The organism is Paenirhizobium selenitireducens ATCC BAA-1503 (assembly GCF_900492185.1).
GTDB lineage: Bacteria > Pseudomonadota > Alphaproteobacteria > Rhizobiales > Rhizobiaceae > Allorhizobium > Allorhizobium selenitireducens_A.
The window spans coordinates 165488-220899 of the sequence record NZ_UEYP01000004.1; the positions used below are offsets into that span (position 1 = coordinate 165488).

At 62.8% G+C, this 55412-nt stretch carries 56 protein-coding genes, 3 tRNA genes and 1 pseudogene (1 of these 60 cut by a window edge); 45 read left to right on the top strand and 15 right to left on the bottom strand.

Going from position 1 to position 55412, the window contains the following annotated elements; all coding sequences use genetic code 11:
* Positions 1 to 186: 186 nt before the first annotated feature.
* From RHIZ70P_RS09435 to RHIZ70P_RS09445, 3 genes are all read right to left on the bottom strand, one after another.
* A tRNA-Pro gene (locus RHIZ70P_RS09435) sits at positions 187 to 263 on the bottom strand.
* Positions 264 to 356: 93 nt separating this feature from the next.
* Positions 357 to 803 carry a DUF192 domain-containing protein gene (locus RHIZ70P_RS09440; RefSeq protein WP_235842193.1) on the bottom strand — a complete coding sequence of 149 codons (447 nt, stop codon included), beginning with the start codon at positions 801 to 803 and terminating at the stop codon, positions 357 to 359.
* 38 nt (positions 804 to 841) lie between these two features.
* Positions 842 to 1420, bottom strand: coding sequence for a cold-shock protein (locus RHIZ70P_RS09445; protein ID WP_115670233.1), 579 nt, complete (start codon positions 1418 to 1420; stop codon positions 842 to 844).
* Between the two features lie 184 nt (positions 1421 to 1604).
* On the opposite strand from RHIZ70P_RS09445, the gene gloA reads away from it, so the two are divergent.
* The 4 genes from gloA (at position 1605) to RHIZ70P_RS09465 (ending at position 3576) form a co-directional block, all read left to right on the top strand.
* Positions 1605 to 2045: a lactoylglutathione lyase gene (gene gloA, locus RHIZ70P_RS09450; RefSeq protein ID WP_115670151.1), complete on the top strand. Its 441-nt coding sequence runs from the start codon at positions 1605 to 1607 to the stop codon at positions 2043 to 2045.
* Between the two features lie 142 nt (positions 2046 to 2187).
* Complete coding sequence (locus RHIZ70P_RS09455; protein WP_115670152.1) at positions 2188 to 2988, top strand: hypothetical protein; 801 nt, start codon at positions 2188 to 2190, stop codon at positions 2986 to 2988.
* A 247-nt stretch (positions 2989 to 3235) separates the two neighbouring features.
* A tRNA-Glu gene (locus tag RHIZ70P_RS09460) sits at positions 3236 to 3310 on the top strand.
* A gap of 191 nt (positions 3311 to 3501) precedes the next feature.
* Positions 3502 to 3576: transfer RNA gene (locus tag RHIZ70P_RS09465), tRNA-Glu, on the top strand.
* A 35-nt stretch (positions 3577 to 3611) separates the two neighbouring features.
* Here the strand turns inward: RHIZ70P_RS09465 and recJ are convergent.
* From recJ to RHIZ70P_RS09485, 5 genes are all read right to left on the bottom strand, one after another.
* The gene (gene recJ / locus RHIZ70P_RS09470) at positions 3612 to 5414 is read right to left on the bottom strand and encodes a single-stranded-DNA-specific exonuclease RecJ (protein WP_115670234.1); all 1803 of its coding nucleotides are present in this window, start codon (positions 5412 to 5414) and stop codon (positions 3612 to 3614) included.
* Positions 5415 to 5553: 139 nt separating this feature from the next.
* Positions 5554 to 5724 (bottom strand): hypothetical protein, encoded by a 171-nt coding sequence (locus RHIZ70P_RS22975; protein WP_181903988.1) that lies wholly within the window; start codon positions 5722 to 5724, stop codon positions 5554 to 5556.
* 158 nt (positions 5725 to 5882) lie between these two features.
* Positions 5883 to 7202 (bottom strand): homoserine dehydrogenase, encoded by a 1320-nt coding sequence (locus RHIZ70P_RS09475; protein ID WP_115670153.1) that lies wholly within the window; start codon positions 7200 to 7202, stop codon positions 5883 to 5885.
* 63 nt (positions 7203 to 7265) lie between these two features.
* A complete protein-coding gene (locus tag RHIZ70P_RS09480; RefSeq protein WP_115670235.1) occupies positions 7266 to 8483 on the bottom strand; it encodes an LL-diaminopimelate aminotransferase in 1218 nt (405 codons plus the stop codon).
* Positions 8484 to 8710: 227 nt separating this feature from the next.
* Positions 8711 to 9061: an SHOCT domain-containing protein gene (locus RHIZ70P_RS09485; RefSeq protein WP_235842194.1), complete on the bottom strand. Its 351-nt coding sequence runs from the start codon at positions 9059 to 9061 to the stop codon at positions 8711 to 8713.
* 169 nt (positions 9062 to 9230) lie between these two features.
* Between RHIZ70P_RS09485 and RHIZ70P_RS09490 the strand changes: the two genes are divergently transcribed.
* The 5 genes and pseudogenes from RHIZ70P_RS09490 to RHIZ70P_RS09510 all read left to right on the top strand — a co-directional run bounded on the left by RHIZ70P_RS09490 (position 9231) and on the right by RHIZ70P_RS09510 (position 15232).
* Complete coding sequence (locus RHIZ70P_RS09490; protein WP_115670155.1) at positions 9231 to 11123, top strand: PHA/PHB synthase family protein; 1893 nt, start codon at positions 9231 to 9233, stop codon at positions 11121 to 11123.
* A gap of 364 nt (positions 11124 to 11487) precedes the next feature.
* The gene (gene sfsA, locus RHIZ70P_RS09495) at positions 11488 to 12207 is read left to right on the top strand and encodes a DNA/RNA nuclease SfsA (protein WP_115670156.1); all 720 of its coding nucleotides are present in this window, start codon (positions 11488 to 11490) and stop codon (positions 12205 to 12207) included.
* A 39-nt stretch (positions 12208 to 12246) separates the two neighbouring features.
* A complete protein-coding gene (map, locus tag RHIZ70P_RS09500) occupies positions 12247 to 13083 on the top strand; it encodes a type I methionyl aminopeptidase (protein WP_115670157.1) in 837 nt (278 codons plus the stop codon).
* A 2-nt stretch (positions 13084 to 13085) separates the two neighbouring features.
* Positions 13086 to 13844, top strand: a pseudogene (locus tag RHIZ70P_RS09505) (JAB domain-containing protein); the annotation flags it as partial.
* A gap of 146 nt (positions 13845 to 13990) precedes the next feature.
* Complete coding sequence (locus tag RHIZ70P_RS09510; protein WP_038146412.1) at positions 13991 to 15232, top strand: tyrosine-type recombinase/integrase; 1242 nt, start codon at positions 13991 to 13993, stop codon at positions 15230 to 15232.
* Between the two features lie 134 nt (positions 15233 to 15366).
* Here RHIZ70P_RS09510 and RHIZ70P_RS09515 read toward each other — a convergent pair whose 3' ends face one another.
* Genes RHIZ70P_RS09515 through RHIZ70P_RS09525 form a run of 4 tightly spaced genes read right to left on the bottom strand, consistent with a single transcriptional unit; the run spans position 15367 to position 19963 of the window.
* On the bottom strand, positions 15367 to 18186 hold the full coding sequence (locus RHIZ70P_RS09515) for a UvrD-helicase domain-containing protein (protein WP_235842196.1): 2820 nt from the start codon (positions 18184 to 18186) through the stop codon (positions 15367 to 15369).
* Positions 18183 to 18341 (bottom strand): hypothetical protein, encoded by a 159-nt coding sequence (locus RHIZ70P_RS22980; RefSeq protein ID WP_156102950.1) that lies wholly within the window; start codon positions 18339 to 18341, stop codon positions 18183 to 18185. The genes RHIZ70P_RS09515 and RHIZ70P_RS22980 overlap by 4 nt, the downstream gene beginning before the upstream one ends.
* 19 nt (positions 18342 to 18360) lie before the next feature.
* The gene (locus RHIZ70P_RS09520) at positions 18361 to 19377 is read right to left on the bottom strand and encodes a nucleotidyl transferase AbiEii/AbiGii toxin family protein (RefSeq protein WP_038146410.1); all 1017 of its coding nucleotides are present in this window, start codon (positions 19375 to 19377) and stop codon (positions 18361 to 18363) included.
* Positions 19370 to 19963 (bottom strand): DUF6088 family protein, encoded by a 594-nt coding sequence (locus RHIZ70P_RS09525; RefSeq protein WP_038146409.1) that lies wholly within the window; start codon positions 19961 to 19963, stop codon positions 19370 to 19372. The genes RHIZ70P_RS09520 and RHIZ70P_RS09525 overlap by 8 nt, the downstream gene beginning before the upstream one ends.
* A gap of 220 nt (positions 19964 to 20183) precedes the next feature.
* On the opposite strand from RHIZ70P_RS09525, the gene RHIZ70P_RS09530 reads away from it, so the two are divergent.
* The 11 genes from RHIZ70P_RS09530 to RHIZ70P_RS09580 all read left to right on the top strand — a co-directional run bounded on the left by RHIZ70P_RS09530 (position 20184) and on the right by RHIZ70P_RS09580 (position 33403).
* On the top strand, positions 20184 to 21146 hold the full coding sequence (locus RHIZ70P_RS09530; protein ID WP_038146408.1) for an ArdC family protein: 963 nt from the start codon (positions 20184 to 20186) through the stop codon (positions 21144 to 21146).
* Complete coding sequence (locus RHIZ70P_RS09535; RefSeq protein ID WP_038146406.1) at positions 21143 to 21538, top strand: DUF2958 domain-containing protein; 396 nt, start codon at positions 21143 to 21145, stop codon at positions 21536 to 21538. The genes RHIZ70P_RS09530 and RHIZ70P_RS09535 overlap by 4 nt, the downstream gene beginning before the upstream one ends.
* A 124-nt stretch (positions 21539 to 21662) precedes the next feature.
* Positions 21663 to 23801, top strand: coding sequence for a Spo0J and enkurin domain-containing protein (locus RHIZ70P_RS09540; protein WP_038146404.1), 2139 nt, complete (start codon positions 21663 to 21665; stop codon positions 23799 to 23801).
* Positions 23802 to 23897: 96 nt separating this feature from the next.
* Complete coding sequence (locus RHIZ70P_RS09545; protein ID WP_038146403.1) at positions 23898 to 24203, top strand: hypothetical protein; 306 nt, start codon at positions 23898 to 23900, stop codon at positions 24201 to 24203.
* A 417-nt stretch (positions 24204 to 24620) separates the two neighbouring features.
* Positions 24621 to 24785: a hypothetical protein gene (locus tag RHIZ70P_RS09550; protein WP_009450567.1), complete on the top strand. Its 165-nt coding sequence runs from the start codon at positions 24621 to 24623 to the stop codon at positions 24783 to 24785.
* Positions 24786 to 24985: 200 nt separating this feature from the next.
* On the top strand, positions 24986 to 25534 hold the full coding sequence (locus RHIZ70P_RS09555) for a hypothetical protein (protein WP_038146716.1): 549 nt from the start codon (positions 24986 to 24988) through the stop codon (positions 25532 to 25534).
* A 65-nt stretch (positions 25535 to 25599) separates the two neighbouring features.
* Entirely contained in the window at positions 25600 to 26016 is a 417-nt protein-coding gene (locus tag RHIZ70P_RS09560; protein ID WP_038146402.1) for a hypothetical protein, read from the top strand.
* On the top strand, positions 26009 to 26653 hold the full coding sequence (locus tag RHIZ70P_RS09565; RefSeq protein WP_100237026.1) for an antitoxin of toxin-antitoxin stability system: 645 nt from the start codon (positions 26009 to 26011) through the stop codon (positions 26651 to 26653). The genes RHIZ70P_RS09560 and RHIZ70P_RS09565 overlap by 8 nt, the downstream gene beginning before the upstream one ends.
* Before the next feature lie 158 nt (positions 26654 to 26811).
* Entirely contained in the window at positions 26812 to 31134 is a 4323-nt protein-coding gene (locus tag RHIZ70P_RS09570; RefSeq protein ID WP_038146400.1) for a strawberry notch-like NTP hydrolase domain-containing protein, read from the top strand.
* Complete coding sequence (locus RHIZ70P_RS09575) at positions 31134 to 32171, top strand: DUF7146 domain-containing protein (RefSeq protein ID WP_106754604.1); 1038 nt, start codon at positions 31134 to 31136, stop codon at positions 32169 to 32171. The genes RHIZ70P_RS09570 and RHIZ70P_RS09575 overlap by 1 nt, the downstream gene beginning before the upstream one ends.
* Positions 32172 to 32476: 305 nt before the next feature.
* Positions 32477 to 33403, top strand: coding sequence for a DUF2493 domain-containing protein (locus RHIZ70P_RS09580; protein ID WP_038146396.1), 927 nt, complete (start codon positions 32477 to 32479; stop codon positions 33401 to 33403).
* Positions 33404 to 33426: 23 nt separating this feature from the next.
* Here the strand turns inward: RHIZ70P_RS09580 and RHIZ70P_RS09585 are convergent, their stop codons facing one another.
* Entirely contained in the window at positions 33427 to 33927 is a 501-nt protein-coding gene (locus tag RHIZ70P_RS09585) for a hypothetical protein (RefSeq protein WP_038146393.1), read from the bottom strand.
* A 228-nt stretch (positions 33928 to 34155) separates the two neighbouring features.
* Here RHIZ70P_RS09585 and RHIZ70P_RS09590 point away from each other — a divergent pair, with 228 nt between their 5' ends.
* Complete coding sequence (locus RHIZ70P_RS09590) at positions 34156 to 34596, top strand: hypothetical protein (RefSeq protein WP_038146389.1); 441 nt, start codon at positions 34156 to 34158, stop codon at positions 34594 to 34596.
* Between the two features lie 569 nt (positions 34597 to 35165).
* Complete coding sequence (locus RHIZ70P_RS09605; RefSeq protein WP_038146388.1) at positions 35166 to 35492, top strand: DUF736 domain-containing protein; 327 nt, start codon at positions 35166 to 35168, stop codon at positions 35490 to 35492.
* Between the two features lie 95 nt (positions 35493 to 35587).
* On the opposite strand, the gene RHIZ70P_RS09610 is transcribed toward RHIZ70P_RS09605, so the two are convergent.
* Both RHIZ70P_RS09610 and RHIZ70P_RS09615 read right to left on the bottom strand, forming a co-directional pair.
* The gene (locus tag RHIZ70P_RS09610; protein WP_024899153.1) at positions 35588 to 36829 is read right to left on the bottom strand and encodes a type II toxin-antitoxin system HipA family toxin; all 1242 of its coding nucleotides are present in this window, start codon (positions 36827 to 36829) and stop codon (positions 35588 to 35590) included.
* On the bottom strand, positions 36807 to 37127 hold the full coding sequence (locus RHIZ70P_RS09615; protein WP_009450556.1) for a helix-turn-helix domain-containing protein: 321 nt from the start codon (positions 37125 to 37127) through the stop codon (positions 36807 to 36809). The genes RHIZ70P_RS09610 and RHIZ70P_RS09615 overlap by 23 nt, the downstream gene beginning before the upstream one ends.
* A 319-nt stretch (positions 37128 to 37446) precedes the next feature.
* Between RHIZ70P_RS09615 and RHIZ70P_RS09620 the strand changes: the two genes are divergently transcribed.
* From RHIZ70P_RS09620 to trbF, 23 genes are all read left to right on the top strand, one after another.
* The gene (locus tag RHIZ70P_RS09620) at positions 37447 to 37713 is read left to right on the top strand and encodes a helix-turn-helix domain-containing protein (protein ID WP_020818551.1); all 267 of its coding nucleotides are present in this window, start codon (positions 37447 to 37449) and stop codon (positions 37711 to 37713) included.
* A 60-nt stretch (positions 37714 to 37773) separates the two neighbouring features.
* Positions 37774 to 38049, top strand: coding sequence for a DNA -binding domain-containing protein (locus RHIZ70P_RS09625; RefSeq protein ID WP_020818552.1), 276 nt, complete (start codon positions 37774 to 37776; stop codon positions 38047 to 38049).
* Between the two features lie 128 nt (positions 38050 to 38177).
* Positions 38178 to 38510: a transcriptional regulator domain-containing protein gene (locus RHIZ70P_RS23245; protein ID WP_231958351.1), complete on the top strand. Its 333-nt coding sequence runs from the start codon at positions 38178 to 38180 to the stop codon at positions 38508 to 38510.
* Positions 38440 to 38943 (top strand): DUF2285 domain-containing protein, encoded by a 504-nt coding sequence (locus RHIZ70P_RS09635; protein WP_100237032.1) that lies wholly within the window; start codon positions 38440 to 38442, stop codon positions 38941 to 38943. Before RHIZ70P_RS23245 ends, RHIZ70P_RS09635 begins: the two co-directional genes overlap by 71 nt.
* A gap of 136 nt (positions 38944 to 39079) precedes the next feature.
* Positions 39080 to 39361 carry a helix-turn-helix transcriptional regulator gene (locus RHIZ70P_RS09640; RefSeq protein WP_010336149.1) on the top strand — a complete coding sequence of 94 codons (282 nt, stop codon included), beginning with the start codon at positions 39080 to 39082 and terminating at the stop codon, positions 39359 to 39361.
* 19 nt (positions 39362 to 39380) lie between these two features.
* Positions 39381 to 40526: a replication initiator protein A gene (locus RHIZ70P_RS09645; protein WP_081874955.1), complete on the top strand. Its 1146-nt coding sequence runs from the start codon at positions 39381 to 39383 to the stop codon at positions 40524 to 40526.
* Positions 40523 to 41176: a ParA family partition ATPase gene (gene parA / locus RHIZ70P_RS09650; RefSeq protein WP_100237033.1), complete on the top strand. Its 654-nt coding sequence runs from the start codon at positions 40523 to 40525 to the stop codon at positions 41174 to 41176. The genes RHIZ70P_RS09645 and parA overlap by 4 nt, the downstream gene beginning before the upstream one ends.
* Complete coding sequence (locus tag RHIZ70P_RS09655) at positions 41173 to 41427, top strand: hypothetical protein (RefSeq protein WP_038146356.1); 255 nt, start codon at positions 41173 to 41175, stop codon at positions 41425 to 41427. The genes parA and RHIZ70P_RS09655 overlap by 4 nt, the downstream gene beginning before the upstream one ends.
* The gene (locus RHIZ70P_RS09660; protein WP_038146355.1) at positions 41424 to 41942 is read left to right on the top strand and encodes a DUF2840 domain-containing protein; all 519 of its coding nucleotides are present in this window, start codon (positions 41424 to 41426) and stop codon (positions 41940 to 41942) included. Before RHIZ70P_RS09655 ends, RHIZ70P_RS09660 begins: the two co-directional genes overlap by 4 nt.
* The gene (locus tag RHIZ70P_RS09665; protein WP_038146346.1) at positions 41939 to 42484 is read left to right on the top strand and encodes a S26 family signal peptidase; all 546 of its coding nucleotides are present in this window, start codon (positions 41939 to 41941) and stop codon (positions 42482 to 42484) included. The genes RHIZ70P_RS09660 and RHIZ70P_RS09665 overlap by 4 nt, the downstream gene beginning before the upstream one ends.
* A 35-nt stretch (positions 42485 to 42519) precedes the next feature.
* Positions 42520 to 42855 (top strand): DUF736 domain-containing protein, encoded by a 336-nt coding sequence (locus tag RHIZ70P_RS09670; protein WP_038146343.1) that lies wholly within the window; start codon positions 42520 to 42522, stop codon positions 42853 to 42855.
* 4 nt (positions 42856 to 42859) lie between these two features.
* Complete coding sequence (locus tag RHIZ70P_RS09675) at positions 42860 to 43570, top strand: lytic transglycosylase domain-containing protein (protein WP_038146338.1); 711 nt, start codon at positions 42860 to 42862, stop codon at positions 43568 to 43570.
* Between the two features lie 1153 nt (positions 43571 to 44723).
* A complete protein-coding gene (locus RHIZ70P_RS23250; protein WP_268877523.1) occupies positions 44724 to 45956 on the top strand; it encodes a DUF3363 domain-containing protein in 1233 nt (410 codons plus the stop codon).
* A gap of 175 nt (positions 45957 to 46131) precedes the next feature.
* On the top strand, positions 46132 to 48120 hold the full coding sequence (locus RHIZ70P_RS09685; RefSeq protein WP_038146330.1) for a conjugal transfer protein TraG: 1989 nt from the start codon (positions 46132 to 46134) through the stop codon (positions 48118 to 48120).
* A 14-nt stretch (positions 48121 to 48134) separates the two neighbouring features.
* Entirely contained in the window at positions 48135 to 48596 is a 462-nt protein-coding gene (locus RHIZ70P_RS09690; RefSeq protein ID WP_038146325.1) for a CopG family transcriptional regulator, read from the top strand.
* A gap of 146 nt (positions 48597 to 48742) precedes the next feature.
* Complete coding sequence (gene trbB, locus RHIZ70P_RS09695; RefSeq protein WP_038148842.1) at positions 48743 to 49735, top strand: P-type conjugative transfer ATPase TrbB; 993 nt, start codon at positions 48743 to 48745, stop codon at positions 49733 to 49735.
* Positions 49732 to 50064 (top strand): TrbC/VirB2 family protein, encoded by a 333-nt coding sequence (locus tag RHIZ70P_RS09700; protein WP_009450539.1) that lies wholly within the window; start codon positions 49732 to 49734, stop codon positions 50062 to 50064. The genes trbB and RHIZ70P_RS09700 overlap by 4 nt, the downstream gene beginning before the upstream one ends.
* Positions 50064 to 50345, top strand: a complete 282-nt coding sequence (locus RHIZ70P_RS09705) for a VirB3 family type IV secretion system protein (RefSeq protein WP_009450537.1) — start codon at positions 50064 to 50066, stop codon at positions 50343 to 50345. The genes RHIZ70P_RS09700 and RHIZ70P_RS09705 overlap by 1 nt, the downstream gene beginning before the upstream one ends.
* A 10-nt stretch (positions 50346 to 50355) precedes the next feature.
* The gene (gene trbE, locus RHIZ70P_RS09710) at positions 50356 to 52863 is read left to right on the top strand and encodes a conjugal transfer protein TrbE (RefSeq protein ID WP_038148840.1); all 2508 of its coding nucleotides are present in this window, start codon (positions 50356 to 50358) and stop codon (positions 52861 to 52863) included.
* Positions 52860 to 53642, top strand: coding sequence for a P-type conjugative transfer protein TrbJ (gene trbJ, locus RHIZ70P_RS09715; RefSeq protein ID WP_038148837.1), 783 nt, complete (start codon positions 52860 to 52862; stop codon positions 53640 to 53642). The genes trbE and trbJ overlap by 4 nt, the downstream gene beginning before the upstream one ends.
* Before the next feature lie 20 nt (positions 53643 to 53662).
* Complete coding sequence (gene trbK-alt, locus RHIZ70P_RS09720) at positions 53663 to 53950, top strand: putative entry exclusion protein TrbK-alt (protein WP_038148836.1); 288 nt, start codon at positions 53663 to 53665, stop codon at positions 53948 to 53950.
* A gap of 3 nt (positions 53951 to 53953) precedes the next feature.
* Positions 53954 to 55321, top strand: a complete 1368-nt coding sequence (gene trbL / locus RHIZ70P_RS09725) for a P-type conjugative transfer protein TrbL (protein WP_038148834.1) — start codon at positions 53954 to 53956, stop codon at positions 55319 to 55321.
* On the top strand, positions 55318 to 55412 hold the start of the coding sequence (trbF, locus tag RHIZ70P_RS09730) for a conjugal transfer protein TrbF (protein WP_038148833.1). 595 nt of this gene lie beyond the right edge of the window; only the first 95 of its 690 coding nucleotides appear in the window; the start codon lies at positions 55318 to 55320; the stop codon falls past the right edge of the window. The genes trbL and trbF overlap by 4 nt, the downstream gene beginning before the upstream one ends.

Here is a 55412-nt window from a genome sequence, read left to right on the forward strand (position 1 = left end):
CCTCCCTGTTGGATCCCAGGGAACGCGACGGGAAGGCGATAGGTTCCGGAAAACGCGAGGGCGAACGGGCGCGGACGCTGTCAGTCCAAGCCGATCCGGTGCGGACAGGCGAAGTCGATGAAAGCTTGGTGGCGATTTCATTGGGAGTTTTACTGTGCCGGATTGGGACATCGGCACCGCTTGCAATGGTCGGAGTGGAGAGATTCGAACTCCCGACCCTCTGGTCCCAAACCAGATGCGCTACCAGGCTGCGCTACACTCCGTCTTAGCAATGGGAGCGGAATACACGGTTCACCCGCGAGCCGCAACAGCAAAAAGGCGCTTTCCAGGCCGGCGTCGTATTCGCCCCGGCGCCGTCAGTCGGACGGGCCGCCCGAAGGAGGCAGCTGCACAATCGCGCCCTCGGCTATGCCGAGGGCTGTGGCCTGCCCGCCGCGGATCTCGAGCACATACCGCACCGGTGCGCCCGATCCGACGATCGTCTCGGAGAACGGCGTGGTGCGGCTGGCGATGCGCTTCACCAGGCCACTCTCATCGATGAAGACCATATCGAGCGACAGCGGCGTGTTCTTCATCCACATCATCACGTCGCGCGTGGTGCCGAAATCGAAGATCATGCCCTGGTCGTCACCCAGTTCTTCACGGAACATCAGGCCGTGCGCGCGCTGGTCGGCTGTGATGGCCCATTCAACGTCAAGCGCGATCTCTTTGCCCTCGACCGTGCGGATCGTCAGCATGGACCGGTCGAAATGCGTGGCCTGGGCGGCGGCGGCCCCAGCGAGTGCCCATAAAAAAAGCGCCACGAAAGCGCTTTTGATCATTTCCCTCATCGCCCGGGACCTCAATGCGCCAGGACCGAGGGGCCCGGATTGTCGGGGTGAATCTCGGCGGCCATCAGGCCCTTGTCGCCCGGTCCGAAGCGGACCAGGACGGTCTGTCCGGGGCGCAGTTCGGTCAGGCCGAAGCGGCGCAGCGTTTCCATGTGGACGAAGATGTCCTCCGTGCCCTCGCCGCGCGTGAGGAAGCCAAAACCCTTGGTGCGGTTGAACCATTTGACCAGCGCCCGCTCCAGGCCGCTGGTCGCCGTCACCTGCACATGGGTGCGCACCGGCGGGAGCATCGAGGGATGCACCGCGGTCGACTGGTCCATGGAGAGAATGCGGAAGGTCTGGTAGCCGCGGTCCCGCTTCTGAACGAGCGCGACGATGCGCGTGCCTTCGAGAATCGTCTGATAGCCATCACGCCTAAGGCAGGTCACGTGCAGCAGCACGTCCTGCATGCCGTTGTCGGGCACGATGAAGCCGAAACCCTTGGCGACGTCGAACCACTTGACGACACCGGTGATCTCCATCAGGTCGACGGCTTCGCTGGACAGGTCCTCGAACCCAGCGAGCCCTTTCGGTGTAATCCTGTCCGCCATTTCCCAAAGCCCCTCGAAACGCGTCACATTGCAGAGTTAATTGATTCTTGAAGTTAAGATTAACATTCGAGCAATGGATCTACGCAAGTCCTAGTTTGACATTTACCCAAATGCTTTTTGCCCTTGCAGGCTTGCTCGAAACTGTTGCCTGCTCCATATCCCTGCCATTCTCAGGAGAACCTTCATGCGTTATCTTCACACCATGGTTCGCGTCAAAGATCTCGACGCCTCGCTCGACTTCTACTGCACGATTTTCGGCCTGACCGAGATACGCCGGATGGACAGCGAAAAGGGCCGTTTCACCCTCGTCTTTCTCGCTGCCCGCGACGACCTCGACCGGGCGCGCGCCGAAATGGCGCCCTGCCTGGAGCTCACTTACAACTGGGACACGGAAGACTACGCCGGCGGCCGCAATTTCGGCCATCTCGCCTATGAGGTCGATGACATCTATGCCATCTGCCAGAAACTGATGGACCATGGCGTGATCATCAACCGGCCGCCGCGCGACGGGCACATGGCGTTTGTCCGCTCACCGGACGGGATCTCCATCGAGATCCTGCAGAAGGGCGCAAGCCTTGCCCCGGCCGAGCCGTGGCTTTCCATGCCGAACACCGGCGCCTGGTAAGCCCCTCTTCCCGCTTCGCGCAAGATTGAAGCGCTAGACCTTGAAGCACCGAAAGTCCGCCGGCATCCGGCGGACGACAAGCGCGACCCGGCACAGGCCCGGGATTGCGTGCGTCATCCCTATCGTGTGCAGAGGTCCGCCAGTGTCGCCCAACATACCATTCATCAGCGGCCGCCTGTTCGCCCGCGTCGCCGCTCCGGCGATCGCCGCCCTCATGCTCGCCTCCTGCCAGACCACGGCGCAGGATAGCGCGGCCCAAGGCGACGCAATCCCCACGGAAGCGGCGGGCAACACCCCGACCAAGCCTGCACCGGCCAAGAAGGCAACCGGGGTCTACACCGATCCGCTGGTGGCGAGCGCCGCCGGGTCGAGCAACCGGCAGGTAAACCCGCCTGTTTCGTCCGGTGACGGCTCGCTTGCCGCCTATGCTCCCTCCCAGACGCCCAGCGATCTCGGCGAACTGACCATGCAGGCGACCAGCGTCAATGCCAGCCGCAACAGTCTCTTCTCGCCGGCACCGGTTGTGGCCGAGGAATCGCTCGGAGCCCCACCCGCAAATACGCCGGCGGACACCGAGGCCATGGCGCTTGCCGAAAGCGGCCGCGGCACCTCGACCAGCATCGTCGTGCCGTCCGAGCTTCCGACGCGCCAGGTCAATCCGATGAGCAAGAGCCTGTTCAGTGCCGAATTGCGCCAGCCCCGGCCGGCCGTCATCGAGGAAGCCGCCCTACCGGCAGCATCCTCGGCCGAGCCGCCGGTCTATGCGGCCGGGGAACTGCCGGTCTACGACAATCCCGCCTCGGCCGCACAGCCGGTCGTCGAAAACGAACAGCAAGCCGCCCAGGCAGCGGAAGCGACGGCAGTGGACGCGCAGCCCGAGCAGCCGAAGAAGCGCACGTGGCTGACATCGCTCAAGGCGATGATCGGCCAGAAGAAGGACTAGGCAATCCCCACCGCCCCGTTCCTTGCCTGACCGTCTTACGTGTCGGCTCTCTGAGGGGCGACTGTGGCCCCGCCAGACCTTCACGAAGGCGGCCGGTTTTGCGAGACGTTCTTCAAGTGGCTGGTTTCGTTGCTCAATCAGGCCCCATCGCTCGCCGGAAAGGGCTCTGTCACATTTTTTGCAAAAAACAGAAATTGGCGCTTGCGGGAATAAAATCACCTGACTATAAGGGCGCCACGGAGCGCACGCGCCCTTCGTCTATCGGTTAGGACACCAGATTTTCATTCTGGGAAGAGGGGTTCGACTCCCCTAGGGCGTGCCACTCCTCCGCAATATTTCTCCCCCAAATGCAAGATTATGAGCGTCGCCTCCGGCGTGTCGTCCCGCGCGTTTTCCGGTCGCGCGATGGTTTTCCACAGGCTGATCTTTTTCAAAATTGGAATGGAAAAACAGCAAGATTCCGCTTGCGGCTTTTCCGGGCCCTGACTATAAGGGCGCCACCACGAAGCGCACGCGCCCTTCGTCTATCGGTTAGGACACCAGATTTTCATTCTGGGAAGAGGGGTTCGACTCCCCTAGGGCGTGCCACTTCACCTTACGTTATCCCACATCATTCAGTTACGTCAGAACGCCTTGGCTGCGTCGAGCACGCGCATCTGCACGCGGCGCGTTCCCTGCCAGTGATCGGCGCTGAGCGTACCCGCGACATGGACCTGCGTGCCTCGCCCGTTGAGCAGGAAGTCGCCGAGCGCCGTCTCGGCGGCGCGAAAGGCAATGCCTTCGAGCCGCGTGCCGTCGGCCGCCTCCAGCGTGATCTTTACGTGGGTCGTCCCGACGGGGCGGGCATCACGCAGGCGATGGGCAGGCACGGCAAAGATCGGTTGCGGATGGCCGGAGCCGAAGGGACCGGCCGCCTCCAACTGATCGATCAGGCCGATGGTCGCGCCCGAGGCGCCGAGCGCGCCGTCGATCTTCAGCGTCTGGTTGGCGGCAAGCGCACCCACCTGTTCGGCGGAGGCCTCGTCGAAGAAGGCCCGCAGACGCCCGAGATTGGCCCGCTCGACGGTGAGGCCCGCCGCCATGGCGTGGCCCCCACCCTTCACCAGCAGGCCCGAATCGACCGCGGCCCGCACCATTCGGCCGATGTCGAAACCGTTGATCGAGCGGCCGGAACCGGCGCCCTTGCCGTTGAGGTCGAAGGCGATGGCGAAGGCCGGGCGCTTGAACCTTTCCTTCAGCCGGGCGGCGAGCAGGCCGACGATTCCCGGATGCCAGTTGTCGCGCGCGGTGACGATTACGGAGGCCGCCTGGCCGTCACCATACTCGGCGAGCGCCTCGGCTTCGGCTTCGGCCAGCATGACCTGTTCCATCGCCTGACGTTCGCGGTTCAGTTCGTCGAGCTTATGGGCGATCTCTTCGGCCTCGCCGGCATCGTCCAGTGTCAGCAGCCGGCTGCCGAGTGCTGCGTCGCCGATGCGCCCGCCGGCATTGATACGCGGGCCGACGAGAAAGCCGAAATGATAAGGCGTGACCGGCCCGCCTATGCCGGCGACGCGCAGAAGCGCGGCAAGGCCGGCATTGTTCTGGTGGCGCGCCGCGATCAGACCCTTGGTGACATAGGCACGGTTCAGTCCCTTCAACGGCACGACGTCACACACCGTCGCCAGCGCCACCAGGTCGAGCCAAGCCAGAAGATCGAGCGAGCGGGCCTGCGGATGGCCATTCTGGCGCAGCACGCGCAGGGTGGCGACCAGGACGAGGAAGACCACGCCGGCGGCGCAGAGATGCCCCTGCCCCGACAGATCGTCCTCGCGGTTCGGATTGACCAGGGCGAGACAAGGCGGCATTTCGTGCCCCATCTGGTGGTGATCGATCACCACCACATCGATGCCGCGTTCCTTCGCCACCGCCAGCGGCTCGAGGCTGGTCGACCCGCAGTCGACCGTGACGATCAGTCGGGCGCCACGGTCGATCAACTGGCCGATCGCCGCCGGGTTCGGTCCATAGCCCTCGAATATGCGGTCGGGGATGTAGATTTCCGAATCGATGCCGAAATGGTGCAGAAAACGCCAAAGCAATGCGGAGGACGCCGCACCGTCGACGTCGTAATCGCCGAAGATCGCCACGCGCTCGCCGCGGCGGATCGCTTCGACCAGTCGTTCGGCCGCCGCCTCGCAATCCGTCAGCCGGTAGGGGTCGGGCATCAGGCTGCGGATGGAAGGTTCGAGAAAGGCAGGCGCGTCGTCGACGGCGACGCCCCGTCCGGCCAGCACCCGCGCCACAAGCTCCGGCATGCCGTGAAGCTGGCTCATCGCCAGCGCCCGGTTCTGCCCGGCCTGGTCGAGGCGCGACACCCAGCGTTGCCCGGAGACCGAGCGATCAACGCCAAGAAATGCGCGCGGGACGGGATCTACGGGTTCTTCCATGCTGTCTGCGGTCCATTGCATCTGCCCCCTTTCTACAGGTCCGCAGGCAAATGACCAGCCCTGCCTCAGGCAAGCGCCGCACTATGGCTTATCTGGACGTCAAGGCACAGCCGACCGGACAGGCCTGACCACTGGGCATTCACGCAAGGAACCAGGCGACGGCGAGAAAAGGCACGGTCATCAGAGGGACATAGAGAAGGATGACGGCCCAGTTGCGCGCACCCTCGTATTCCTCGTCATCCACGCCCCAGCGATCATGGCTCGCCCTGCCCGCGCCGTGCCGCAAATCACGTTCTTCCACTGGGATCATCAAGCTCCTCCCCGAACCCGATTCCACCGATGCAATAGCGTAACCACCTCTCGCAAAAGATGCGAGTGGCTCGTTCGGGAAAAAATGGGTGGCGAGAAAAGCCATAGACGGCCGGCGCCGCGGTGCCGGCGTCGTAGCCGGCACCGCGAAGCATCAAATCAGGCCGTCTTCGGACGCTCGATGCGGATGACCTGCGGTTCACCGACGAGGTAGCCCTCGCCCTTGATGGCGCTGACGGCCTTGCGAACGGCATCCTCCATCGTCGCATGGGTGACGAGGATGATGGTCACCGGCGCATCGGCCGCGGCATGTTCCGACCGTTGGACGATCGATTCCAGCGAAATATTGTTGTCGGCCATCTTGGTGGCGATGCTTGCGAAGACGCCGGTGCGATCGACCACCGTCAGGCGGATGAAATAACCACCCTCATGGCTGCGCATCTGTGCCTGGCGATAGGGCTCGAGCAGGTGCGCCGGGCGGCCGAGCACGGGAACCTGCTGCATGCCAGGACGGCTCTTGGCAATGTCGGTAATGTCGCCGAGCACGGCGGACGCCGTGGCATTTCCGCCGGCGCCGGGACCGACCATCAGCAGTTCGCCGAGGATGTCGGATTCGAGCGCCACCGCATTGGTCACGCCGTCGACCTGGGCAATCACCGAATCGAGCGGCACCATGGTCGGGTGCACGCGCTGCTCGATGCCGGTCTCGGTGCGCTGGGCGACGCCCAGCAGTTTGATGCGGAAGCCGAGGTCGCGGGCGGCATGAATGTCGTCGATCGAGATGTTGCTGATGCCCTCGAGATAGATGTCGTCGGCGGAAATCTGGCTGCCGAAGGCGAGCGTGGTCAGGATCGACAGCTTGTGCGCGGTGTCGTTGCCCTCGATGTCGAAGGTCGGATCGGCCTCGGCATAGCCGAGACGCTGGGCCTCCTTGAGGCAGGCCTCGAACGTCAGGCCTTCCTTCTCCATCCGGGTCAGGATGTAATTGCAGGTGCCGTTCATGATACCGTATACGCGTGAGAAATGGCTGCCCGTCAGGCTCTCGCGCATCGCCTTGATGACCGGAATGCCGCCGGCGACCGCCGCCTCGTAGTTCAGCAGCAGGCCCTTGTCCTCGGCCATCCTGGCGAGTTCCACGCCGTGGCGCGCGAGAAGCGCCTTGTTGGCAGTCACCACGTGAAGCCCACGCGCAAGGGCTCTGCGAACCGACTGATCGGCCGTACCCTCGGCGCCGCCGACCAGTTCGACGAAGACGTCGATATCGCCTTTTTCCGCCATTTCGACCGGATCGTCGAACCAGGTGATGCCGCTCAGGTCAACGCCGCGATCCTTGCTGCGATCGCGCGCCGACACCGCGGTGATCTGGATGGCGCGGCCGCAGGACACGGCCAGTTCGTTGCTGCGCTGCTGGAGGATGCGGACAAGCGAGGCACCGACGGTACCGAGCCCCGCAATGCCAATTTTAAGGGCATCAGCCATAAATCAATCCTGACGTTTGAAAATCAAAGGCAGGCGGCCGCGAACGGGCCGCCCGGGAAAAACTCAGCGGTGCGCGTTGAGCGGAATGACGTTGTGCATCGTCTCGTCGGCGCTCGACATGAATTTCTTGATGTTGCGGGCCGCCTGGCGGATCCGGTGCTCGTTCTCGACGAGCGCGAGGCGGACATATTCGTCGCCCATTTCGCCAAAGCCGATGCCCGGAGCGACCGCCACGTCGGCCTTCTCGACCAGAAGCTTGGAGAATTCGAGCGAACCGAGCGAGCGGAACTTTTCCGGAATCTTCGCCCAGGCGAACATGGTGGCAGCCGGCGGCGGCACTTCGAAGCCGGCCTTGCCGAAGCTCTCGACCATCACGTCGCGGCGACGCTTGTAGATGGAGCGCACTTCGGCAATGTCCGTGCCGTCGCCGTTCAGCGCGTGAGTGGCGGCGACCTGGATCGGCGTGAAGGCACCGTAATCGAGGTAGGACTTGACGCGGGCCAGCGCTGCGATCAGCCGCTCGTTGCCGACGGCAAAGCCCATGCGCCAGCCGGGCATGGAAAAGGTCTTCGACATCGAGGTGAACTCGACCGCCACATCGATCGCACCCGGCACTTCGAGCACGGACGGCGGCGGGGTGTCTTCGAAGTAGATCTCAGAATAGGCGAGGTCGGACAGCACGATCAGCTCATGCTTCTTGGCAAAGGCGATGACGTCCTTGTAGAAATCGAGGCTGGCGACCCGGGCCGTGGGGTTGGACGGATAATTGATGATCAGCGCGATCGGCTTCGGGATCGAATGGCGCACCGCCCGCTCGAGCGGCGGGAAGAAGGTTTCGTCCGGCTCGACCGGGATCGAGCGGATGACGCCGCCGGTCATCAGGAAGCCGAAGGCATGGATCGGATAGGTCGGGTTGGGGCAGAGCACCACGTCACCCGGCGCGGTGATCGCCTGGGCCATGTTGGCAAAGCCTTCCTTCGAGCCGAGCGTCGCCACGACCTGGGTGTCGGGGTTGAGCTTGACGTTGAAGCGGCGCGCATAATAGGCCGCCTGGGCCCGACGCAGGCCGGGAATGCCCTTGGACGAGGAATAGCGATGGGTGCGCGGGTCCTGGACCACTTCGCAGAGCTTGTCGACGATCGCCTGCGGCGTCGGCAGGTCGGGATTGCCCATGCCGAGGTCGATGATGTCCGCGCCTCCGGCTCGCGCGCTCGCCTTCAAACGATTGACCTGTTCGAAAACGTATGGCGGCAGGCGCCGGACCTTGTGAAATTCTTCCATCTTCAACCCCTGGAACCGCACGGACATGACCGCGGCAGGCGGGTTCGTTTTGCCTGGTGAAAGCCGCCCCGCAACGAACCGCATAACCGGGACGGCCCAACTGTAACGCATGCGGCGTGGTCACCGCAAATCCTGACGCAATTGCGCCTCGGGGCCTGAGCCGATCCGCAGCGGACCCTCCTGCCCCTATATGTTGCTTTGCGTAAAAAGCAGGACAAAGGCAAGCGCTATTTGGCGATCTGCGCCTGCGCGTCGGCGCCGTGTTCGGCCGCAAGTTTGCGCAATTGCACAAGCCGGCGCCGATACTCGGCCTCGGAAATGGTGCCGGCCTTGCGCGCCGAACCAAGCGCGGAAAGTTTCGCCTGTAGATCGGCCGCCTCTTCGTTGCCCATCTGCACATTGGCGGCCGTCAGCGAACCGGAGAAGTCCGGGTAACCGTCAGCCGAGCGCACCGGGGCGCTTGCCGGCGCATCCGGATCGGCGACGGTCACCTCTATGCTCGCCGCACGGGCGGGCGCCACCACGGACGGCTCGGCCGGGGTCGTGCAGCCAGAAAGCGCCGCCACAAGCCCAAACACGGCCAGGCCCCTTGCGCTTCGCATTGACCCCATTGCCCAACTATCAGCGATCATTATCGAATCCAGACGCCGGCATCTTGCCCGGCAGGTTCAAGCCATCGTCTCGTCACATGGTCTATGTCAGACTATGCTTTCGTAACTATGGAACTTGTAGTCGTTTTCAGGCAGGATGCGCAATTGCAAAAGACGCCGAGAAAATGATCCTGGGGAGGACGGTTTGACCAGCACACGCGAAGAGGCAGGACCGGGCGGCGCAAAGGCGGCGGGCTTCGATCCCAAACTGATCGAACCTTATATCGTCAAGGACCCGCAAGCCCTGACGCTCAACGTGGCAAAGGCGTTGGAAAACCTCGGCAAGGCAGCCTCGACCTGGCTAGGCCCCCGCGAACGCGGGGAAGTCGTCGACCCGGTTTCCGAACCCATGGCCGAAATGGTCAAGACCATGTCGAAGGTATCGGAATACTGGATGTCCGACCCGAAGCGAACGCTGGAGGCCCAGACCCAGTTGCTCGCCGGTCTCTTCGGCATGTGGACCCAAACGCTGTCCCGATTCTCGAGCGAGGGCGAGGCCCAGCCGCCGCCGCCCATCAAGGACAAGCGCTTCGCCGACGAGGACTGGCAACGCAATCCATTCTTCGACTTCCTGCGGCAGGCCTATGTCATCCTGTCGGACTGGGCCGAAAAGATGGTCACCCAGGCCGAGGGCCTAGACGAGCATACCCGGCACAAGGCCGAATTCTACGTGCGCCAGATCACCGCTGCGCTGTCGCCCACCAATTTCGTCATCACCAATCCGCAGCTCTATCGCGAGACCGTGTCGAGCCATGGCGCGAACCTCGTCAAGGGCATGCAGATGCTGGCCGAGGACATCGCCGCCGATGGCGGCGAGCTTAGGATCCGCCAGACCGACACCAGCAAGTTCAAGGTCGGCGAGAACATGGCCGTGACGCCCGGCAAGGTGATCGCCCAGAGCGAGATCTGCGAGGTGATACAGTACGAAGCTGCGACCGACACGGTACTGAAGCGCCCATTGCTGATCTGCCCGCCGTGGATCAACAAGTTCTACATTCTCGACCTCAATCCGCAGAAATCCTTCATCAAGTGGTGCGTCGACCAGGGTCACACCGTGTTCGTCATCTCCTGGGTCAATCCGGACGAACGGCATGCGAACAAGGACTGGGAATCCTATATCCGCGAAGGCGTCGATTTCGCCCTGGACACCATAGAAAAGGCGACCGGCGAAACAGAAGTCAATGCGATCGGCTATTGCGTCGGCGGAACCCTCCTGGCAGCGGCACTGGCGCTGCATGCCCAGGAGGGCAACAAGCGGATCGCCAGCGCCACGCTGTTCACCACCCAGGTCGATTTCACCTATGCCGGCGACCTCAAGGTCTTCGTCGACGAGGGGCAGATCGGCAGCATCGAGGACCGGATGAAGGCCTCGGGCTATCTCGACGGCTCGAAGATGGCAGCCGCCTTCAACATGCTGCGCGCGTCCGAACTCATCTGGCCCTATTTCGTCAACAACTACCTGAAGGGCCAGGATCCGATGCCCTTCGACCTTCTGTACTGGAACTCCGATTCGACCCGCATGGCGGCCGCCAACCACTCTTTTTATCTGCGCAACTGTTATCTCAGCAACACGCTGAGCCAGGGCAAGATGGAACTCGCCGGCAAGACGCTGTCGCTGAAGGACATCAAGATCCCGATCTACAATCTCGCCACCCGCGAGGATCATATCGCGCCGGCCAAATCGGTCTTCGTCGGCTCCAAACTGTTCGGCGGCCCCGTCGAATACGTTCTGTCGGGCTCGGGCCACATCGCCGGCGTCGTCAATCCGCCCGACAAGCAGAAATACCAGTACTGGACCAATGGCGCCGTCAAGGGCACCTACGAGGACTGGGTGGCCGGGGCCAAGGAGACACCCGGCTCCTGGTGGCCGCACTGGCAGCGCTGGATCGAGGCGATGGACGATGAACGCGTTCCCGCCCGCATACCCGGCGGCGGCGCGCTCAACGCCATCGCCGACGCACCGGGCTCCTATGTGCTGGCAAGGGTATAGGAGCGTCACGCCCGCAGTTTTCGCCCCTCATCCGCCTGCCGGCACCTTCTCCCCGCATGCGGGGAGAAGGAAGGTGGGGCTCGACCGGCGCCAGACGGCAAACGGACCACAGACCGGGACGGAAAGTGAGCCGCGGCTCACCTTGTGGAGGCAAAAGGTTTCCGGCGACGAACGGAACTCGGGAGCAAGATTTCCCGGCCGCGAAAGCACAGGGTTGCAAGACGGCGGAGTTTGGCCCATGCGGGTCCCGCGCATTCCTTCTCCCCGCCTGCGGGGAGAAGGTGCCGGCAGGCGGATGAGGGGCACCGGTACAGACACACCTACCCCTTTGCGGCGAGGCAGCCGACAGGCTAAACCCGTGGACATGATCTTCTCCCCGCCCCTCGTCCCGGCCCGCCTGATCCGCCGCTACAAGCGCTTCCTGTTCGATGCCGTGCTGGACGACGGCCGCGAGATCACCGGGTATTGCCCGAACACCGGGTCGATGCAGGGGCTGACGGCACCGGGTTCGCGCATCTGGCTCTCGACGCACGACAGCCCGAATCGCAAATACGCTCATGCCTTCGAGTTGATCGAGGCAGACGGAACGACGGTGGGTGTGCATGCGGCGATTGCCAACCGGCTGGCGGAAGAGGCGATCCGCGCCGGCCTCGTATCCGATCTCGCAACCTATCCGGTCCTTGCCCGCGAACAGCGCTACGGCGCCCGATCACGGATCGACTTCCTGCTCTCGGCGCCCGATCGCACCGCCGCCTATGTCGAGGTGAAGAACGTGCATTTCATCCGGCGGCCGAGTCTTGCCGAATTTCCCGATACGGTGACGATGCGCGGCGCCCGGCATCTGGAGGAACTGATCGAGATCGTCCGGGGCGGCCAAAGGGCTGTGATGCTCTACCTGGTGCAACGCGAGGATTGCGCGCGCTTGCGCATCTGCGCCGACCTCGACCCGGTCTATGCGCGCAGCTTTGCCCGCGCGATCGCGGTAGGCGTCGAGGCCTATGCGGTGAAATGCAGGGTCACGCCGTCGGAAATCGTGCCGCTCGAGCCGATCGCCATGGACGAACCCGGTCCTGCTGCATTATGAACAACAAATACAGCCTTTTCCACGATCGAAAGCGGATGAATGGTAACCTATATCGAAGCGGCGACCGCCCCGCTGAAGAACACCGGCGCAATCAGGCTTTATGGGCCTGAGGATTTTGCGGGCATGCGCAAGGCCTGCCAACTGACGGCCCGCTGCCTCGATGAACTCGTGCCGATGGTCAAGCCCGGCGTCACGACCGACGCGATCGACCGCTTCGTCTTCGAATTCGGCATGGACAACGGCGCGCTGCCGGCGACGCTGAACTATCGCGGCTATACCAGGTCGGTCTGCACCTCGATCAACCACGTCGTCTGCCACGGCATTCCCAACGACAAGCCGCTGCGCGAGGGCGACATCGTCAATATCGACGTGACCTATGTGCTCGACGGCTGGCACGGCGATTCTAGCCGCATGTATCCGGTAGGCGAGATCAAGCGCGCCGCCGAACGGCTGCTGGAAGTCACCTATGAATGCCTGATGCGCGGCATCGCCGCCGTGCGCCCCGGCGCCCGCACCGGCGCCATTGGCGAGGCGATCCAGACCTATGCGGAAGCCGAGCGCTGTTCCGTGGTGCGCGATTTCTGCGGCCACGGCGTCGGCCGCCTGTTCCACGACAGCCCCAACATCCTGCATTACGGCCGCGCCAACGAGGGGCCGGAACTCAAGGAAGGTATGATCTTCACCATCGAGCCGATGATCAATCTCGGCCGGCCGCATGTGAAGGTGCTGTCGGACGGCTGGACGGCAGTGACCCGCGACCGGTCGCTGACGGCGCAGTACGAGCATGCCGTCGGCGTCACCGCCGCGGGCTGCGAGATCTTCACCCTGTCGCCGGGCGGCTTCGACCGGCCGGGCCTTCCGCCGCTCAAGGGCTGACCATGGCAAAGCCCCCTCCTCCCGCCCCCCTCGACAGCGAAGACGAACCCGCCTTCGACCTGCAAGGGGCGGACGGAGGGGCTAAGGGTGAAGCGGGCGACGAACGCGGCTTCTTCGCCGAGCAGGCAACGAAATCCGGCGGATTGAAAAAGCGCTCCGCCGTCAGCGAAACGGTCGAGACGGCGGATGCGCATTATCACGGCCATCGCGACCGCCTGAGAGAACGCTACCGCGAGAGCGGCGATACCGCGCTTGCCGATTACGAAATCCTCGAACTCCTTTTGTTTCGCCTCATCCCGCGGCGCGACACCAAGCCGATCGCCAAGGCGCTGATCGCCCGCTTCGGGTCGCTCGCCGGCGTCTTCGGCGCCCAGCCGGCGCTGCTGCAGGAGGTGAAGGGGGTCGGCGAAAACGTCGCGCTCGAACTCAAGCTGATCGCCAGCGTCGCCCAGCGCATGCTGAAGAGCGAGATCCGCGGCCGCCAGGTGCTCTCCTCCTGGTCATCGGTTATCGACTACTGCCATACGGCCATGGCCTATGAATCGACCGAGCAGTTCCGCATCCTGTTCCTCGACAAGCGCAATGCGCTGATCGCCGACGAGGTGCAGGGCCGCGGCACGGTCGACCATACGCCGGTCTATCCGCGCGAGGTGGTGAAGCGCGCGCTGGAACTCTCGGCCACCGCCATCATCCTCGTCCACAATCACCCCACTCATTCATTTAGATCCCGCAGGATCACGCTCAAACACATTGAAACACTAGAAAATCCCTCAATTTTTAGCATTGCGTAGTGGGGACGGTTTTGGCAAATTGGGGGTGGTTGAAGGGATAGAAAACGGCTTTCCGCTCCCAGTAAACGATCCCCGTTTCTCCTCGACCGATCCCAGTTTCAGGCAAGGAGGAACGCATGCCAGCCCTGACCGACACCGCGATCCGACACGCGCTGAAGCGCGTTGAGATCAGCCGCAAGCAAGAGAACCTCGCCGATGGCGACGGGCGAGGCACCGGCCGACTCGTCCTCGTTCTCAAGCCCATGCCGAAGCGCGTCACGGCCGACTGGATGGCGCAACAATGGCGTGACGGCAAACGTACCAAGAAGAAGATCGGCGCTTACCCCTCGATGTCGCTCGCCCAGGCCCGCGAGGTTTTCAAGCGCGACTATGCCGACGTGATCCAGAAAGGTCGCAGCATCAAGATCGCAAGCGACACCCGCCCCGGCACTGTAGCGGACCTCTTCGAGGGGTACGTCGCTTCACTAAAGGCCGCCAGCAAGCCCTCCTGGAAGGAGACGGAGAAGGGCCTTAACAAGATCGCCGACACTCTTGGGCGGAACCGCCTAGCCCGCGAGATCGAGGCCGAGGAAATCGTCGAACTGATCCGCCCGATCTATGAGCGCGGCGCCAAGTCGATGGCAGACCATGTGCGTTCCTACATGCACGCGGCTTTCGGCTGGGGCATGAAGTCCGACAACGACTATCGGCAACAATCGGCTCGCCGCTTTCGCATCCCCTTCAATCCAGCGACAGGTATTCCGACCGAACCGAAGGTCAAAGGCACCCGCTGGCTCGACGAGGACGAATTCGTACAGCTTTATCGTTGGCTGGAATGTCCCGACACGCCGGTTCATCCGCCCTATACCCGTGCCGTCAGGATCATCATGCTGACCGGCCAGCGCGTCCAGGAGATCGCCAGCCTTCACATCGACCAGTGGGACGCCAAGGAAAAGATCATCGACTGGTCGAAGACCAAGAACGACCAGCCCCATGCTGTTCCGGTGCCGGAACTGGCCGCAGAGCTACTCGCGTCCATCAACGTCAACGAATACGGCTGGTTCTTCCCGTCTGCCACGGACCCGTCCAAGCCTGTCAGCCACGGCACGCTTTACTCGTTCATGTGGCGCCAGAGGGACCGCGGCGTGATCCCCTATGTGACGAACCGCGACCTGCGCCGGACCTTCAAGACGCTTACCGGCAAGGCGGGGATCTCGAAGGAGATCCGCGACCGCCTCCAGAACCATGCGTTGCAGGACGTCAGTTCCAAGCACTACGACCGCTGGCACTACATGGTGGAAAAGCGTGCCGGCATGGCGAAATGGGACAAGTTCGTCCGCGCCATGCTCGCAAAAAAGCGACTGAAAGCGGCAGCATGAGCCTCGGGTGCCCCATAAGGCGGAAGTGAGAACAAAACGATGCGTATCGTAATCAGCTTGGCGGACGCTCCATCGGAGATATTCTAAGAACAGCCGGAAATGTCGGGGCGACGGATACGATCAAACAAGTAGCATTATACGGCTTTTACCCGTTTTACGGTTTCAACGACAACGCCCTCGCCCGTTCGCTCACGATGAAGCACCGCTGGAGCTGACTGCTGGGTGTGGCGGCACTCAGGAAATTGATTGCAGCCGAAAAAGCTGGTGTCGTTCCGCCCTTTGCGCTCAACCAGCTCCCCCACCAAGCAACTGGGGCATTGATCGAGTTCCCTCCCATCGATGGTTTCAAACCGGACTTCGTTGCCGGCGATCTCGCAAAGCTCGCGAATGTAGCGTGAAGGCTTGCGTCTATTACAGAGGATAAACGTCCCTCTGCTGGCGCGGGTCATTGCGACATAGAAAAGTCGGCGCTCCTCCGCATAGGCAAACCTCTCCGGACGCGGGATAACGAGATTTAGCAGCTCGTCATCTTCGATCCGGCTGGGGACGCCATAGTCGCCCTCGCTGACATCGAGCAGGATCGTGTAGTCGGCCTCCAGGCCCTTCGACCGATGAAACGACATGCCGGCGACCTCGATCGCCGAAAATTCGGGGTGGCGACCGTGAAATGGATCTAACAAGTTGTAACGCCACAAGACCAGTACCTTCAGCTTTTGCCCCGCCTCACGGCGCCACTGTCCTGAAATTCCTTCAAGAAAGGTGTTCAGGCGATCGAGTAGTTGGAAGCAGGCTTTCGGGAAGCTTGGCTTGCGCCACTCCACGCTGACCGGAATGATCCGGATTGATCGCGGTATGGCGGCGCGCGTCGATCGCACCGTCTTCGTGATCTGCTCGGGATTGCGCTGGACAAAGCGTGCCGCGGTGTCAGCGAGAAGCTGGTTACAGCGGTACGTCTGTTCCAGCCGACCTTGCCAGCAGGCACCAAAGTTCGCTTCGAACTGGGTGAAGATCGTAATGTCCGACCCGGCAAAGCGGTAGATCGACTGCCAATCGTCTCCGACAGCAAAGACTTTTGTGAAAGCCTTCTGGTGTTTTAGCGCCTTGATCAGATTGGCCCTCGGGTCCGAAATATCCTGAAATTCATCCACCAAGATCAGCGAATAAGGGCTCTGATAGCGCCCCGTCTCAACGAGGCGCACTGCGTCGCCGATCATTGAATCGAAGTCGATACGCTTTGCCTCGTCGAGCTTGCGCGAATAGGCTTCGGTGATCAGCCAGACAGCACGCGCGAAATACTGCGCGCGCGGTTTGTCATGCAGGGACTTTGCACGTTCCAGCAGCATCTCCAGCGTAAGCTGGCTCGCTCGAATGTGTTTGATGCACACGCCGATCAGCTTCTGGTAATGCGTGATCACCACTGGTTCGACCGCTTTGAGGATCTCGTCGACACTTTTCTCAGTCAGGGGAATTTTGCGTTTGATCAGCTCAGCCTCGAGATGTGGCAACAACGTTCCCTCGTGCGCCTGTGCGGAGGTTGTCTCGAAGAAATCCAACTCTTTGCGCTTGTACCCAGCGCGTTTACCCTTGGTATGCTCAGCATAGTTCGCAAAGGGCGAGGAGCCATCCGCGTTGATCGCGAAATGCTCGTGGAACGTGTCGGTGAGAGGGTAATGAAAGTCCGGCTGGACAAAACGTTCGCTCCCGTCCTCCTCTTCGAATGAGATCTGCTTTTCATATTCGAACTCGACAGAGTGGACCCACAACCAGTTCGCGATCCGCTGCTCCTGAAGGGATTTCACATACACGTTTGCAAGCGTACCGATGGTGCTGCCGCCCTTATCGTTGCGATCGGCGATGTAGCGATTGTAGTCTGCCTCCGAGTCAAAGACCTCTGCGGGGATGTCGGCCTTCGGCAAAATCGAGAGGAGGTCGATCCACAGACGGCGAAACTCTTCATTTACCTCCATCAACTCGCGTATGATCTTGTCGATCACACGGGCTTCGCCGGCGGGATGCTCGACCCAGTTTGCGAGTTGAGGTGGGCGACCTTCCGTCTCTTCGATGATCCCCCGACCGAGTGCATGAAACGTCGTCACCCGGCTCTCCAGAGCATCTTCATCGACGTTCAGCTGCCTGGCGATCCGTTCCTTTAATTCGTCGGCTGCACTCTTGTTAAATGCCAGGACGAGGATCTCGCTCGGATGGTAAAGTCCCTTCTCGAGGACATAGGCAACTTTCCCGACCATGGTCGCGGACTTGCCCGATCCAGCGGATGCGACGAGCAGGTTGTTGTCTTCGAGGCGGATGCAAGCCTCGCGCTGCTCCTGGGAAAGCGAAAATCCCCCAAGGTCGGCGAAGAATTCCTCGAACTTCTGCATCTCGTGAAAAACGAAATTTTCATTGTAGCGACTGCGGACGCCGGGGTCAGTGAGCATCGCAAAAGAGGTTGGCAGATAGCCTCTTAGGGTGTCGGGGATCAGAGAGGCATCAAACAACGGGTGCGCCAATGCCAGTGACGCATTTCCCGGGACACTCGCGATCGCCCGGCCGACGTCGGCATGAGCAAGATATTGCCTGTTGCTGTCGGTCATCGCGCGAATCTTGCTATCGACCTCGCGCAAGCGTTCCTTGTCGGAATCGATGAGATTCGCGAGATGCTGGTTCACGAAAGCCAGCAAATCGTCGCGTAAAGTCTGAGACGCCTTGGCGGTCAGGCCGGAAAGAGCATCGATACGGCCCTTCGACCGGATCTCGACCGTGTGCCAAAGCAGGGCCTTGGTTGACGAAACCGACGAGATATCAAGGCACTGAATTTCATCCTCGCCTGTCGATGTCAGGCTAACTCGGTCCTGCGAAGATGGGCTGAGAGCCAGTTTCCACTTCTCCGACAAGAAAATGCGCGCCCAAAGGCTGGGCCGGTATATGCGGGATCGTCCAAGCATTGGCAGTTTCATCGAGCCGCCCGGTCTGCGCCTGCGACGTTCTTGTTCATGATCTCGCAAATCGTCTGGTGGGCGCTCTCGATCTCCTTGTTCCAGTCGGGTTCCGATGAATCGGCATCGTCACTCCCTACAAACCGAGATTTTCGCACCTCTTCGACGTCGCGCATATTCCCCCGCCCCCGTTTCTTATTTGGCTGCGCCGTTCGCGCGCGCGACTATATCGGCGCACTGCGCCATAAGCGCCTCGAACGGCTCAGCGTCATCGAAGAGCAGCCCATCCTCAACCATGCGGGCATAGTCGTCCTCCAACGCCTTCGCGCCATCGCCGACCGGCACGAGTTGCAAGCCGCCGCTGACAGCCGCTGCATAGTCGATCGGCGTGCGGTCGGCGGCTTTCTCCGCGAAGAACATCGACTTGTGCCGGGCGACAGCGTTGGCCAGCTCGCGATCGGCGAAAGCAGCTTCCGCAAAGCCGGCTTCATCCAGCCGGACAACATCGTGCCAGTGTCGTGCGAAGCGGTCGCCGCGAAGCCGCTCCTGAAGGCAAAAGACGTGGATGGCGGTCGCCTTCTCCCAGAAGGTCCGCTCCGCGTGCATGACGCGCGGACGCGCCGTCGGGAATACCAGCCCGTCGATCAGGCCGGCGGCGTCGCAGGAGACATCGCGCAGGCTCGCCGGTTCGCCCGTCGAGCGCGCGCCGAACTCCAGCATGACGCTGGGCGCGACATAGCCGGACCCGGCCGCGGTCGCCTCGTAGTCGATGAAGAGCTTGTCATCCTCGACGCGGATGGCCGCAGCCAGACCTTCGGCGGCGAGTGCGTTCGCGATCACGGGCTGCACGGTTTCCGCGACCCATGCCGGCAACCGCCGACGGACCTCGCTGGACCAGCGCTTTTCCTCGCTTCGCGTTTTCGGCAAGCCCTCGCCATTGTCCCCGACCAGATCGGGCGCGATCGCCCGAATGTCATAGGTCAGATCCACATCCTCCGAAAACCGGCGAATGACGTGATAAGCTTTCGACAGCGACGTGCCGCCCTTGAACACTAGATGTTCGCCGAGCGGCGCAGCGTAGAGGGTCGCCAGCGCCCACACCACCCACACATCCTTTTCGAGAAGATGGGTGGGACGACCCGAACGGTCGGCCGCGACACCCAGCGCGTCGCGCCGGTCCTCGGCCGAAAGCTGGAGAAAGACATCAGCCATACGCCGCCTTTCCGACGCTCTGCGCGAGCCATGTCGGAAGCTGCGGCGCGGCGGCGACCAGTTCGCCGAACACGCCGGGCGGCATCTTCCGCTTCAATGTCGTGAGCGCGGCCTCTGCCTTTTCCGGGCCGAGCCAGGCCAGCGCCCGCACGGCCTCCCCCGCCGGCCGGTTGGCCAGGGCCAGTTGCCAGCGCGGTGCATGCCGCAATTCCACGATCTGCTTGCCGAGGTGCACCTTTCGGCTGCGCCCGGAGGTCAGATAGACCGAGCGGACGGGCACCTGCGTCGTCAAGCCAAGGGCGTTCGCCGCGGCAGCGCCGTTCGAGACGATGACCTCCCCCTTTTGGGTTGCAAGAGCCTCGACAGCCTGCTCGACCGAAGGCGTGCGCGTGCCGAACCGGCTGGCGATGGGACGCAGATAGACGCCACGACCGGCGCGGATGAGTTGCCCGCGCTCCGTCAGGCGCGACAACGCCTGATCCACGGCGGCCCGGTTTCCGAGGTGCAGCAGGCTCTTGGCGGACACAGGAGCGCCTTCGGGCAGGCCCGTCGCATGCGACAAAATCTGTTCGGTCAGCCGTGTCATCGTCTTTCTCCTGTCGGAAATATATGCGAGTTTCTGACAGTTTTCAAGGAAGTCCGGATAGGGGAAAGCCTTCCCCTGAGGCCGAGCCTTGGTCTCGGCCTACCCCTTCTGCGGGGAATCCCCGCAACGCCCCCTTCAGAGTGAGAGTGCGGACGGGTTTTCCGTGACGGGTTGAGGGCTGGAAGAGAGGCTTCCGGCGCCCGTCGCGGAGATCATCCCGATGGCCAGACACGATCGCAGCCCCGCAGAAGGTGGCGCGCGCAGCAACCTTTACGACGACATCACCAACAAGATCATCGCCGAGTTGGAGCAAGGGCGGCTGCCCTGGGTCCAGCCCTGGGGCGCGTCACCCAATACCGCCCCTCTGGGCCTGCCGAGAAATGCTTCAACCGGCCGTAGCTATTCCGGCATCAATATTCTGATCCTTTGGGGCGCTGTCATCCAGCACGGCTTCCCCGGTCAGGCGTGGCTGACTTTCCGCCAAGCCCTTTCGCTTGGCGGCAATGTCAGAAAGGGCGAGCGTGGCACCACTGTTGTCTATGCCGACCGTTTCACTCCCGAGGACGAGAAACGCCGTGCCCGCGAGACTGGCGAGGATGCGCATGCCATACCGTTCCTGAAGCGGTTCACGGTCTTCAATGCCGCACAATGCGATGGCTTGCCCGATGACATCACGGCAGTCACGCCGCAACCGCCGCCGGGCCTGATCGAACCTCAGGTCGAGGCGCTGATCCGGGCCACCGGCATCGACTTCCGAATTGGCGGCGATCGCGCCTTCTACATGCCCTCGCTCGACTATGTGCAGGTGCCGCCTCCGCAAGCCTATTTCGAGCCTATCAACTGGCACCGGACGGCCCTGCACGAGCTGGGTCACGCCAGCGGCCATCACAGCCGCCTCAGCCGCGATCTGACCGGCTCGTTCGGCTCGAAGAAATACGCTTTCGAGGAGATGATTGCCGAACAGGCCGCAGCTTTCAGTTGCGCTGCGCTCGGGATCGTGCCGACCGTCCGCCATGCCGATTACATCGGGTCGTGGCTGGAGGTCATGCGCGAGGATTCCCGCGCCATTGTCCGCGCAGCCTCGCAGGCCAGCAAGGCGGCGGACTGGCTGCTGTCGCATCTGCCTGTCGAGGAGATCGAGGAGCCGGATGCGAGCGTAACCGACCGGAGGGCCGCGGCATGATCCTCCTCACCGGCACACAGCGCGACCGCCTGCTGGCAAATGGCCGCCAGCGCGATCAGGATCACATCCCGGTCGTGAAGTTCTTCAACCCCCTTGGCGAGGGCGTCTGGCTCGCCACCGAACTGGACGAGGACGGCGACATCATGTTCGGCCTGGCTGATCTCGGCTATCCCGAACTGGGGTCGTGGAGCCTTACCGAAATGCAGTCAGTCCGGCTGCCCTTCGGAATGGGCATCGAGCGCGATCTGCTGTTCACCGGGGATTTCCCGATCTCGGTCTGGGCCGAGGCCGCCCGTGAGAGCGGCAGTATCCGCGCCGCTGAGCGCCTGCTCTACCGCGTCGGGGCGAGCTATTCCCGTACATCCGCCGATACAGAAAGCCGGAGTGCCTGATTTCCGGGTTTCAGGTTCTACGGCTGGCGTCGCTCTCTTCAGAGGAAGAGGGCGGCGCTTCGCTTCGTGACGGGCTGATAGCCGGAGAGAGAGGCTCACCGGCGTCCGTCATGGAGCAACTGACATGGCCACTGCCGTTCAGAAGATCACCCTGTCGTCCTCGCGCGACATTCCCTTCAACAAGCTGGTGCTCAGCCAGTCCAACGTCCGGCGCGTCAAGGCCGGGATCTCGGTCGAGGAACTGGCCGAGTCTATCGCCCGTCGCGGCCTGATCCAGTCCCTGCATGTCCGCCCGGTCGTGGATGCCGAGGGCAAGGAAACCGGCATGTTCGAAGTGCCCGCCGGCGGTCGCCGCTTCAGCGCGCTGGAACTGCTGGTCAAGCAGAAGCGCCTCGCCAAGGTCGCGCCGGTCCCGTGTGTTGTTTCGGAGGCCAGCGCCGATGTGCTGATCGACGAGGTATCGCTCGCCGAGAATATCGAGCGCGCACCGCTGCATCCGCTCGATCAGTTCCGCGCCTTCCAGACCATGCGCGAAAAGGGCATGACCGAGGAAGCCATCGCCGCCGCCTTCTTCGTGGATGCGAAGGTGGTGAAACAGCGCCTGCGTCTGGTTTCCGTCTCACCGACATTGCTCGACGTCTATGCCGAGGATGGCATGACGCTGGAACAGCTCATGGCCTTCAGCGTCAGTTCTGACCATGCCCGTCAGGAGCAGGTCTGGGAAGCGATCAAGGACGGCTGGCAGAAGGAACCTTACCTCATCCGACGCCTGCTGACCGAAACCACGGTCCGCGCCGCCGACAAGCGGGCAGTGTTTGTCGGCATTACCGCCTATGAGGAGGCTGGCGGCTGCGTGCTGCGCGATCTCTTCCAGCAGGACGATGGTGGCTGGTTGCAAGACCCGGTGCTGCTCGACCGGTTGGTGGGCGAAAAACTCAAGGCCGAGGCCGAGGCCATCGCCGCCGAGGGCTGGAAGTGGATCGAGGTCGCCATCACCTTTCCCTATGGTCACGATCATGGCCTTCGCCAGATTGTCGGCACCACAGTCGATCTGACCGAAGAGGAACGCGCCACCCGCGAGGCATTGCGCGACGAATATGACCGGCTTGAAGCCGAATATGGCGAGGCTGATGAACTGCCAGACGAGATCGACGCCCGGCTGGGTGAAATCGAACAGGCGCTGGAAACCTTCGAGCGCCGCCCGATGACCTTCGACCCCGTCCAGATCGGCACGGCAGGCGTCTTCATCAGCATCGACGCCGATGGCGCATTGCTGGTCGAGCGCGGCTATGTTCGCGCCGAGGATGAAACGCCTGCGGAACCGGAGGCTGAGATCGTTGACCCGGAAACCGGCGAGGTGATCCAGCGGGCAGAACCGGAGGTGAGCCGCATGCGTGCGGTTATCACGCTGGGCGGTCAGCCGGTCGAACCGGAGGAGGATGACGAGACCGAGACCATCAAGCCGCTGCCTGATCGTCTGGTCAGCGAGTTGACTGCACATCGCACCCTGGCGCTGCGGGATGCGGTGGCGGTGAACCCGCATGTCGCCATGACGGCACTGTTGCACCGGCTGGTCATGGATTGCTTCATGCCGCGTTCCAGCCGCGGATGCCTGGAAGCACAGGTCCGGGAGGTTCATCTGCCCGCACAGGCCGAGGATCTGCGCGATAGCGCGTCAGCCAAGGCCATCGCTGACCGCCACGAACGCTGGGGCGATCATGTCCCGGCAGACGATGCCGCCCTCTGGGATTGGCTGACCGATCTGGACGATGGATCGCGCATGGATCTGCTCGCCCATTGCGTCAGCTTCGGTGTCAACGCGCTCTATGAGAAGCCGAATCCTTACAGCGGAACGGGCGTCAGCCAGCACGGGCTGGACGTTCGCCTGTCGCAGGCTGATCGGCTGGCGCGTTCAACCGGCCTCGACATGGTGGCCGTGGGCTGGCGGCCGACGGTTGGCAATTATCTCGGCCGCGTGACCAAGCCGCGCATCCTTGAAGCTGTACGTGAAGGCGCTGGAGATCGAGCCGCTGAACTGATCGGGCACCTCAAGAAGGGAGACATGGCCAAGGAAGCCGAACGCCTCCTGGCGGAATCCGGCTGGCTGCCTGAGCCGCTGCGCATGGTGGATGATGGTGTCGAAGTCGATCCGGCATCGGGCGCTGCGGCAGAAGCCGACGATCTGCCCGATTTCCTCTCCGGCGATGGCGAGGACGACCCGGCTGACGACGAGGAAGAACAGCACATGGTCGCTGCTGAATAGTTCTCAGGCGGGGTGGCTTCGGCTGTCCCGTTTGCACCCTCCGTTTCCGCAACTCGCCCGGTCCTTGTGATCGGGCTTTTTCATTGGAGCGCTTCCATGCCCGCCATCATCGACGTCGATCAAATCTTTCTTGAGGATCGCGAACATTCCCTATCGGAGCGCACCCTGCCCTGGGAGGAAAGCCGCGACGGCATGACCGTTGTTGTGGAGCCAAAGCCCCATTGGGCCGAAGACATGCGTGTCTTCCGGCTCGATGCCCGTGAATATTGCCGCTACGCCGAATGGACAGCTCATGGCGCTCGTGCCCGTTTCTTCGGTCATATCGACACCTCAGGCGATGATCTGATGATGAAGGCGCGCGCGATGATTGCCCGCGAGATTGCCGATGGGCTTTGGAGCTGAAGACCCGATCGCAGGGTGTTGGGCCGTGAAGGTGGGAGGTCTGCACCGGACGGGTCCAATCCGGCTTCACCATACAATCCGCCGTCCCCATCAGGGCAAGCGGCAGCCATCTCTGGCCTGAACGGAACACGATCCTGATGCCAGCATGGTGGCAAGGCTGGCGCGGCAGAGCATCTGCGACGGGTATCCGGCATCCTGTCAGATGCGAAAAACCACCCCCGCTTCCATTCGCAAACCTTGGTCCGATCCGTCTCTTTGACATTCAACCCCGAAGGGGTCGGCTTACGCGCGCGTGCCGCCCTCGGGGATTCGGAAAAAGTCCGAACGCCCGAGGGTGATTGCAGATCCGGTCAGACACTTCGGGCGCCTGTCGCGCGGGGGATGGTCCCCCGCCTCCAAAGACAGGAGCCGGAACCCATGTCCTATGCAGATGCCACCGCCTTCGCCGCCAGCCTTGCCGCCACGCTGATGGTTTCGATTGTCGTGTTTCAGGCCGGAGACGGCACCCACGCCGCTTGCCCCGCCGCCGAGTTCGACGGCGACGACGACATGGTGAAGCTGGAGCTGGACCCGTGGGAGTAAGGCGCGAAAGCGCCTCATCCCCGACGGCCCGAGCGCGGAGACCCGCGCTTCGGGCCTTCATTGCCTCAAGATGGCCCCCCATCGTCGGCAGCGGAACCGGGAACAAGCCCGGTCAGAGAGGAAGAGTGCGGGCCGTTCGGCCGTGACGGGTTGATGGCTGGAGAGAGAGGCTTTTCGGCGCCCGTCATGGAGTGATGCCGATGACCTTTGCCCGTTCCGAAACCTTCCGTTCCATCGGTCAGATTCTGGCTGCCGATGTTCTGCCCGCGCTTTATCGGTCGCAAAAGCTGCCGTTGCGCATCTCATGCCTCGGCGCGGCCAGCTATGACGCCAGTGACGCGGCGAACAGCTTTGACCGCGTGATCCCGCTTGGGGAATGCCCATCACTGGACGAGGCCATACAGACCGCAGCCTTGCGCGTGGCGCGCGGTAATATTTGCACGGGGCCGGACAGCTTCCCGTTTTTTCAGCCGCGCATCATGCTCATTCAGGACCGAGATCAGCGCCTGGTCCTCGCCGGCGAAATCCGCGCCGGCATTATCCTCTGGCAACAGCCAGTCGCGTCCGATGCCGAGGCACGCAGGATCGTGACCGAGGCCAGCCGCCTGCGCGGTATGGCGTTCCGGGCTTCGGACCCCGGCGATGCGAGACGGCTGCGTTACCGCGCCGCTGCGCTGGAGGCCCGATTGGTCGATCCCTTCTGGCGCGAAACCTCGGCCGATCTGCTCCGCCTGCCGCAGGCCGCCTGAGCTTCACCCATTCCATCCCATTCGGCTCGGCCATACGCCGGGCCATGTCATGTCCGGAGACCGTCATGGCCGATTATTACACGCACTTTTCCTGCCTGCTTGACGTGGGCACCCCCGAAAACGCCGCCCGCGCGCTTGATCTCTACAACGCTCTGGCGGATGACAATGCCGTTGAGGATCCGCCTTCAGATGGCTTCCTGCTTTCCATCCAGCCAGAACATGGCAGCACGCAACTCTGGATGCGCGATGATGTCACCGGCGATCCCGAGCATGTCGTTCAGTTTGTCAAACGCTGCGCTGCCGAATTTGGCCTCAGCGGATTATGGGGTTTCCAGTACGCAAACAGCTGCTCGAAACCGCGTATCGACGGATTTGGTGGCGGGGCGCATGTCCTCGATCTTGCCACCGGCGAAACGGTGGACTGGATCTATACCGACGGCTGGCTTTCCACCGTGCTGGAGGGAGGCGATCCCTATGCCTGAGATCATCGAAACCACCGTCTATCGTCTCGATGAGCTGTCCGATGCAGCGAAGGACAAGGCCCGCGCCTGGTATCGCGAAGGCGGCTTCGATTATGACTGGTACGATGCCGTCTACGAGGATTTCCAGCGCATCACGGAAATCCTCGGATTGAAGCTCAAGACCCGTGCCGTCCGGTTGATGGGCGGCGGCACACGGCAGGAACCCTGCATCTGGTTCCGCGGCTTCTGTTCACAAGGTGACGGTGCCTGCTTTGAATCCTGGTACTCCTACCAGAAACATGGGCCGCGCCGGATCAGAGAATACGCCCCGCAGGACACCGAACTGCACCGCATCGCCGATGCCCTTCAGGCGATCCAGCGCCGCAATTTCTATCAGCTTCGCGCCGATGCCAGCCATCGCGGCCATTATTATCACGAATACTGCATGTCGATCACGGTCGAGCGCGACAGCCCGACCTGGCAGGACATGACCGCTGATGCCGAGGAGGCGGTCATCGAGGCGCTGCGCGATCTGGCCCGCTGGCTCTACCGCCAGCTTGAGCGCGAGTATGATTATCTGTCCTCGGACGAGGCTGTCGATGAAACCATTGCCGCCAATGAATACACCTTCACCGCAGCTGGTCGCCGCTTCGGATGATCCCGAGAAGACACTGACAAGCGCCCCACCGTCCGGTCGGGGCGCTTTTTTTTAGCTGCGCTTTGAGAGTCAGAGGCGGGCCGGAAGGGGTTAAGTCCGGGCGGTCGAGAGAGAGCGCTGTTCGGACCTGTCCTTTTCGCTCTCCTGAGGTTCCAGACATGAACATGGTGTTCCCCGTGACCGATCCGGTCACGCCAATGGCGGCTGCGCCCGCCATTCTGGCTGCGGCCAATCATCTGCTCCCCCATCTCGAACGCGGTCAGCGCGTCGATGCTGCCATCCTGCGCGGTGTGATGGAAACGGCCTTCGGCGCATCTGACGCTACCGGCGTCTGGGACTGGAAGCTTGCCTATGAGGCCTGCGAGGTCGCCACGGTCCTCTTCCTGCGCAAATACGGAAAGGCGCTTTTCCGTAAAGCCGCGTCTCCGGCTGCACGGATTTCCGTGCTGGCAAAGGTCGCGGGGCTGCTGCCCACGCAGACCCGACGTTCCGAGGAAAGCCAGAACTTCCAGCAATTTTCGACGCCGATCCCGCTCGGCCTTACCGCTCTGACGGCTGCCGCGATTACGCCCGATGACAGGGTGCTGGAACCATCGGCGGGCACCGGCCTTCTGGCGATCTTGGCGCAGACCATCGGCGGCTCGCTGATCCTCAACGAACTGGCCGAGACCCGGGCCGATCTGCTTGCCCAGATCTTTCCGGCTTTTGCCGTCACCCGCTTCGACGCCGCCCAGATCGATGATCATCTGGCTCCGGATGCTGTCCCCTCCGTGGTGCTGATGAACCCGCCATTCTCGGTCATGGCCAATGTCAGCGGGCGTGTCGCGGATGCGGCCTATCGCCATGTTGCCGCGGCACTGGCCCGTCTTGCTCCCGGCGGTCGGTTGGTGACGATCACCGGCGCTGGCTTTGGCCCCGAAGCTCCGGCATGGCGGGACGCCTTCATCCGCTTGCAGGCCCGTGGCCGCGTGGTGTTCAGCGCTGCCGTCGATGGTGCGGTCTATGCAAAGCACGGCACCACGATCGACACGCGGCTGACCGTTATCGACAAACTGCCCGCCGACGATCCCGCCAGTTTGCCGGCTTCGCCGGGGATCGCGCCTGATGTTGCCACGCTGATCGGATGGATCGAGGAACAGGTTCCGCCGCGCCTGCCAGTGTCATTGCCGAAGATCGTGGTTTCCGCTTCGGCCACCGCGCCGAAGACCGTGCGGGGCTATCTCGCTCGCTCGGCGGCTACGCGATCTGTCGCTGCTTCGGCCAATGATCCTGATGGCGTCGAACTCGCCTATGAGACCGTGGACTGGACGCCACCGGAAGGCGCTCGCCTGTCCGACGCGATCTATGAGGAATATGCGCTGCAATCGCTGCGTATCGCTGGTGCACAGCCGCATCCGACCAAGCTGGTGCAATCCGCCGCCATGGCCTCGGTCGCACCGCCCAAGCCTTCCTACCAGCCCATGCTGCCGCCCGACATCTGCGCGCGTCTGTCGGACGCCCAGCTTGAAACGGTGATCTATGCCGGTGAAGCCCACGCCGATCATCTCGCCGGCGCCTGGACCGTGGACGAGCATTTCGACAATGTGAGCGCCGCGCCCGAGGATGCTGCCGGATCGATCCGCTTTCGCCGGGGCTTCATGCTCGGTGATGGAACCGGCGCTGGCAAGGGTCGCCAGTCCGCCGCCATCATTCTCGACAACTGGCTGCGAGGGCGCCGCAAGGCGATCTGGATCTCCAAATCCGACAAGCTGATCGAGGACGCGCAACGCGACTGGTCGGCGCTCGGCATGGAGCGGCTGCTTGTCACACCTCTGTCACGCTTCCCGCAGGGCAAGCCGATCACGCTATCGGAAGGCATCCTGTTTACCACCTATGCCACGCTGCGCTCCGATGACCGGGGCGAGAAGGTTTCCCGCGTCAAGCAGATCGTCGAATGGTTGGGGTCCGATTTCGATGGAGCCATTATCTTCGACGAGAGCCATTCCATGCAGAATGCCGGTGGCGGAAAAGGTGAACGCGGTGATGTCGCCGCCTCGCAGCAGGGACGTGCGGGCCTGCGGCTTCAGCACGCGCTGCCCGACGCCCGCGTCGTCTATGTCTCGGCGACTGGCGCCACCACCGTCCACAATCTCGCCTATGCTCAGCGCCTCGGCCTCTGGGGCGGTGAGGACTTTCCGTTCCAGACCCGCGCCGAGTTCGTCGAGGCGATCGAATCCGGTGGCGTTGCGGCCATGGAGGTCCTGGCCCGCGACCTGCGATCTCTCGGCCTCTATACCGCCCGCTCACTCTCCTATGATGGCGTCGAATATGAACTGATCGAGCATCAGCTCACGGACGAACAGCGGCACATCTACGACTCATATGCTGCCGCCTTCGCTGTCATTCATGGGAACCTGGACGCGGCGATGGAAGCCGCCAACATCACCGGCAGCGAGGGGACGCTGAACCGGCAGGCCAAATCCGCCGCCCGTTCGGCCTTTGAAAGCACCAAGCAGCGCTTCTTTGGCCATCTGCTGACCTCCATGAAAACCCCGACCCTGATCCGGTCCATTGATGCCGATCTTGAAGCGGGCCATGCGGCCGTCATCCAGATCGTCTCGACCGGCGAAGCGCTGATGGAACGGCGGCTATCCGAGATCCCCACCGAGGAATGGAATGATATTTCCGTCGATGTCACTCCGAGGGAATATGTCGGCTCGTATTTGCAGCATTCCTTTCCGGTGCAGCTCTATGAACCTTTCAGCGATGGCGAGGGCAACCTGTCGTCACGCCCCGTCTTCCGCGATGGTCAGCCGGTGGAATGCCGCGAAGCGGTGGCGCGGCGCGACGAGATGCTGGAGCAGCTGGGTTCGCTTCCGCCTGTCCCCGGTGCGCTCGACCAGATCGTGCAGCGCTTCGGCACGGATATTGTGGCGGAGGTCACGGGCCGCTCACGCCGGATCGTGCGCAAGGGTATTGGAGCAGCGGCCCACCTAGCCGTCGAGAACCGTGCGCCTTCTGCCAATCTTGCCGAGACTTCGGCCTTCATGGATGATCAGAAGCGCATTCTGGTCTTCTCGGATGCCGGTGGCACGGGGCGCAGCTATCACGCCGAACTCTCGGCGCGAAACCAGCGGCTGCGCGTGCATTACCTGCTGGAGCCAGGCTGGAAGGCAGATGCCGCCATTCAGGGGCTGGGCCGCACCAACCGGACCAATCAGGCGCAGCCGCCGCTCTTCCGCCCCATCGCTACGGATGTCAAAGCCGAGAAGCGCTTCCTCTCGACCATCGCCCGCCGTCTCGACACGCTGGGCGCGATCACGCGCGGCCAGCGCCAGACCGGCGGTCAGGGGCTGTTCCGTCCGGAGGATAATCTGGAATCCGCCTATGCCCGCGACGCGCTGCGCCAGCTCTATCTGCTGATCGTGCGCGGCAAGGTCGAGGGCTGCTCGCTCGAACGGTTTGAATCCGCCACCGGCCTGAAGCTGATGGACAGCACCGGTGTGAAGGACGAACTGCCGCCGATCACCACCTTCCTCAACCGCCTGCTGGCGCTGACCATCGAATTGCAGGGCATCCTGTTCTCGGCCTTCGAGCAGCTTCTGCAGGCACGGATCGACGGAGCAATCGCATCCGGCACCTATGACATGGGGCTGGAGACGCTGAAGGCCGAAAGCTTCATCGTCACAGACCGGCAGGTCATCCACACCCATCCGGGCACCGGCGCGGAAACCCGGCTCCTGACGCTCACCGAGCGCAAACGCAATCAGCCGGTTACGCTCAATGCCGCCCTGGCGGAACTGGATGATCCCCGCGCAAGATTGCTCATCAACGAGCGATCCGGTCGCGCTGCCGTTCAGGTCCCGACCACCAGCGTCATGCTGGATGATGGTGAGATCGAAAGGCGCGTGCGGCTGATCCGGCCGATGGAAGCGATGAACATTCCGGTGCGGGCGATGGGCGAGACCCATTGGATCGAGGCTGACCGTGCCGCCTTCACCACAGCCTGGAAGGCGGAACTGGCCCAGGTGCCGGAGTTCACCGACAGCATCCTGCATATGGTGTCAGGGCTGCTTCTGCCGATCTGGAAACGCCTGCCGCAGGACTCCGCCCGCGTCTATCGGCTCCAGACCGACGAGGGCGAACGCATCATCGGTCGCCGGGTATCGCCGGCCTGGGCCGCCAATGCTTCGACCAGTGGCGTCACCAACAACCTGACACCGGATGCCGCCTATGCCGCGCTGATCGAAGGTCGCACGATCCTTGATCTCGCCGAAGGGCTGAAACTGCGCCGCGTCCGCGTCATGGGCGCCAACCGGATCGAACTGACCGGCTTTACTGATGCGATGCGTGACCGGCTGCGAGCCTATGGCCTCTTCAGTGAGATCATCTCGTGGAAACTGCGCTTCTTCGTGCCCGTCGATGCAACGGGGCCGGAGATCATCGGCAAACTGCTTGACCGCTTCCCGGTTGAGCGCATCGGTGAGCGGGAGGCCGCATAATGGCGCGTCTCAACGCTTCCGAACTGGCGCAGCGTCTCGGCCGACAGGCCGAGGCGGTGTGCCGCCACTATCTCTCCAATGGCCGCAAACAGGGCAATTACTGGCAGGTTGGCGATGTCCGAAACACGGCTGGCCGCTCCATGTTCGTCCGGTTGCACGACAGCGTGAAAGGCATTGCCGGTAAATGGCAGGACTCGGCCACGGGGGAATATGGCGATCTGCTGGACGTGATCCGGGACTCGCTCGGTCTGATCGATTTCACAGACGTTGCCGAAGAAGCCCGGCGCTTCCTCAGCCTGCCGCATCCTGAACCGCAGCCGCCATCCCGTCAGTCCCGCCCGCCAGCACCATCGGGATCATCGGAGGCCGCACGCCGACTCTGGCGCATGACACAGCCGCTGATCGGCAGTACCGCAGAAGCGTATTTACGCGGACGCGGGATGACGGATATACGCCAAACCGCAAATCTGCGTTTCCATCCCAACTGCTACTGGCGGCCCGAGGACGATGCCCCGACGCAAGCCTGGCCCGCCATGATCGCCGCCGTCACCGACTTCGATGGCAGGATCACCGGCGCGCACCGCACCTGGCTGGCCCCGGACGGTTCCGGCAAGGCACCTGTCGATCCGCCAAGGAAGGCAATGGGCGACCTGCTCGGACATGCGGTTCGTTTCGGTGATGCGCACGATGTCATGGCAGCAGGGGAAGGTATCGAAACCATCCTGTCACTGCGTCAGGCTCTGCCCACCATGCCGATGGTTTCCGCACTCTCGGCCGGACATCTCGCCGCTATTCTGTTCCCGCCACAACTGCGCAGGCTCTATATCGTCCGTGATAACGATCCGGCAGGGAACAGCGCCCGCGATAGCCTGGTGGACCGGGCGCACGAGGTCGGAATCGAGACCATCACGCTCTCGCCCATGATGGGGGACTTCAACGAAGATCTCGTAACTCATGGGCTGGATGCCGTTCGAGCAGAGATCCGGGTGCAAATCGCCCCCGAGGACGTCAGCCGCTTCATGGCTTCAATAGCATAGCCGGTATGGGGCCGTGATCGGGGGCGTTCCGATCCGGTCATGCGCGCAGGCTGCCTGTCATCAGAAGAGGACCGCGCCTTGGCCTTCCGAGAGGGCGATCGGCCCACAAACGCTCCGGTCAGGCAATGGCGGCGCCCGACTGATTTCCGTCGGCGGGCAAGCCCGCCTTTACAGCGCGAAACAAATCAGTCGGGCTTTGCCATCAAGGCCCTCGCCAGAGGCTCGTGCTGCCAGACCGGAGTGCCCGTGGGCGTGTCTCGCCATGAAGGCCGCGACGGTCGCGGTCCAACTGACGGAAGCATCCCATGTACGCACACGACGATTTCGAACCCGATCACAGCACGTCCCCGACCGGCCATGCCATCGAAGAACTCGAACTCTACGGCTACCGCCCCTCCGAAGACGAGGCCGATCCCCGGATCACACCCGAAGATCACGTCATCCAGGGGGCAGTCTCCGACATCTTCGACGCCCTGATTTCCACCATGGCCGACACCAGCCTCGATTTCGACCTCGACGAAATCCTCTGGTCCACCGTCAACACCTTCCACCGCGCTGTCGAACGGATCGAGCGCAAGCTTGACGATAACGAGCAGACGCAGAAACGCCTTCAACGCGAACAGGACGGCAGCGAGGTTAAATCCGTCCAGTTGGAAACCCTGATCGGCGCGGGACAAAGCCTGATCGAGCGCCGTGACAGCATGGAAATCTTCCGCGAGACTGCCGCGGACATCTATCTGCGCACCACCGGAACGCCCTGGTCGCAACGCTCCGGTTCACGGGTCAACCATCGCCAGATGACCTCGGCCATGATCGACAGCCGCGACTTCATCGCCGCCAAACGCCGGGCCGACAACGAGGTGCTGTTGCCCGCCGGGCCAAAGATCGCCTTCTCGGGCGGAGACACGACTGATCACCGGACGATCTGGGCCAAGCTCGATCAGGTCCATGCCAAGCACCCGGACATGGTTCTGATGCACGGTGGATCGCCCAAGGGCGCGGAATGCATCGCGGCCACCTGGGCCAGCAATCGCAAAGTCGCGCAGGTCGCCTTCAAACCTGACTGGGCTAAACATGCCAAGGCGGCGCCGTTCAAGCGCAACGACCAGATGCTCGGCATCATGCCGATCGGGGTCATCATCTTCCCCGGCACGGGCATTCAGGACAATCTGGCCGACAAGGCTCGCAAGATGGGTATCCCGGTTTATCGCTTCGGGACCGGCAGCGCGTGAGCGCTGCCTGTTCAGCATAAGCACTACTGCAATAGCGCCAGGTCGTCCCAACGAATTCGGACATAACGGCCTGAGCGCTTTGGCAATTGCTTGCGGCTGACCATTCGCCCGGAGACCTGGAATTCCGCATTAATTTTGACCACGAGCAGCTTGCTGAAATGCCTTGATGTATCCACCATCACCACGTCTTTGCTCTTGAAAGGAGTGATGGTTTTGATCTCGACATGATCATTTTCGAGCTTGCCGTCCGAACCTTGCGCGTAGGTCTTGTTCAACTTGATGCCGTAGGTGATGGCACCGAACAGCTCACCGATGTCGCCATACACCGATAAATGCAGGCCCGTCTCCAGATGGTAGCTCTCGGCGAGTGAGATCAGGTCCTCAAAATACGGGATCATTGATCGGATGGCGTTTGGATACTTCGCTCCCCATTCCTTGTGACGAAGCTGTTCGTCAATGTCTGACCATGTCACCCATTCGCCGTCATCATAAAATGCCCGATCTGACCAATCGACTTCTGCCATAGCTTTAACCCGCATCCTTCCGCCCAACGATATGGTCATCGTAGAGGTGCAGCAGATACTGGTCCACCAGACGCATAAGCTTTCTCATTCAAACTGCGAGTTTTCGGACAGGCCTGGCCTCGAAAGCCATCGCTTCTCGCGCGGTGAGAGGAATGCTGCTATGCTGTGATTGCGCCATGGTGGTGGTGGAAGGCGCAACCGTCCAACCTTTTGCACGGAGACACCACCATGATCGTTCTCGGAATCCTCGTTTCCATCGCAGCCATCGGCACCATGTGCTGGCTGCTGTTCAATCTCGCCGTATTCGCTTTGCCGTTCTTTATTGGCCTGAATGCAGGCGCCTTGGCCTATGATACTGGGGCTGGCTGGCTCGGCGGCATCGTCGTTGGTCTTCTCGCCGCCGGTCTGACGCTGGCTGTTGGTCAGGGCCTGCTCATGCTGATCCGCCCGATGTGGGCGCGTCTGCTGATTGCTCTGGCCTTCGTCGCTCCGGCGGGAATGGCCGGATTTTACGCCACGCTCGGTATTGTCAAGCACATGATGCCCTCGGAGATATGGCAACTCATCTTCTCGGTGATCGGAGCGGTTGCGGTGGGCGTGACGGCGTTCCTGCGCGTTGCGGGCATGGCGGCAACCGACCACGCGGACGGCGGCTTTGCACGAACCTGAACCGCAATGATCCGTTGATGGCGACCAGAAGCGGATGCTGATCGTCTTCCGTCTTCGTCAGGAAAATGGTGACAGACAGCGGCCAATCACCGGATCAACCTGGGGCACAGACGCGGCCCATAGGAGCGCAGGACGGTCGGCACCAGCGCGTGCAGACTGACGGGAACCCGCGGGTGGTGGCATGCCGGTGGAACAGGCCGGAAGCAGAGATGCGCATGATCTGAGACGCAGGGTGACAGGAAAGGCCGGTGTTGCCGGTCAGGTCATCCTGATGGAGCCTCAAGGTTGCCACATCTCCGTTCAGCCCCCGTGTCTCGACCACTCCAAACGGCCTCTTCAATGGCCTGATCTGGCCGAAGAGCAGCGCGATGCGCTTCGACCGCTTTAGCGCAACAGCGTCGTCACAACTTTCTTCCCCTGACGGCAGAGCCGCCATTCCGCGCGGAACAAGAAAGTTCCTCCTGTGCTGTCCAGCCCCCGAGGGGGTGCGCCAGCGTTCGTCTCCGGCCGGTCGATCGCCATAGAGGCCGCAATGGTGCGGGCTCGGAAACGGAAAACGGAGACTTAAAATGGCAACCATCGGCACCTTCAAGAAGACCGGCTCGAACGAATTCACCGGCGACATCGTCACCCTCAGCGTCCAGGCCAAGGGCGTGCGCATCATCCCCGACCTGCGCGCTACCGGCGAAAACGCCCCCAGCCACCGGGTTCTGGTCGGCCGCGCCGAGATCGGCGCCGCCTGGTCCAAGCGCTCCAACGAGGGCCGCGACTATCTCGGCCTCAAGCTGGACGATCCGAGCTTCAACGCTCCGATCTACGCCAACCTCTTCGATGACGAAGAAGGCGAAACCTTCTCCCTCATCTGGTCCCGCCCCAACGGTCGCCGCGGCGACTAAGGCGCGGCACAAAGGCCCCGACCGCAAGGTCGGGGCCTTTCTCATGTCCGCGGGAAAGTCGTCACGCCACCGCGCCCTGTCGTGTCTGGCACGGATCAGGCGCTTAGGATCGGGATGATGGTTTTGACATGGGCGTCGATGCGCTCCAGCACGGGCGGCGGGACCACTTCGCGCTCCGGCAGTGTCCACCATTTCGTATCAATGCGTTTCACCGTCTCGACAACGGCCTTGAGCACGGCTGGCTCGGGAAGCCTTGCCCGATTGGCAAACGTCTTCCAGCGGGCCGGGGCCAAGCCCTTGAAGGCCCGCTCGCCGCCCAGAGACAGCGCCAGCCCATCTGCCGGAATATAGGGCACGGTCGAAAGCATGTCGTAGATCGGTGCTAGAGCGGGCGTGTCGCCGTCGCCCGGATAGATCAGCGACCAGTTCTTGAGGTGCATGTCGCCATTGCCCATGACCACCGAGAAGGTCAGCCGCCGGACAAACTCCAGCGCGGCGAACGGCGAGATCGCAACATTCAGCACAGAGGCGATGTCGTGGGAGGCGGCGCCATCATATTTGCGCGCCGGGTACAGGCCGAAAACCTGCGCGAAATCCTCGATATGGATGCGCTGCCCGTCTGCCCCGCGATCAAAACGCCGCACGAGCAGGACAAGCCCCTCGGCAAGTGTTTCAAACTCTTCGGGAATGCCCTCGAACTGGTCTCGGCTGACCAGTTCCCGCTCGGGCACATTCATGCCGATGGCTTCGGCAAGCGCGAGGTTCGCGAACTCGTTCTCCGACACGCCCGGAAAGGCGGTCGAGGGGAATTTCGCAATATATTGGCCCTCGTCATCCCCGAGCGGCAAGGTCAGCCCGCCGCCCTTGCCGGTGTTCTTCATCACCGAGAGCTTCATCTGCACGCCTGCCAGCGAGAAGCGGGCCTTGGGCCGTCCTTGGGTTGGCGCCGCCCCGATGCCGGGTTGACCGTCACTGGGCAGCACCCGAACGGCCCCCGGCAAATCCGCACCAAGGGTGGCCAGGAGATCGAAATCATTCCCCGACCGCACATTACCCGCATGGTGCTTTTCCATCGCCTCGCGCAGCCGGTCTTCGGGCAGCAGGTTGGCAAAGAAGGGCGGCAGGCTGCCTGCGACGGGTCGCGGATCCTTGCGCAAGCCCCCTGATGCCGCGCGAAGGGATAGGCTCAGAACCGGATGGCCTCCAGTCGCGCGATAGGCCGGATCAAGGCTGAAGGCGTTGAAATCACCCGGCGTCCTGACGATCGTGCCAACCTTCGCACTGTTCAGGAACACGTCCAGCGCGGTGATGGTCTCAGCGGTACGGACGGCTGTCATCGTCGCTCTCCGGTTGCGGGCTGAAGGCCGGATGATCATCCTCGGCCTCGGGGCGCAAAAGCGCCTCGATGGCGGGCACCATTGCCTGCGGGACCAGCATCATTTCCAGCCCAAGCGCCCTGGCAATGTTGATCAATGTCGTGGTGCGCGCAGCCGCCGCCCCCGTCTCGATGTCGCGGTAGCGCGGGCGCGAAATGCCCGCAAGATCGGCCACCTGCTCCTGCGTCAACCCCGCTGCAAGACGCGCGCGGCGAAAATGGTCGCCGATCAGCCTCAGTGTTTCTTCTTCCGCCTTCATGTGATGCCTTTACGGATCATTTTTGCTGCACTGATCTGGATGGGTACCATATCCAGCGCAAAACGCAAAGAAAATGATCTCCAAACATATCGCTATCATTTCCCATGGAGCGTTTAGGGATCATTCTGCGCTGGTCGGCGTTACGGCCAGCACAAGTGCTGCAATTGCGGCATACAGGCGAATCAGTCGGGCTGCATGCTCAGCCGTGCAGATAACGCCCTGACCAGATTCGACGATTTCGTATGGCGTATCGGGCGAAGACGACTAAAATAGCCGTAGTTCTGGAATGCGCGCCGGTCGCGATGGGAGGTGATCATGCATGATCACCGCTCGACAGTCGCGGGCCGCACGCGCGTTGCTGGGTTGGACGCAGGAGACGCTCGCTGACAAGGCCCGAATATCGCTGACTGCCCTGAAACGCCTTGAGTCCGAGAACCGGCTCGAGGTGTATGAGACAACGCGGGATCAGGTGCGCCGGGCGCTTGAAGCAGCAGGGATTGTTCTCCTGTCCACGGATCGCGGGCAAGGAGTGTTGCTGGTACATGGCCAAGACGAGAAGAGACACCGACAGATCCATGACGCCTGACGGGCGCGGGCGGAATCATCGATCCGCTGCGGCGGCCTGTGCTCTGTGGCGACCCGCGACATGACATCTCCGCTTCCCCCCTTCGACGATATTGCACCTGTTAGCGACGAGCTGACCGAATATGACCGCGCGCATATCAAGCTCTATATGCGGCTGCTCGATGCCGCCGATGATGGGGCGGAATGGGCCGAAGCCGTCAATGTGCTGTTCGGAATTGATCCTGTTCGGGAACCGGAACGCGCCCGGCAGGTCCATGACAGCCATCTGGGACGGGCGCGCTGGATGACACAGAGCGGCTATCGTCAGCTGCTGCGTCATCCGACAGATCGGACCTGACCTCGCCGCCGTCGCACCAGTGATGCCTTCAGAGCATCACCCCATGTCTTTGTTCTGGCTTCCATCTCGGTAGAGGCACCGCAATTCTTTCACGCTCCACCTGTGCAGTTTCAACCAGGAGCGGAGCAATGAAGCCGGATACATCCCGCTGGCGAGACCAGGACCAGTATGAATTCTACGATGCGCTGCCCGTTGAGGGCGTCGCCTGGGAATGCCTGCGCCGTAACGCGTCCTATCAGGCCTGTTTCGATGACCTTGTAGCGCAAGGCGCCGGGCATCTTCCCCTTGCGGATCACGTCCAACATCGCTGGGGGTTGCGATTTCCCGGCAGACCCCGGCTTTTCCGCGCTCGACCAACCGGTCATCTGGTCGCCTGTTGCCAATCCGGACATGCTGATGCTCGGGGCAGCGCCCGATTTTCTTCCGCCTTCTCCGTCCGCCTTATCGGTCGATCTTGCTGATGCCATCTGCGGACCAGAGGGGACATATGGTGTCTGTGATGCCAGAGACGGCGTTCAATATCTGACCCTCACCGGCACCGATGCCAATTCGCAGCCGGCGATCATCCTGCCACTTGACGAAAATCTGCCGGATCGGCTCGAAGCCATTCTCAGGCTCTGGCACATGCTGGCCGGGAAACCCGCGCGCCGCGACCCCAGGATGACGCCGTATCAGCGCCGGCGGTTTCGCCTGATGATGCAAGCTGCCGACGGAAACGCCAACCACGCGACCTATCGTGAGATTGCCATCGCCATCTACGGAGAGGCGCGCGTTCGCGCTGAGCCGTGGAAGACATCGGCTTTGCGCGCCTCTGTCATCGCCCTTGTCCGATCTGCCGCCGCGCTGATCGACGGCGGTTATCAGGACCTTTTGCGCCATCGTCGCAAACCCTGACACTGACGTCTGATCGAGGGTGAGGATTCTACCCCTTCGATCTTCCTCATCCCCCATGCCGCCGCGCCTTCGCCACCGTGCGCATGTCATGCCGTTGATCGTCAGCGGCATCCTGCACAACCACGGAGGCCACCCCATGCGACCTGATCTCGCCGCCTTGCCGCCACGCTACCTGCGCACCAAGGAAGCCGCCGATTTCCTCAGTCTGTCCGCGCGCACGCTGGAAAAGCACAGAACCTACGGAACGGGACCTGCCTATCACAAGCTCGGCGGCCGCGTTGTCTATTCGGTCGAGGATCTCGCAGCCTGGGTTGCGCGCGGATCGGTTACCTCCACGTCGGACCCACGCGGACAGGTTCTCCCGGCGAAACCTCTACCGCCGACCGCATTCACCTCGCCCAAGCGCATTACGCGCTGAACACGGCGGTCAGCCCTCTATGGCAGCGCAGCACCCATCCGCCTCGGAACGCGGGCAACTCGATCTGTTTCGGGCGCTTCCCGGTGAACTCGCGCCACGAGACGCGCAGGATCTCATGGCCTATCCTTTCTTTTCCCTTTCCAAATCGCACCGTATCCGCCCGATTGACTTTGCCTTGGGCAACGTCTCGATCCGTGTCGAAGCTGTTCCCGATCACGGTATGGCGACGATCTGGGACGCCGATATACTGATCTGGGCGGCCAGCCAGATCGTGGAAGCGCGGGACGCCGGTCTGCGCACGTCGCGCCTGATGGCGGCAACGCCTTATGAAATCCTGACATTCACAGGGCGCGGAACCTCCCTGAGGGACTATCAGCGTCTGAAGGCGGCGCTGGACCGGCTGCAATCGACCACGGTTGCAACCTCGATCCGCCAGCGCGCGAATGGACGGCGACATCGTTTTTCGTGGATCAACGAATGGCACGAGCTGACCGATGCCAATGGCCGCCCGGACGGCATCGAGATGATCGTGCCTGACTGGTTCTACAGTGCGGTTCTGGATGACGCCCTGATCCTCACCATCGACCGGGCCTATTTCAATCTGACCGGCGGGTTGGATCGCTGGCTCTATCGCCTGGTGCGCAAGCATGGTGGGCGGCAGAAAAACGGTTGGCGGTTCGACTTCCGTCACCTGCACCAGAAATCGGGCAGTCTGTCGCCGTTCAAGCGCTTCGCCTTCGAGCTGCGCGACATTATCCGCCGCCAGCCACTGCCCGGCTACACCCTGTTCGCCGAGGTCGAAACCGGCGGCCGGATGCTGCTCGCTTTCGAGCCTGTCCCGGCCTGTGGAAAACCTGTGGATAGTCTCGTGCTATCGGGAACCCGGACTATCGTGCCATCAGGAACCGGAGGCTCGTGCTATCGGGAACCCAAACACCTCCTATCCTTCGGTAACAAAAGCGAAAATCGCGCCCTTAACTTAGAGTCTAACACAGAATCTAACTTTGAAGAGCGGCGGCGCGATGTGGAAAAGCTCATCGCGAAGGCTGGTGCGGCCCTCAGATCGGGTGCCCATAAAGGCAAGCTGACACCCCCAAAGCAAGGATCGCCCGCGTCAACAAGCACGCCTGAACTTCCTCTCGGCAAACCGGGAGGACGGCGATGATTGTCGCGCTCCTCAATCAGAAAGGCGGCGTGGGCAAGACGACGCTGGCGCTGCATCTCGCCGGAGCTTGGGCCGCGGAAGGCAAGCGCGTCATCCTGATCGATGCCGACCCGCAAGGCTCCGCACTCGACTGGTCGGAGCGGCGCAGCCATGAAGGGCTGCCAAGGCTGTTCACCGTCATCGGACTTGCCCGCGATACCCTGCACAGGGAGGCGCCGGAACTGGCGCGTGACGCGGATCATGTCGTCATTGATGGTCCGCCCCGTGTCGCTGGTCTGATGCGCTCTGCGCTGCTTGCAGCTGATCTGGTGCTGATCCCGGTGCAGCCATCCCCCTTTGACGGCTGGGCATCAGCCGAAATGCTGGCGCTTCTGAGCGAAGCACGCATCTATCGTCCCGAGCTTGCCGCCCGCTTTCTGCTGAACCGATGTGGGGCGCGCACAGTCATCGCCCGCGAAACGGCCCAAACACTGGCGGACCAAGATCCGCCGTTGCTGGCCACAACGGTCGGCCAGCGTGTCGCCTTTGCAGACGCCGCACAGACCGGACGGCTGGTCTCCGAAACCGATGGCGGCGAACGGGCCGCACAGGAGGTCACAGCGCTGGTGGCCGAGATCGATGGCCTCGGTATCAGGAAGATCGTGCCATGACACGTCTGCCCGTCAAATCCGGCTTCGCATCGCGTCCGGGCAATCCCGATAGCTGGGTCAGAGCCGCCGATGCGCCGGCAACACACAAGACGGCGGCGGAGGCGTTCACCGCCCGTCTGACCATCGACATCACGCCCGAACTGCGCGGGCGCATCAAGGTTACCGCTTTCCGGCGCGGCGTCACCGTCGCCGTGATGCTGCGCGAGCTGCTGGCTCGCGAGTTTCCACCCACCGAAGGAGATCAGCCATGACCGGCAAAACCGCGCGCGCTGCGCATGAACACCCGCTGGCGAACGGGCCTGCCCCGTTCACCACAATGGTCGAACTGACCTTCCAGAAGAAGAAGGTCGAGCGCTGGATACGCTTCGGCCGCAAGAGCTTTGAGCAGATCATCGACCGCCGCCGCAGTCTGATCGGTTTTGCGCCCGAAAGCATCTTCGCCTTCGTCCGCTGGGCCTCCAACGATTACGGCACCATCGTTTCGCGGCTCGACATCCTGCGCGCCGCCGGGCGTGGCGAACCGTACCAGACCGTGCCCTTCGTTCGTCCCGGCGGCGCGATTTTGCTGCGTATCGATGGCTGGCCGAAGGTCCAGCGGGTGCTGGCCCTGATTGATGCCGTGGACGCGCTTGGCGTCGATCCGGCGGATGTTGCGCCGGACCATTGGCGGCACGTCCACAACCATTTGAGTGCCGGTCAGGAACCCAATCCCTACACCCCGGAGCGCCATGCCGCATGGGTCAGCCGCGAGAGAATCGCGCCATGAGCCGCCGTCATATACTCGCCGTGTCCATGCTGGCCGTCGGTACGCTTGTCGCCACGGCGGTTGCCGATCAGCCAACCCGGCTGATCTGGAATGCAACCGCCAGCGCGCCCATCGGCTTCTACATAGTTGCTCCCGCCGATGCGCTCGAAGTTCCCGAACTCGTCGTCATCGCGCCGCCCGAACCGCTGCAGCGGTTCATGGTCGAGCGCGGCTATATCGGGCGGGGCGTGCCGCTGCTGAAGCGCGTCCTCGGCTTGCCGGGACAGCGCGTCTGCCGCAGCGGTGCGACGATCACCGTCGATAACGTCGAGATGGGCGATGCGCTGGAGCACGACCGCATGGGCCGCGATCTGCCGGTCTGGCAGGGCTGCCGCATCATCCGCGACGGCGAACTCTTCCTCATGAATTGGGACATCCGGGACAGCCTCGACGGCCGTTACTTCGGACCTGTTCCCGCCAGTTCCGTCATCGGCCGGGCGCTCCCGCTCTGGACCGATGAGGAAGGCGATGGCCGCTACGAATGGCGGGCGGCCACGCATTGAACCCACGCCAAATCCACCAACACAGGAGACACACCATGCCACAGATCGGTCAATTCGCGCGTGACGCATCCGGCTTCGCCGGTCAGCTCGTCACGCTCACCATGAAGCGCGATCTCGTCATCGTGCCCGCTGAACATTCCGATGCGGAGAATGCGCCGGACTATCGCGTCCATTACATTGAACATGACGGGCCGGAGGTCGGCGCTGCATGGAAACGCACCGGCGAAAAGGCTGGCGAATATCTCTCGGTGCTGCTCGACGATCCCGCCTTGCCGCAGCCGATCCGCGCCAATCTGTTCCGCGATGACGACACCGGCTCGTCATGGTCACTGCACTGGAGCCGCCCGCGGCCCCGCGAAGATCGGGACTGAGATCATGCGATCCCTCGCCCTTCTTCTCTTCACGGCCCTTCTGTCGGCTGGCAGCGGCTCGATGCCGGCCATGGCGCAGGTCACGCCGCAACCCGCGCCTGTTACCGCGCATCCCCATGCTGCTTTCATTGCAGAGGCGTCACAGCGTTTCAGCATTCCAGAGCAGTGGATTCGGGCCGTGCTGCGTGTGGAAAGCGCGGGCGATGTGCGCGCCATTTCATCGGCAGGCGCGATGGGACTGATGCAGGTCATGCCCGATACCTGGGCGGGCCTGCGCAGCCGCCATGGCCTCGGGCGCGATCCTTACGATCCGCGTGACAACATCCTCGCAGGTACGGCGTATCTGCGGGAGATGTGGGACCGCTATGGCAATGTCGCGGCCATGCTTGCCGCCTACAATGCCGGTCCCGGTCGCTATGACGAGCATCTGGCGACAGGTCGCACTTTGCCCGCAGAAACACGCGCCTATGTCGCCACGCTCGCACCTGTTCTCGGCAGTGCGACTGCGCCTGATGTGCCGACGATCGTGCCGCCGCCGCCACCGGATTGGCGCGAAGCCCCGCTCTTCGTTGCGCAATCCGGCGGCATTTCAGCGGCGGTTAATCAGCCATCGAGCGACATCCACGCAACCGCTTCTCTGCGCGATCCCGCCGTTCAGGAGCCGCAGGACAGCGGCATATTCGTGGCCCTTGCGAGCGATGGCGACAAGCCATGAGCATGGCGTTTACGCGCTCGTTCGGTCCATTTCCGGTGTGCAGTCAGGCTTGGGTGCGCCTGGCAGCATTCCCGGCAGGAAGGGCAAAAAGGGAAGGAAAGGCGGAGGGCAAGATAAAGGAAACCGGCACCCTGTCGGGGCGGTTTCTGGGCAAGCCCTTGTCTGCACACTGTTTTGGGACGCGGCGCACGGCACCATGCTTTTGGGCCTCGCGTGCCGCGATATGGCGCAAAGCCATGGCGTTGCTGGGTTTTGACCGGCACTCTAACCGAATATCGGCCGATTTTCCGCCGTCACGGCTTCGGATACGATGATGAGTGGCGACGACGAGAACCGCTTTCTCCCGAAGCCTGGCCGCATCAGGTCGGACGTGCCGAAGGCGGGCAAGGCGAAGAGCTTTCTGACGCAGGCAAAGAAGCTGGCGCGTCAGCATAGCAACCGCCCCGGCAGATCATCATCATTCGCATCACGGACCTACTCGTCGCCTTCATCTGGTTCGGCTGGAAAGAGTGGGAAGGCATCGCGGGCCGGCAAAGGTCCGGGCGTCAAGCGTGGCCGTGGTGCGGCCTTTGTCCGCGTCCGAACGCTGTCGGGCGGCTGGCGGCACAGTGCGGCCGGCGTGCGCCGCGTCGTCGTCAAGACCCGTTATGCCCAGAGCGCGTGGAAGAATGGCAAAGGGGCTGCCCATCTGCGCTACATCCAGCGCGACGGCACCTCGCGCGATGGCGAACGTGGCCAGCTCTATTCGGCGACCGAGGACCGCGCTGATGGAGATGCCTTCCTTGATCGCGGCAAGGATGATCGCCACCAGTTCCGCTTCATCGTCTCGCCCGAGGATGCCGCCGATCTTTCCGATCTCACCGACCACACCCGCGATCTGATGAGCCGCATCGAGGCCGACCTTGGCACGAAACTCGATTGGGTGGCGGTCAATCACCACAATACCGGCCATCCCCATGTCCATGTCATTGTTCGGGGGAAGGACGATCTGGGCGAGAACCTGGTTATCAATGGCGACTATCTCGCCAATGGTATTCGTGAGCGGGCGAGCGAACTGACCACGCTGGAACTCGGCCCCGTGACCGAGATCGAGCAGAGCCGCAAGCTGTCTGCCGAAATCGATCAGGACCGCTTCACGCGCATCGACCGCGCCATGACCGAGGAAGCCGAAGAAAGGTTCCTCGATCTGCGCCACGAACCGGCAGATGCACGCCGCCAGTTCAACCGCACACTTCGCCTGCGCCGTCTCGCCAAGCTGGAAAAGATGGGGCTGGCTACGGAACATGCACCCGGCGTCTGGGAGCTTGGCGCGAAGATGGAACCGGCGCTGCGTGAACTCGGTGAGCGCGGTGACATCATCCGCAACATGCACAAGGCGCTGAAGGCCGATGGGCAGGAACGTGATCCGATGACCTTCCAGCTTCACGATGCCGCACCCGCGGCGCCCATCACCGGCCGCGTCGTGGACAAATATCCCACCGACGAGATGGGCGAGAACCTGACGCTCGTGGTGGACGGCATCGACGGGCGAACACACCATCTTCCCGGCATTGATCCGGCCCGCGTCGAAGATGCCCGGATCGGCAGCATCGTGGAAGTCGGTCCCGCCGATACAGCACAACGTCCCTCTGATCGCACCATCGCTGCGATCTCGGAAAATGGTATCTACCGACCGAGCCGCCACCTCGAACAGGCGAAGTTCGAGGGACGTGTGCCGGGTGGCGATTATGAGGGCTATGTCGATGCCCATGTCCGGCGATTGGAATCGCTACGCCGGGCCGGGATTGCCGAGCGGATCGACGCCGACCAGTGGCACATCCCCGAAGACTTCGAGAGCCGCGCCACCGCCTATGATGCCGGTCGCAACCGGCAGGCCAGCATCCGTGTCGTCTCGACCTTCGATCTGGAAAAGCAGATTGGGTCCGATGGCGCGACCTGGCTCGACCGGCGATTGGTCACACCGGACGCCTCGGACCTTACCCCGGCAGGGTTCGGCCAGCAGGTGCGCGAGGCTATGGACCAGCGGCGTGAACACCATATCGCACAGGGCGATGCCACGCGGCAGCAGAATGGACGCATCCTCTATCGGCGCAACCTGCTCGCCAATCTGCGAGAAAGGGAAGTGGCCCGCGTCGGTGCGGAAATGGCCAGCAGCAAAGGCTTGCCGTTCCGGGCGGCTGCCGATGGCGAAAATATCAGCGGCAAGTTCACCGGGACCGCACATCTATCGAGCGGCAAGTTCGCCATTGTCGAAAAGAGCCACGAGTTCACTCTTGTCCCATGGCGGCCAGTGATCGACCGCCAGCTCGGCCGCGAGATTGCGGGCATCGTGCAGGGTGGATCGGTATCGTGGCAAATGGGGCGAACACGAGGGCTCGGGATTTGAGCCTTTGCCGATCTGGCACCTCGCAAATTGTTCTGTCGACATCGGCATCTGAAAGGGCCTGTCCGATGTGCCGCCGATAGTATCCGGCAACACGGCACCCCTGCTTTTCCTATTGCCGCTTTCGAAAACGTCTATTCTTTGATCGGCTCCGACTCTCTTGCCGATTGGAGCCTGTATGCGTGGTGGCCGAATACTCTGGGGCCAGATCATTGTCGTATTCACCATTGTCCTGGTGATGGTCTGGACTTCGACACAATGGGTGGCCTTCCGCCTTGGCTTTCAGCCCCAGCTCGGCAATCCATGGTTCGATGTTGCGGGATGGCCGGTCTATTATCCTCCGGCCTTCTTCTGGTGGTGGTTTTCCTATGACGCCTATGCGCCCGGTATTTTCACCGAGGGCGCGTTCATCGCCACGTCCGGGGCGTTGTTCGCTATCGCCGCCGCTTTTTTCATGTCGATCATCCGGGCGCGCGAGGCGCGCAACGTCGCCACCTACGGTTCGGCGCGATGGGCCGAAGACAAGGAAATCCATGCTGCCGGACTGCTCGGTCCCGATGGCGTGGTCCTTGGCAGGCACAGCAAGGACTATCTCCGGCACGACGGCCCCGAGCATGTCCTTTGTTTCGCGCCCACCCGATCAGGCAAAGGCGTCGGTCTCGTTGTGCCGACGCTGCTGACCTGGCCGGGAAGTTGCATCGTGCACGACATCAAGGGTGAGAACTGGAATCTGACGGCCGGCTTCCGGTCCCATCACGGCCGCGTCCTGCTGTTCGATCCGACCAATGTGCATTCCGCAGCTTACAACCCGCTGCTGGAAGTCCGTCAGGGGGAGTGGGAAGTCCGCGATGTCCAGAACATCGCGGATATTCTGGTCGATCCCGAGGGCAGTCTCGACAAGCGCAACCACTGGGAAAAGACCAGCCATTCGCTACTGGTCGGCGCCATCCTGCATGTACTCTATGCCGAGAAGGACAAGACGCTGGCCGGCGTCGCGAGTTTTCTGTCCGATCCCCGCCGTCCGGTCGAGGCAACCTTGCGCGCCATGATGGACACACCGCATCTGGGCGAAGCCGGTGTGCATCCCGTCATCGCTTCGTCGGCACGCGAGCTGTTGAACAAATCCGAGAACGAACGCTCCGGTGTGCTGTCCACGGCGATGTCCTTTCTCGGCCTCTACCGAGATCCGGTCGTGGCCCGCGTGACGGCCCGCTGCGACTGGCGCATTGCTGATCTGGTCGGAGCAAAAAAAACCGTCAGCCTCTACCTCGTCGTACCGCCCTCGGACATCAACCGGACCAAACCGCTGATCCGTCTGATCCTCAATCAGGTCGGGCGGCGGCTGACCGAGGAGCTGGAAACCACCGAAAAACGCCACCGTCTCCTGTTGATGCTGGACGAGTTCCCCGCGCTCGGGCGGCTTGATTTCTTTGAATCGGCGCTCGCCTTCATGGCCGGCTACGGCCTCAAAGCGTTCCTGATCGCGCAGTCGCTCAACCAGATCGAGCGGGCCTATGGACAGAACAACGCCATTCTCGACAACTGCCATGTGCGTGTCGCCTTTGCTGCCAATGATGAACGCACCGCCAAACGGATCAGTGATGCGCTCGGCACGGCGACAGAAATGCGCGATTCCACCAACTATGCCGGTCATCGCCTCGCGCCATGGCTCGGGCATCTCATGGTTTCACGGCAGGAAACGGCGCGGCCACTCCTGACGCCCGGCGAAATCATGCAGCTTCCGCCAACCGACGAGATCGTCATGGTGGCGGGCGTGCCGCCGATCCGCGCGGCTAAGGCGCGCTATTACGCCGATACGCGGTTTCAGGAACGGGTGTTGCCGCCGCCCGATCTGCGCAAGCCGTCGGTGAAGATGGTAACATCGGCGCCAGACGACTGGACGAGCCGTGTTGTTGCGGCCGCGGCCGGCCACGGCCCCACGTCGAACACGTCCGACGACGATCCTGCCAATGCCGGTATCCGTCGTGAGCCGGAGCTTCCCGAGCATGAGGAAATCATCCCGCCACCACCGCCGCCATCGCAGGAGTTTGATTTTCTCGATGATGAGCCCGACGTCGATGCCGCCAAAGCCCGCGCCATGCGTCAGCGGATGCGCATGGTCGCGCGGCAGGCGTCACTCGACCCAAATGACGGCATCGAGCTTTGAGAAGGAAGACAGGCATGACGAGTCGCACCCGCATGAATGTCTACTTCTCCTCGGATCTGCTGAAGCAGGTCGAGGGTCTGGCGCTGCGTCGCAATGTTTCAAAATCCGCAGTGATCGAGGCTGCGGTCGCATCCTTCCTGTCCGGTGACACGACCGAACGGCTAGAAGCCGCAATGTCGCGACGCCTGGATAAGCTTGGCCGCCAGTTCGATATGCTGGACGAAGATGTCGCCATCCTCGGCGAGACGCTTTCGCTGTTCGTACAATTCTGGCTCACCATGACGCCGCCGCTGTCAGATAGCGCGAAACAATCGGCGCGCATCAAGGGCAACGAGCGCTTCGAAGGCTTCATGCAGACGCTGGGCAAGCGCCTGGCTTCCGGCGACAGGTTCCTGAAAGAGTTGTCGCGGGATATGGATTCGCTTCCCGATCTTTCGTCGCAAGGCCAGTCTGAAGCCGATGGAAACCAGCCCTGAACGTTCGATCCATCCGATTTGCCGCCGTCAGCCGCCGATGCCCGCACGCGCACAAACATCTGTTGAAACGGCCCTAAATCAGGTTCTTTTAATCGACCCCAATCCGGGGTCCGTCTTTTGCGCGTCCCGCCATGAACGGGGCCGCCATGACCGCATCACATCAGAAACCCGAGACGATTGCGCGTGGTGCGCGGATGCTGCGCACCGCGCTCGGGGCATCGATTGCCCGGTTTCTGGAAGATCCCGGTGTGGTCGAGGTGATGCTGAATCCCGATGGCCGCATCTGGGTGGATCGGCTCTCCGAAGGTCTGGCCGATACGGGAGAGAGGCTGTCTGCGGCTGATGGCGAGCGGATCGTCAGGCTGGTCGCCCATCATGTTGGCGTCGAAGTTCATACCCGAAGTCCGCGTGTATCGGCCGAACTGCCTGAGACCGGAGAGCGCTTCGAAGGGTTGCTGCCGCCTGTCGTCACGGCGCCGACCTTTGCCATCCGCAAGCCCGCCGTCGCGGTGTTCACGCTCGACGACTATGTAAACGCCGGGATCATGACCAGCCATCAGGCCGAGGTGTTGCGCCTGAACGTCGCCACGCGGGCCAATATCCTCGTCGCGGGCGGCACCTCCACTGGCAAGACCACGCTGACCAACGCGCTGCTGGCAGAAGTCGCCAAGACTTCGGATCGCGTCGTGATCATTGAAGACACGCGCGAACTGCAATGCGCCGCGCCCAATCTGGTCGCGATGCGCACCAAAGATGGCGTGGCGACGCTCTCCGATCTGGTGCGTTCGTCGCTACGCCTGCGCCCGGATCGCATCCCGGTCGGCGAGGTGCGCGGGTCCGAAGCTCTCGACCTCCTTAAAGCCTGGGGCACCGGCCATCCGGGCGGGATCGGCACCATCCATGCCGGTTCCGGCATTGGCGCGCTGCGACGCCTCGAGCAGCTCATCCAGGAAGCCGTCGTCACCGTCCCGCGCGCCCTGATCGCCGAGACCATCGACCTTGTCGCCGTTCTTGCCGGACGTGGATCGTCCCGCCGCCTGGTCGAACTCGCCCGCGTCGATGGGCTGGGAGCGGACGGCGACTACGCCATCACGCATCCCATTACTTTGGCAACCACCCCGAAAGGAAACCCTTCATGATCCGCACGATTTCACGCGGCTGCCGCATCATGGCAACCGCCGCTGCCACTGTTTCCATCAGTCTGATGCTGGCGCCTGCCGCACACGCCTCCGGCTCCTCCATGCCCTGGGAGGCCCCGCTTCAGTCGATCCTCCAGTCGATAGAAGGTCCTGTCGCCAAGATCATCGCCGTCATCGTCATCATCGCCACCGGCCTGGCGTTGGCCTTTGGCGATACCTCCGGCGGCTTCCGCCGCCTGATCCAGATCGTCTTCGGCCTGTCCATCGCCTTCGCTGCGTCGAGCTTCTTCCTGTCGTTCTTCTCGTTCGGCGGCGGGGCGCTCATCTGATGGCGGGCGGGTTTGAACAGCTCGATGCGGTGCCGGGCTTCTCCATCCCGGTTCACCGGGCGCTGACCGAGCATATCCTGCTCGGCGGCGCACCGCGTTCGATTGCCATCGTCAACGGCACGCTGGCCGGCGCCGTCGGCCTCGGCCTTCGTCTCTGGCTGGTTGGCATCGCCATCTGGGCGGTCGGACATTTCCTCGCGGTATGGGCTGCCAAACGCGATCCGCTTTTTGTCGAGGTGGGCCGCAGGCATCTGCGCATCCCCGGTCATCTGTCGGTGTGAAGGCGCGCCCATGATGAACCTCACCGAATATCGCCGTACCGCCACCCGCCTCGCGGATTTCCTGCCCTGGGCCGCGCTCGTTGGCTCGGGCGTCGTGCTGAACAAGGACGGCAGTTTCCAGAGGACAGCGAAGTTTCGCGGGCCGGATCTGGATTCCGCTGTCGCCGCCGAGCTGGTCGCGGTCGCCGGGCGCATCAACAACGCCGTGCGCCGCCTCGGCTCCGGCTGGTCGATCTTTGTTGAGGCTCAACGAAGCGAAGCCGCGATCTATCCCGGCAGCCAATTTCCTGATCCGGCTTCCGCTCTGGTCGATGCCGAGCGCAAGGCTGCCTTTGAGGAAGCGGGCACGCATTTCGTGTCAGGTTACTTCCTGACCTTCCTCTGGCTGCCACCCGCCGAAGATGCAGCTCGCGCCGAGACCTGGCTCTACGAGGGCCGTGAGCAATCCGGCGTCAATCCATGGGAGCTGATGCGCGGCTTCATCGACCGCACCGACCGCGTGCTGGCGCTGCTCGACGGCTTCATGCCCGAATGCCACTGGATCGATGACGCGGGCACGCTGACCTATCTCCATTCCACGATTTCCACGAACCGCCATCGTGTCCGCGTACCCGAAGTGCCCATGCACCTCGATGCGCTGCTGGCCGATCAGCCGCTGACTGGCGGTCTGGAACCGCGCCTTGGTGACAAGCATCTGCGCGTCCTGACCATTATCGGCTTTCCGACAGCGACCACGCCCGGCCTGCTCGACGAGATGAACCGGCTCGCGTTCCCGTATCGCTGGTCCACCCGCGCCATCCTGATGGACAAGACGGACGCGACGAAACTCCTCACCAAAATCCGCCGTCAATGGTTCGCCAAGAGAAAATCCATCGCCGCGATCCTCAAGGAGGTGATGACCAACGAGCAATCGGCGCTGGTGGACACCGATGCGTCCAACAAGGCGCTCGATGCCGACATGGCCTTGCAGGAACTGGGCGCTGACGTCGCCGGCATGGCCTATGTCACAGCAACCGTCACCGTCTGGGACGCCGACCCCCGTATCGCCGACGAGAAGCTGCGTCTGGTCGAGAAGATCATTCAGGGCCGTGACTTCACGGCCATGCCGGAAACTGTCAATGCCGTCGATGCCTGGCTAGGCTCGATCCCCGGACATGCCTACGCCAATGTCCGGCAGCCGCCGATCTCGACGCTCAACCTCGCCCACATGATCCCTCTATCGGCCGTGTGGGCGGGGCCGGAACGGAACGAACATCTCGGAGCGCCCCCCTTGCTGTACGGCAAGACCGAAGGTTCGACTCCGTTCCGGCTTTCCCTTCATGTCGGCGACGTGGGCCATACCCTCGTCGTCGGCCCGACCGGCGCGGGCAAGTCCGTGCTGCTGGCGCTGATGGCGTTGCAATTTCGCCGCTATGATCGCAGCCAGATTTTCGCTTTCGATTTCGGGGGATCGATCCGGGCATCCGCGCTCGCCATGGGGGGCGACTGGCATGATCTCGGCGGTGGGTTGACCGAGGGATCGGAGGTTTCCGTTTCCCTGCAACCGCTGGCGCAGATCGATGATGCCTATGAGCGGTCATGGGCCGCTGACTGGATCGCCGCGATCCTGATGCGTGAAGGCATGACCATCACGCCGGAGGTGAAGGAGCACATCTGGACGGCACTGACATCGCTGGCATCCGCCCCGGCGGGGGAACGGACCATCACCGGCCTTGCCGTGCTGCTGCAATCCAACGATCTGAAACAGGCGTTGCGCCCATACTGCATTGGCGGCGCCTATGGCCGGTTGCTCGACGCCGAGGCCGAACATCTCGGATCAGCCGATGTACAGGCCTTCGAGATCGAGGGGCTGGTCGGCACTGGGGCTGCGCCTGCCGTCCTGTCCTATCTGTTTCATCGGATCGGCGACCGGCTCGACGGTCGGCCAACCCTGCTCATCATCGACGAAGGCTGGCTGGCGCTCGATGATGAGGGGTTCGCCAATCAGCTCCGCGAATGGCTGAAGACACTCAGGAAGAAGAACGCTTCCGTCATCTTCGCCACGCAGTCGCTCTCGGACATTGACGGCAGCAATATCGCGCCCGCCATCATCGAAAGCTGCCCGACGCGGCTGCTTCTCCCGAATGAACGCGCCATCGAGCCGCAGATCACGGCAATCTACCGCCGCTTCGGCCTCAATGACCGGCAAATCGAGATCCTCGCGCGGGCCACGCCCAAGCGGGACTACTACTGCCAATCGCGGCGCGGCAATCGCCTGTTCGAGCTTGGCCTCAGCGAAGTCGGTCTCGCGCTCTGCGCCGCATCATCCAAATCCGATCAGACCCGTATCGCCGAACTCGTCGCCGAGCATGGGCAGGACGGTTTTCTCGCGGCCTGGCTGCGCGATCGCGGCGTCGAATGGGCCGTCGATCTGATCCCGAACCTTACCAATCTTGTCGAACGGACAGAGCCTGCTCGGCCGGTCGCGCCGGATCAAATCCATCCAGATGACAGCCAAGAAAAGGAGACCCTGCCATGATCCGTATCCCCGTTTCCCGATATGTCAGTGCATCCGTGCTGGCGCTGACGCTCGCCATGCCTGTTGCACTGTCGCCCATGCTGACAAGCCCCGCTCACGCTTTTGGCTTCGGCCGCATCGTCTATGATCCGACCAACTATGCCCAGAACCTTCTAACCGCCGCCCGTACGCTGGAGCAGATCAACCACCAGATCACCTCGCTTCAGAATGAAGCGCAGATGCTCATCAATCAGGCGAAGAATCTTGCCAATCTGCCGTATTCCTCGCTCCAGACTTTGCAGCAGAACGTCCAGCGCACGCAGCAGCTTCTGGCTCAGGCGCAGAACATTGCCTTCGACGTGCAGAACGTCGACCAGGTGTTCCAACAGAAATACGGCAAGGTTTCGCTGTCCGCGACCGACGCCCAGCTCGTCGCCGATGCGCGGTCCCGCTGGCAGAATACGGTCGGCGGCTTGCAGGACGCCATGCGCGTGCAGGCCGGTGTCGTCGGAAATATTGACACCAACCGCGCTGAAATGTCCGCCCTTGTCGGGCAGAGCCAGAACGCGACCGGCGCGTTGCAGGCGACACAGGCGGGCAATCAGCTTCTCGCGCTCCAGTCGCAGCAGCTTTCCGACCTGATCGCGCTGATGTCCGCCAATGGTCGCTCCGAAGCCCTGATCGAGGCCGAGCGTGCCACCGCCGCCGAACAGGGCCGCATCCTGCGCGAGCGCTTTCTGACGCCGGGATCGGGCTATCAGCCTGGCAATGCCCGGATGTTCGGCAACGGCAACAACTGACCGGACAGGAGGGGCGCGACATGGACGGCAAGATGCTGGCGCGGCTGGGCGCGATCATATTCGTGGCCATCGCCATCACCGCGACGGTGATCGAAATGACACGCGAGGACGAACCAGCCCAGCCCCGTCCGGCCCCGGCGCTTCAGGCGCCTGCCGATCCACTGCGCCAGAGCCTGCGCCACTGCCAGCAACTTGGCGAGGCAGCCGTGAACGATCCCGACTGCCTCGCCATCTGGGCCGAGAACCGCGACCGGTTCCTCGGCCGGACGCCGGTGCCCGCCGCCCCGCATCAGAACGGGGGTCAGTGAACCATGGGCGGCACCGGCGTCATCGACAATTTCCTGGGCGTCTTCACCAGCTATATCGACAGCGGCTTCGGCCTGCTTGGCGGCGAGGTCGCCTTCATCGCCACCACGCTAATCGTCATCGACGTGACGCTGGCCGCACTCTTCTGGTCCTGGGGTGCGGATGACGACATCATCGCACGCCTCGTCAAGAAGACGCTTTTTGTCGGTGTCTTCGCATACCTGATCGGCAACTGGAACAATCTCGCCCAGATCATCTTCGACAGCTTCGCTGGTCTTGGCCTGAAAGGTTCGGGCACCAGCTTTTCCGCCGCCGATCTACTGCGGCCCGGCAAGGTGGCGCAGACCGGCCTCGATGCCGGTCGCCCGCTGCTCGAATCCATCTCGGATATGATGGGCTACTGGTCCTTCTTCGAGAACTTCATCCAGATCGCCTGCCTGATGTTCGCCTGGGCGCTGGTGCTGCTCGCCTTCTTCATTCTCGCCGTGCAGCTCTTTGTCACCCTGATTGAGTTCAAGCTGACCACGCTGGCCGGTTTTGTGCTGATCCCCTTTGGTCTCTTCGGCAAGACTGCCTTCATTGCCGAGCGCGTTCTTGGCAATGTCGTTTCCTCCGGCATCAAGGTGCTGGTCCTGGCCGTCATCATCGGCATCGGATCAACCCTATTTAGCCAATTCACGGCAGGCTTCGGCGGCGTGACGCCGACCATCGACGACGCCATGGCGATCGTGCTGGCCGCCCTTTCCCTTCTCGGCCTCGGCATCTTCGGTCCTGGCATCGCGTCCGGTCTGGTTTCTGGCGGCCCGCAGCTTGGCGCAGGTGCGGCTGTTGGAACCGGCCTTGCCGCTGGCGGCATGATGCTTGCCGGCGGCGCTGCCGCAGGCATGGCCGCGAAGGGAGGGACAGCGGCGCTGTCGGGTGGAGCTGCGGCTGTCCGTGGTGGTGCTGCCGCCGCAGGTGCGGCGAGCGCCGCCTACAGTGTCGGCTCGCTTGGCCAGTCCGGCGCTGCCGGTGTTGCCTCCGGTCTGGGCGGTGTTGCCCGTGCCGCAGGCTCTGCTGCCGCATCGCCCCTGAAGCGCGCCGCCTCGAAGGCATCGGAAAGCGTCACGTCCAGCTTTTCCGATGGAGCGCGTGCCGGCTTCGGCGTCACTGGTGGCTCTTCCACGGCTGGAACTGTCGGAGGTGCCAGCGAGGCCGCGAGTGCTGGCCCATCGCCCGCCGCGCAGGCTGGCGGCTCTCCGGCATGGGCAAAGCAGATGCAGCGCAAGCAGACACTCAGTCACGGCACGTCGATGGCCGCCCATGCCGTGCGCGCTGGCGACAGCCATGGCGGCGGCTCCTCCATCAATCTTTCTGAAAGTGACCGCTCATGAACATCTTCAAACGTCCATCGGCCCATTACGGCAAATCGCCCGAACCCGAGACGCCCTATCAGAAAGCTGCCCAGGCCTGGGACGAGCGTAT

What these genes read in the sequence shown, in the direction of transcription:
- RHIZ70P_RS09510 (WP_038146412.1), top strand. Translation starts at nt 13,991, where the DNA reads ATGCCAGCCCTGACCGACACCGCGATCCGACACGCGCTGAAGCGCGTT.
- trbE (WP_038148840.1), top strand. Translation starts at nt 50,356, where the DNA reads ATGATGAACCTCACCGAATATCGCCGTACCGCCACCCGCCTCGCGGAT.
- RHIZ70P_RS22980 (WP_156102950.1), bottom strand. Translation starts at nt 18,341, where the DNA reads ATGCGCGACGTCGAAGAGGTGCGAAAATCTCGGTTTGTAGGGAGTGAC.
- RHIZ70P_RS09560 (WP_038146402.1), top strand. Translation starts at nt 25,600, where the DNA reads ATGGCCGATTATTACACGCACTTTTCCTGCCTGCTTGACGTGGGCACC.
- RHIZ70P_RS09635 (WP_100237032.1), top strand. Translation starts at nt 38,440, where the DNA reads ATGCTGATGCTCGGGGCAGCGCCCGATTTTCTTCCGCCTTCTCCGTCC.
- trbJ (WP_038148837.1), top strand. Translation starts at nt 52,860, where the DNA reads ATGATCCGTATCCCCGTTTCCCGATATGTCAGTGCATCCGTGCTGGCG.
- recJ (WP_115670234.1), bottom strand. Translation starts at nt 5,414, where the DNA reads ATGGAAGAACCCGTAGATCCCGTCCCGCGCGCATTTCTTGGCGTTGAT.
- RHIZ70P_RS09590 (WP_038146389.1), top strand. Translation starts at nt 34,156, where the DNA reads ATGATCGTTCTCGGAATCCTCGTTTCCATCGCAGCCATCGGCACCATG.
- RHIZ70P_RS22975 (WP_181903988.1), bottom strand. Translation starts at nt 5,724, where the DNA reads ATGATCCCAGTGGAAGAACGTGATTTGCGGCACGGCGCGGGCAGGGCG.
- RHIZ70P_RS09625 (WP_020818552.1), top strand. Translation starts at nt 37,774, where the DNA reads ATGACATCTCCGCTTCCCCCCTTCGACGATATTGCACCTGTTAGCGAC.
- RHIZ70P_RS09690 (WP_038146325.1), top strand. Translation starts at nt 48,135, where the DNA reads ATGACGAGTCGCACCCGCATGAATGTCTACTTCTCCTCGGATCTGCTG.
- RHIZ70P_RS23245 (WP_231958351.1), top strand. Translation starts at nt 38,178, where the DNA reads ATGAAGCCGGATACATCCCGCTGGCGAGACCAGGACCAGTATGAATTC.
- RHIZ70P_RS09520 (WP_038146410.1), bottom strand. Translation starts at nt 19,377, where the DNA reads ATGGCTGATGTCTTTCTCCAGCTTTCGGCCGAGGACCGGCGCGACGCG.
- RHIZ70P_RS09490 (WP_115670155.1), top strand. Translation starts at nt 9,231, where the DNA reads ATGCGCAATTGCAAAAGACGCCGAGAAAATGATCCTGGGGAGGACGGT.
- RHIZ70P_RS09700 (WP_009450539.1), top strand. Translation starts at nt 49,732, where the DNA reads ATGATCCGCACGATTTCACGCGGCTGCCGCATCATGGCAACCGCCGCT.
- RHIZ70P_RS09515 (WP_235842196.1), bottom strand. Translation starts at nt 18,186, where the DNA reads ATGAAACTGCCAATGCTTGGACGATCCCGCATATACCGGCCCAGCCTT.
- RHIZ70P_RS09640 (WP_010336149.1), top strand. Translation starts at nt 39,080, where the DNA reads ATGCGACCTGATCTCGCCGCCTTGCCGCCACGCTACCTGCGCACCAAG.
- RHIZ70P_RS09545 (WP_038146403.1), top strand. Translation starts at nt 23,898, where the DNA reads ATGCCCGCCATCATCGACGTCGATCAAATCTTTCTTGAGGATCGCGAA.
- RHIZ70P_RS09615 (WP_009450556.1), bottom strand. Translation starts at nt 37,127, where the DNA reads ATGAAGGCGGAAGAAGAAACACTGAGGCTGATCGGCGACCATTTTCGC.
- RHIZ70P_RS09475 (WP_115670153.1), bottom strand. Translation starts at nt 7,202, where the DNA reads ATGGCTGATGCCCTTAAAATTGGCATTGCGGGGCTCGGTACCGTCGGT.
- RHIZ70P_RS09645 (WP_081874955.1), top strand. Translation starts at nt 39,381, where the DNA reads ATGGCAGCGCAGCACCCATCCGCCTCGGAACGCGGGCAACTCGATCTG.
- RHIZ70P_RS09535 (WP_038146406.1), top strand. Translation starts at nt 21,143, where the DNA reads ATGATCCTCCTCACCGGCACACAGCGCGACCGCCTGCTGGCAAATGGC.
- RHIZ70P_RS09525 (WP_038146409.1), bottom strand. Translation starts at nt 19,963, where the DNA reads ATGACACGGCTGACCGAACAGATTTTGTCGCATGCGACGGGCCTGCCC.
- RHIZ70P_RS09675 (WP_038146338.1), top strand. Translation starts at nt 42,860, where the DNA reads ATGCGATCCCTCGCCCTTCTTCTCTTCACGGCCCTTCTGTCGGCTGGC.
- RHIZ70P_RS09620 (WP_020818551.1), top strand. Translation starts at nt 37,447, where the DNA reads ATGATCACCGCTCGACAGTCGCGGGCCGCACGCGCGTTGCTGGGTTGG.
- RHIZ70P_RS09540 (WP_038146404.1), top strand. Translation starts at nt 21,663, where the DNA reads ATGGCCACTGCCGTTCAGAAGATCACCCTGTCGTCCTCGCGCGACATT.
- RHIZ70P_RS09550 (WP_009450567.1), top strand. Translation starts at nt 24,621, where the DNA reads ATGTCCTATGCAGATGCCACCGCCTTCGCCGCCAGCCTTGCCGCCACG.
- trbB (WP_038148842.1), top strand. Translation starts at nt 48,743, where the DNA reads ATGACCGCATCACATCAGAAACCCGAGACGATTGCGCGTGGTGCGCGG.
- RHIZ70P_RS09665 (WP_038146346.1), top strand. Translation starts at nt 41,939, where the DNA reads ATGAGCCGCCGTCATATACTCGCCGTGTCCATGCTGGCCGTCGGTACG.
- RHIZ70P_RS09660 (WP_038146355.1), top strand. Translation starts at nt 41,424, where the DNA reads ATGACCGGCAAAACCGCGCGCGCTGCGCATGAACACCCGCTGGCGAAC.
- RHIZ70P_RS09575 (WP_106754604.1), top strand. Translation starts at nt 31,134, where the DNA reads ATGGCGCGTCTCAACGCTTCCGAACTGGCGCAGCGTCTCGGCCGACAG.
- RHIZ70P_RS09570 (WP_038146400.1), top strand. Translation starts at nt 26,812, where the DNA reads ATGAACATGGTGTTCCCCGTGACCGATCCGGTCACGCCAATGGCGGCT.
- sfsA (WP_115670156.1), top strand. Translation starts at nt 11,488, where the DNA reads ATGATCTTCTCCCCGCCCCTCGTCCCGGCCCGCCTGATCCGCCGCTAC.
- map (WP_115670157.1), top strand. Translation starts at nt 12,247, where the DNA reads ATGGTAACCTATATCGAAGCGGCGACCGCCCCGCTGAAGAACACCGGC.
- RHIZ70P_RS09445 (WP_115670233.1), bottom strand. Translation starts at nt 1,420, where the DNA reads ATGGCGGACAGGATTACACCGAAAGGGCTCGCTGGGTTCGAGGACCTG.
- RHIZ70P_RS09480 (WP_115670235.1), bottom strand. Translation starts at nt 8,483, where the DNA reads ATGGAAGAATTTCACAAGGTCCGGCGCCTGCCGCCATACGTTTTCGAA.
- RHIZ70P_RS09685 (WP_038146330.1), top strand. Translation starts at nt 46,132, where the DNA reads ATGCGTGGTGGCCGAATACTCTGGGGCCAGATCATTGTCGTATTCACC.
- RHIZ70P_RS09655 (WP_038146356.1), top strand. Translation starts at nt 41,173, where the DNA reads ATGACACGTCTGCCCGTCAAATCCGGCTTCGCATCGCGTCCGGGCAAT.
- RHIZ70P_RS09530 (WP_038146408.1), top strand. Translation starts at nt 20,184, where the DNA reads ATGGCCAGACACGATCGCAGCCCCGCAGAAGGTGGCGCGCGCAGCAAC.
- RHIZ70P_RS09555 (WP_038146716.1), top strand. Translation starts at nt 24,986, where the DNA reads ATGACCTTTGCCCGTTCCGAAACCTTCCGTTCCATCGGTCAGATTCTG.
- RHIZ70P_RS09585 (WP_038146393.1), bottom strand. Translation starts at nt 33,927, where the DNA reads ATGGCAGAAGTCGATTGGTCAGATCGGGCATTTTATGATGACGGCGAA.
- RHIZ70P_RS09705 (WP_009450537.1), top strand. Translation starts at nt 50,064, where the DNA reads ATGGCGGGCGGGTTTGAACAGCTCGATGCGGTGCCGGGCTTCTCCATC.
- trbK-alt (WP_038148836.1), top strand. Translation starts at nt 53,663, where the DNA reads ATGGACGGCAAGATGCTGGCGCGGCTGGGCGCGATCATATTCGTGGCC.
- RHIZ70P_RS09605 (WP_038146388.1), top strand. Translation starts at nt 35,166, where the DNA reads ATGGCAACCATCGGCACCTTCAAGAAGACCGGCTCGAACGAATTCACC.
- trbL (WP_038148834.1), top strand. Translation starts at nt 53,954, where the DNA reads ATGGGCGGCACCGGCGTCATCGACAATTTCCTGGGCGTCTTCACCAGC.
- gloA (WP_115670151.1), top strand. Translation starts at nt 1,605, where the DNA reads ATGCGTTATCTTCACACCATGGTTCGCGTCAAAGATCTCGACGCCTCG.
- RHIZ70P_RS09565 (WP_100237026.1), top strand. Translation starts at nt 26,009, where the DNA reads ATGCCTGAGATCATCGAAACCACCGTCTATCGTCTCGATGAGCTGTCC.
- parA (WP_100237033.1), top strand. Translation starts at nt 40,523, where the DNA reads ATGATTGTCGCGCTCCTCAATCAGAAAGGCGGCGTGGGCAAGACGACG.
- RHIZ70P_RS23250 (WP_268877523.1), top strand. Translation starts at nt 44,724, where the DNA reads ATGACCGAGGAAGCCGAAGAAAGGTTCCTCGATCTGCGCCACGAACCG.
- RHIZ70P_RS09610 (WP_024899153.1), bottom strand. Translation starts at nt 36,829, where the DNA reads ATGACAGCCGTCCGTACCGCTGAGACCATCACCGCGCTGGACGTGTTC.
- RHIZ70P_RS09670 (WP_038146343.1), top strand. Translation starts at nt 42,520, where the DNA reads ATGCCACAGATCGGTCAATTCGCGCGTGACGCATCCGGCTTCGCCGGT.
- RHIZ70P_RS09580 (WP_038146396.1), top strand. Translation starts at nt 32,477, where the DNA reads ATGTACGCACACGACGATTTCGAACCCGATCACAGCACGTCCCCGACC.